The 54,629-nt window shown below is 74.1% G+C and carries 58 protein-coding genes, 2 tRNA genes and 1 riboswitch (1 of these 61 cut by a window edge); of the genes, 33 read left to right on the top strand and 27 right to left on the bottom strand.

What is annotated here, in order from left to right; genetic code table 11:
• Positions 1–28 precede the first annotated feature (28 nt).
• Complete coding sequence (locus ACI79H_RS05290) at positions 29–487, bottom strand: peroxiredoxin (protein WP_456553327.1); 459 nt, start codon at positions 485–487, stop codon at positions 29–31.
• A 22-nt stretch (positions 488–509) separates the two neighbouring features.
• On the bottom strand, positions 510–929 hold the full coding sequence (locus tag ACI79H_RS05285; RefSeq protein WP_456553326.1) for a DUF3052 domain-containing protein: 420 nt from the start codon (positions 927–929) through the stop codon (positions 510–512).
• A 202-nt stretch (positions 930–1,131) separates the two neighbouring features.
• On the opposite strand from ACI79H_RS05285, the gene aceE reads away from it, so the two are divergent.
• Positions 1,132–3,933, top strand: coding sequence for a pyruvate dehydrogenase (acetyl-transferring), homodimeric type (gene aceE, locus ACI79H_RS05280; RefSeq protein WP_456553325.1), 2,802 nt, complete (start codon positions 1,132–1,134; stop codon positions 3,931–3,933).
• On the opposite strand, the gene ACI79H_RS05275 is transcribed toward aceE, so the two are convergent.
• From ACI79H_RS05275 to ACI79H_RS05265, 3 genes are read right to left on the bottom strand one after another with little or no spacing between them, the layout of a single operon-like run.
• A complete protein-coding gene (locus tag ACI79H_RS05275) occupies positions 3,926–5,128 on the bottom strand; it encodes a M20 metallopeptidase family protein (RefSeq protein ID WP_456553324.1) in 1,203 nt (400 codons plus the stop codon). The two genes, aceE and ACI79H_RS05275, sit on opposite strands and share 8 nt — an antisense overlap.
• Positions 5,129–5,166: 38 nt before the next feature.
• A complete protein-coding gene (locus ACI79H_RS05270) occupies positions 5,167–5,724 on the bottom strand; it encodes a pirin family protein (RefSeq protein ID WP_456553323.1) in 558 nt (185 codons plus the stop codon).
• Positions 5,721–6,407, bottom strand: coding sequence for a phosphatase PAP2 family protein (locus ACI79H_RS05265; RefSeq protein ID WP_456553322.1), 687 nt, complete (start codon positions 6,405–6,407; stop codon positions 5,721–5,723). Before ACI79H_RS05265 ends, ACI79H_RS05270 begins: the two co-directional genes overlap by 4 nt.
• 45 nt (positions 6,408–6,452) lie before the next feature.
• Between ACI79H_RS05265 and ACI79H_RS05260 the strand changes: the two genes are divergently transcribed.
• The 6 genes from ACI79H_RS05260 to ACI79H_RS05235 all read left to right on the top strand — a co-directional run bounded on the left by ACI79H_RS05260 (position 6,453) and on the right by ACI79H_RS05235 (position 12,989).
• Positions 6,453–7,631, top strand: a complete 1,179-nt coding sequence (locus ACI79H_RS05260) for a PucR family transcriptional regulator (protein ID WP_456553321.1) — start codon at positions 6,453–6,455, stop codon at positions 7,629–7,631.
• A 150-nt stretch (positions 7,632–7,781) separates the two neighbouring features.
• Entirely contained in the window at positions 7,782–8,984 is a 1,203-nt protein-coding gene (locus tag ACI79H_RS05255) for an acyltransferase domain-containing protein (RefSeq protein WP_456553320.1), read from the top strand.
• The gene (locus ACI79H_RS05250; protein ID WP_456553319.1) at positions 8,981–9,949 is read left to right on the top strand and encodes a beta-ketoacyl-ACP synthase III; all 969 of its coding nucleotides are present in this window, start codon (positions 8,981–8,983) and stop codon (positions 9,947–9,949) included. Before ACI79H_RS05255 ends, ACI79H_RS05250 begins: the two co-directional genes overlap by 4 nt.
• A gap of 58 nt (positions 9,950–10,007) precedes the next feature.
• Entirely contained in the window at positions 10,008–10,253 is a 246-nt protein-coding gene (locus ACI79H_RS05245; protein WP_040336827.1) for an acyl carrier protein, read from the top strand.
• A gap of 46 nt (positions 10,254–10,299) precedes the next feature.
• A complete protein-coding gene (locus ACI79H_RS05240) occupies positions 10,300–11,535 on the top strand; it encodes a beta-ketoacyl-[acyl-carrier-protein] synthase family protein (protein WP_456553318.1) in 1,236 nt (411 codons plus the stop codon).
• A 41-nt stretch (positions 11,536–11,576) separates the two neighbouring features.
• Complete coding sequence (locus ACI79H_RS05235; protein WP_456553317.1) at positions 11,577–12,989, top strand: acyl-CoA carboxylase subunit beta; 1,413 nt, start codon at positions 11,577–11,579, stop codon at positions 12,987–12,989.
• A gap of 75 nt (positions 12,990–13,064) precedes the next feature.
• Here ACI79H_RS05235 and ACI79H_RS05230 read toward each other — a convergent pair whose 3' ends face one another.
• Together ACI79H_RS05230 and ACI79H_RS05225 are read right to left on the bottom strand one after the other, a co-directional pair.
• The gene (locus ACI79H_RS05230) at positions 13,065–13,565 is read right to left on the bottom strand and encodes a DUF3145 domain-containing protein (protein ID WP_456553316.1); all 501 of its coding nucleotides are present in this window, start codon (positions 13,563–13,565) and stop codon (positions 13,065–13,067) included.
• A gap of 402 nt (positions 13,566–13,967) precedes the next feature.
• A complete protein-coding gene (locus ACI79H_RS05225; protein WP_456553315.1) occupies positions 13,968–15,110 on the bottom strand; it encodes a diguanylate cyclase domain-containing protein in 1,143 nt (380 codons plus the stop codon).
• A gap of 125 nt (positions 15,111–15,235) precedes the next feature.
• Here ACI79H_RS05225 and ACI79H_RS05220 point away from each other — a divergent pair, with 125 nt between their 5' ends.
• Positions 15,236–16,129, top strand: coding sequence for a maleylpyruvate isomerase N-terminal domain-containing protein (locus ACI79H_RS05220; RefSeq protein WP_456553314.1), 894 nt, complete (start codon positions 15,236–15,238; stop codon positions 16,127–16,129).
• On the opposite strand, the gene ACI79H_RS05215 is transcribed toward ACI79H_RS05220, so the two are convergent.
• Together ACI79H_RS05215 and ACI79H_RS05210 are read right to left on the bottom strand one after the other, a co-directional pair.
• Positions 16,116–16,775 (bottom strand): TVP38/TMEM64 family protein, encoded by a 660-nt coding sequence (locus tag ACI79H_RS05215; RefSeq protein WP_456553313.1) that lies wholly within the window; start codon positions 16,773–16,775, stop codon positions 16,116–16,118. The two genes, ACI79H_RS05220 and ACI79H_RS05215, sit on opposite strands and share 14 nt — an antisense overlap.
• Positions 16,776–16,810: 35 nt before the next feature.
• Entirely contained in the window at positions 16,811–18,097 is a 1,287-nt protein-coding gene (locus ACI79H_RS05210) for a M23 family metallopeptidase (protein ID WP_456553312.1), read from the bottom strand.
• Positions 18,098–18,108: 11 nt separating this feature from the next.
• Positions 18,109–18,267, bottom strand: a riboswitch (cyclic di-AMP (ydaO/yuaA leader).
• Positions 18,268–18,457: 190 nt separating this feature from the next.
• Between ACI79H_RS05210 and ACI79H_RS05205 the strand changes: the two genes are divergently transcribed.
• Positions 18,458–18,531, top strand: a tRNA-Ile gene (locus tag ACI79H_RS05205).
• 86 nt (positions 18,532–18,617) lie between these two features.
• Here the strand turns inward: ACI79H_RS05205 and ACI79H_RS05200 are convergent.
• Positions 18,618–19,178, bottom strand: a complete 561-nt coding sequence (locus tag ACI79H_RS05200) for a hypothetical protein (protein ID WP_456553311.1) — start codon at positions 19,176–19,178, stop codon at positions 18,618–18,620.
• Positions 19,179–19,467: 289 nt separating this feature from the next.
• On the opposite strand from ACI79H_RS05200, the gene ACI79H_RS05195 reads away from it, so the two are divergent.
• The 3 genes from ACI79H_RS05195 (at position 19,468) to ACI79H_RS05185 (ending at position 21,730) form a co-directional block, all read left to right on the top strand.
• Entirely contained in the window at positions 19,468–19,908 is a 441-nt protein-coding gene (locus tag ACI79H_RS05195; RefSeq protein ID WP_456553310.1) for a hypothetical protein, read from the top strand.
• Between the two features lie 27 nt (positions 19,909–19,935).
• On the top strand, positions 19,936–20,367 hold the full coding sequence (locus ACI79H_RS05190; protein ID WP_456553309.1) for a hypothetical protein: 432 nt from the start codon (positions 19,936–19,938) through the stop codon (positions 20,365–20,367).
• 142 nt (positions 20,368–20,509) lie between these two features.
• Positions 20,510–21,730 (top strand): serine/threonine-protein kinase, encoded by a 1,221-nt coding sequence (locus ACI79H_RS05185; protein WP_456553308.1) that lies wholly within the window; start codon positions 20,510–20,512, stop codon positions 21,728–21,730.
• A gap of 18 nt (positions 21,731–21,748) precedes the next feature.
• Here ACI79H_RS05185 and ACI79H_RS05180 read toward each other — a convergent pair whose 3' ends face one another.
• Positions 21,749–22,351 (bottom strand): methyltransferase family protein, encoded by a 603-nt coding sequence (locus ACI79H_RS05180; protein ID WP_456553307.1) that lies wholly within the window; start codon positions 22,349–22,351, stop codon positions 21,749–21,751.
• Complete coding sequence (locus ACI79H_RS05175) at positions 22,348–22,707, bottom strand: ArsR/SmtB family transcription factor (protein WP_456553306.1); 360 nt, start codon at positions 22,705–22,707, stop codon at positions 22,348–22,350. The genes ACI79H_RS05180 and ACI79H_RS05175 overlap by 4 nt, the downstream gene beginning before the upstream one ends.
• Before the next feature lie 116 nt (positions 22,708–22,823).
• On the opposite strand from ACI79H_RS05175, the gene ACI79H_RS05170 reads away from it, so the two are divergent.
• From ACI79H_RS05170 to ACI79H_RS05155, 4 genes are read left to right on the top strand one after another with little or no spacing between them, the layout of a single operon-like run.
• On the top strand, positions 22,824–23,015 hold the full coding sequence (locus ACI79H_RS05170; RefSeq protein WP_456553305.1) for a helix-turn-helix transcriptional regulator: 192 nt from the start codon (positions 22,824–22,826) through the stop codon (positions 23,013–23,015).
• A complete protein-coding gene (locus tag ACI79H_RS05165; protein WP_456553304.1) occupies positions 23,005–23,433 on the top strand; it encodes a hypothetical protein in 429 nt (142 codons plus the stop codon). Before ACI79H_RS05170 ends, ACI79H_RS05165 begins: the two co-directional genes overlap by 11 nt.
• Positions 23,434–23,487: 54 nt before the next feature.
• Positions 23,488–23,622: a hypothetical protein gene (locus ACI79H_RS05160; RefSeq protein WP_456553303.1), complete on the top strand. Its 135-nt coding sequence runs from the start codon at positions 23,488–23,490 to the stop codon at positions 23,620–23,622.
• A 36-nt stretch (positions 23,623–23,658) separates the two neighbouring features.
• Positions 23,659–24,168 carry a mycothiol transferase gene (locus ACI79H_RS05155; protein ID WP_456553302.1) on the top strand — a complete coding sequence of 170 codons (510 nt, stop codon included), beginning with the start codon at positions 23,659–23,661 and terminating at the stop codon, positions 24,166–24,168.
• Here ACI79H_RS05155 and ACI79H_RS05150 read toward each other — a convergent pair.
• Entirely contained in the window at positions 24,138–25,274 is a 1,137-nt protein-coding gene (locus tag ACI79H_RS05150) for a glycerate kinase (protein WP_456553301.1), read from the bottom strand. The two genes, ACI79H_RS05155 and ACI79H_RS05150, sit on opposite strands and share 31 nt — an antisense overlap.
• A gap of 39 nt (positions 25,275–25,313) precedes the next feature.
• Between ACI79H_RS05150 and ACI79H_RS05145 the strand changes: the two genes are divergently transcribed.
• On the top strand, positions 25,314–26,501 hold the full coding sequence (locus tag ACI79H_RS05145; RefSeq protein WP_456553300.1) for an acyl-CoA dehydrogenase family protein: 1,188 nt from the start codon (positions 25,314–25,316) through the stop codon (positions 26,499–26,501).
• A 9-nt stretch (positions 26,502–26,510) separates the two neighbouring features.
• Here ACI79H_RS05145 and ACI79H_RS05140 read toward each other — a convergent pair whose 3' ends face one another.
• Complete coding sequence (locus tag ACI79H_RS05140) at positions 26,511–26,771, bottom strand: hypothetical protein (RefSeq protein ID WP_456553299.1); 261 nt, start codon at positions 26,769–26,771, stop codon at positions 26,511–26,513.
• 140 nt (positions 26,772–26,911) lie between these two features.
• Here ACI79H_RS05140 and ACI79H_RS05135 point away from each other — a divergent pair, with 140 nt between their 5' ends.
• Complete coding sequence (locus ACI79H_RS05135; RefSeq protein ID WP_456553298.1) at positions 26,912–27,217, top strand: hypothetical protein; 306 nt, start codon at positions 26,912–26,914, stop codon at positions 27,215–27,217.
• A 4-nt stretch (positions 27,218–27,221) separates the two neighbouring features.
• Positions 27,222–27,917 (top strand): esterase/lipase family protein, encoded by a 696-nt coding sequence (locus ACI79H_RS05130; RefSeq protein ID WP_456553297.1) that lies wholly within the window; start codon positions 27,222–27,224, stop codon positions 27,915–27,917.
• Here the strand turns inward: ACI79H_RS05130 and ACI79H_RS05125 are convergent.
• From ACI79H_RS05125 to ACI79H_RS05115, 3 genes are all read right to left on the bottom strand, one after another.
• Positions 27,914–28,507, bottom strand: a complete 594-nt coding sequence (locus tag ACI79H_RS05125; RefSeq protein WP_456553296.1) for a hypothetical protein — start codon at positions 28,505–28,507, stop codon at positions 27,914–27,916. The two genes, ACI79H_RS05130 and ACI79H_RS05125, sit on opposite strands and share 4 nt — an antisense overlap.
• 14 nt (positions 28,508–28,521) lie before the next feature.
• Positions 28,522–29,661, bottom strand: a complete 1,140-nt coding sequence (locus ACI79H_RS05120; RefSeq protein WP_456553568.1) for a zinc-dependent alcohol dehydrogenase — start codon at positions 29,659–29,661, stop codon at positions 28,522–28,524.
• Positions 29,662–29,783: 122 nt separating this feature from the next.
• The gene (locus ACI79H_RS05115; protein ID WP_456553295.1) at positions 29,784–30,329 is read right to left on the bottom strand and encodes a bifunctional adenosylcobinamide kinase/adenosylcobinamide-phosphate guanylyltransferase; all 546 of its coding nucleotides are present in this window, start codon (positions 30,327–30,329) and stop codon (positions 29,784–29,786) included.
• 89 nt (positions 30,330–30,418) lie between these two features.
• Here ACI79H_RS05115 and ACI79H_RS05110 point away from each other — a divergent pair, with 89 nt between their 5' ends.
• Positions 30,419–31,264 (top strand): SMP-30/gluconolactonase/LRE family protein, encoded by an 846-nt coding sequence (locus ACI79H_RS05110; RefSeq protein WP_456553294.1) that lies wholly within the window; start codon positions 30,419–30,421, stop codon positions 31,262–31,264.
• A 31-nt stretch (positions 31,265–31,295) separates the two neighbouring features.
• On the opposite strand, the gene ACI79H_RS05105 is transcribed toward ACI79H_RS05110, so the two are convergent.
• Positions 31,296–31,463, bottom strand: a complete 168-nt coding sequence (locus tag ACI79H_RS05105; protein WP_456553293.1) for a PspC domain-containing protein — start codon at positions 31,461–31,463, stop codon at positions 31,296–31,298.
• Between the two features lie 80 nt (positions 31,464–31,543).
• Here ACI79H_RS05105 and ACI79H_RS05100 point away from each other — a divergent pair, with 80 nt between their 5' ends.
• Entirely contained in the window at positions 31,544–32,488 is a 945-nt protein-coding gene (locus tag ACI79H_RS05100) for a pirin family protein (RefSeq protein ID WP_456553292.1), read from the top strand.
• A 9-nt stretch (positions 32,489–32,497) separates the two neighbouring features.
• On the opposite strand, the gene ACI79H_RS05095 is transcribed toward ACI79H_RS05100, so the two are convergent.
• Both ACI79H_RS05095 and ACI79H_RS05090 read right to left on the bottom strand, forming a co-directional pair.
• Positions 32,498–33,511: a TIGR03617 family F420-dependent LLM class oxidoreductase gene (locus ACI79H_RS05095; protein ID WP_456553291.1), complete on the bottom strand. Its 1,014-nt coding sequence runs from the start codon at positions 33,509–33,511 to the stop codon at positions 32,498–32,500.
• A gap of 9 nt (positions 33,512–33,520) precedes the next feature.
• Complete coding sequence (locus ACI79H_RS05090) at positions 33,521–34,453, bottom strand: SDR family oxidoreductase (RefSeq protein WP_456553290.1); 933 nt, start codon at positions 34,451–34,453, stop codon at positions 33,521–33,523.
• A gap of 161 nt (positions 34,454–34,614) precedes the next feature.
• Here ACI79H_RS05090 and ACI79H_RS05085 point away from each other — a divergent pair, with 161 nt between their 5' ends.
• The 6 genes from ACI79H_RS05085 (at position 34,615) to ACI79H_RS05060 (ending at position 40,776) form a co-directional block, all read left to right on the top strand.
• On the top strand, positions 34,615–35,019 hold the full coding sequence (locus tag ACI79H_RS05085; RefSeq protein WP_456553289.1) for a Zn-ribbon domain-containing OB-fold protein: 405 nt from the start codon (positions 34,615–34,617) through the stop codon (positions 35,017–35,019).
• Entirely contained in the window at positions 35,016–36,179 is a 1,164-nt protein-coding gene (locus tag ACI79H_RS05080; RefSeq protein WP_456553288.1) for a thiolase C-terminal domain-containing protein, read from the top strand. The genes ACI79H_RS05085 and ACI79H_RS05080 overlap by 4 nt, the downstream gene beginning before the upstream one ends.
• Entirely contained in the window at positions 36,176–36,814 is a 639-nt protein-coding gene (locus ACI79H_RS05075; RefSeq protein ID WP_456553287.1) for a TetR family transcriptional regulator, read from the top strand. The genes ACI79H_RS05080 and ACI79H_RS05075 overlap by 4 nt, the downstream gene beginning before the upstream one ends.
• A 113-nt stretch (positions 36,815–36,927) precedes the next feature.
• Complete coding sequence (locus ACI79H_RS05070; RefSeq protein ID WP_456553286.1) at positions 36,928–38,109, top strand: acyl-CoA dehydrogenase family protein; 1,182 nt, start codon at positions 36,928–36,930, stop codon at positions 38,107–38,109.
• A 28-nt stretch (positions 38,110–38,137) separates the two neighbouring features.
• Positions 38,138–39,226 (top strand): acyl-CoA dehydrogenase family protein, encoded by a 1,089-nt coding sequence (locus ACI79H_RS05065; RefSeq protein WP_456553285.1) that lies wholly within the window; start codon positions 38,138–38,140, stop codon positions 39,224–39,226.
• A gap of 5 nt (positions 39,227–39,231) precedes the next feature.
• Positions 39,232–40,776, top strand: a complete 1,545-nt coding sequence (locus ACI79H_RS05060) for an acyl-CoA synthetase (protein WP_456553284.1) — start codon at positions 39,232–39,234, stop codon at positions 40,774–40,776.
• 118 nt (positions 40,777–40,894) lie between these two features.
• Here the strand turns inward: ACI79H_RS05060 and ACI79H_RS05055 are convergent, their stop codons facing one another.
• Positions 40,895–42,454 carry a DUF222 domain-containing protein gene (locus ACI79H_RS05055; protein ID WP_456553283.1) on the bottom strand — a complete coding sequence of 520 codons (1,560 nt, stop codon included), beginning with the start codon at positions 42,452–42,454 and terminating at the stop codon, positions 40,895–40,897.
• Between the two features lie 464 nt (positions 42,455–42,918).
• Here ACI79H_RS05055 and ACI79H_RS05050 point away from each other — a divergent pair, with 464 nt between their 5' ends.
• Positions 42,919–43,743, top strand: coding sequence for a class I SAM-dependent methyltransferase (locus ACI79H_RS05050; RefSeq protein WP_456553282.1), 825 nt, complete (start codon positions 42,919–42,921; stop codon positions 43,741–43,743).
• Positions 43,744–44,060: 317 nt separating this feature from the next.
• Here the strand turns inward: ACI79H_RS05050 and ACI79H_RS05045 are convergent.
• Positions 44,061–44,133, bottom strand: a tRNA-Asn gene (locus tag ACI79H_RS05045).
• 143 nt (positions 44,134–44,276) lie between these two features.
• On the opposite strand from ACI79H_RS05045, the gene ACI79H_RS05040 reads away from it, so the two are divergent.
• Positions 44,277–44,486 carry a hypothetical protein gene (locus tag ACI79H_RS05040; protein ID WP_456553281.1) on the top strand — a complete coding sequence of 70 codons (210 nt, stop codon included), beginning with the start codon at positions 44,277–44,279 and terminating at the stop codon, positions 44,484–44,486.
• An 8-nt stretch (positions 44,487–44,494) separates the two neighbouring features.
• On the opposite strand, the gene ACI79H_RS05035 is transcribed toward ACI79H_RS05040, so the two are convergent.
• From ACI79H_RS05035 to ACI79H_RS05020, 4 genes are read right to left on the bottom strand one after another with little or no spacing between them, the layout of a single operon-like run.
• Complete coding sequence (locus ACI79H_RS05035; RefSeq protein ID WP_456553280.1) at positions 44,495–45,049, bottom strand: hypothetical protein; 555 nt, start codon at positions 45,047–45,049, stop codon at positions 44,495–44,497.
• Positions 45,046–46,926, bottom strand: coding sequence for a DNA primase (gene dnaG, locus ACI79H_RS05030; protein ID WP_456553279.1), 1,881 nt, complete (start codon positions 46,924–46,926; stop codon positions 45,046–45,048). The genes ACI79H_RS05035 and dnaG overlap by 4 nt, the downstream gene beginning before the upstream one ends.
• Positions 46,926–47,438 (bottom strand): hypothetical protein, encoded by a 513-nt coding sequence (locus ACI79H_RS05025; protein ID WP_456553278.1) that lies wholly within the window; start codon positions 47,436–47,438, stop codon positions 46,926–46,928. The genes dnaG and ACI79H_RS05025 overlap by 1 nt, the downstream gene beginning before the upstream one ends.
• 6 nt (positions 47,439–47,444) lie before the next feature.
• Entirely contained in the window at positions 47,445–48,074 is a 630-nt protein-coding gene (locus ACI79H_RS05020) for a YdcF family protein (RefSeq protein ID WP_456553277.1), read from the bottom strand.
• 82 nt (positions 48,075–48,156) lie between these two features.
• On the opposite strand from ACI79H_RS05020, the gene ACI79H_RS05015 reads away from it, so the two are divergent.
• The 4 genes from ACI79H_RS05015 to ACI79H_RS05000 all read left to right on the top strand — a co-directional run bounded on the left by ACI79H_RS05015 (position 48,157) and on the right by ACI79H_RS05000 (position 53,134).
• A complete protein-coding gene (locus ACI79H_RS05015; RefSeq protein ID WP_456553276.1) occupies positions 48,157–48,588 on the top strand; it encodes a Fur family transcriptional regulator in 432 nt (143 codons plus the stop codon).
• A 34-nt stretch (positions 48,589–48,622) separates the two neighbouring features.
• Positions 48,623–50,845, top strand: coding sequence for a catalase/peroxidase HPI (gene katG, locus ACI79H_RS05010; protein ID WP_456553275.1), 2,223 nt, complete (start codon positions 48,623–48,625; stop codon positions 50,843–50,845).
• Positions 50,846–50,978: 133 nt separating this feature from the next.
• On the top strand, positions 50,979–52,271 hold the full coding sequence (aztD, locus tag ACI79H_RS05005) for a zinc metallochaperone AztD (RefSeq protein WP_456553274.1): 1,293 nt from the start codon (positions 50,979–50,981) through the stop codon (positions 52,269–52,271).
• Positions 52,268–53,134, top strand: a complete 867-nt coding sequence (locus ACI79H_RS05000; protein ID WP_456553273.1) for a metal ABC transporter substrate-binding protein — start codon at positions 52,268–52,270, stop codon at positions 53,132–53,134. The genes aztD and ACI79H_RS05000 overlap by 4 nt, the downstream gene beginning before the upstream one ends.
• A 4-nt stretch (positions 53,135–53,138) precedes the next feature.
• Here ACI79H_RS05000 and ppdK read toward each other — a convergent pair whose 3' ends face one another.
• Positions 53,139–54,629, bottom strand: the 3' portion of a protein-coding gene (gene ppdK, locus ACI79H_RS04995; RefSeq protein ID WP_456553272.1) for a pyruvate, phosphate dikinase. It continues 1,212 nt past the right edge of the window; only the last 1,491 of its 2,703 coding nucleotides appear in the window; its start codon lies off the right edge, out of view; it ends in the stop codon at positions 53,139–53,141.

Here is a 54,629-nt window from a genome sequence, read left to right as displayed (position 1 = left end):
AATGACGGGACCCCGGGCGCCCGGTCGATCAGGCCAGCTGGGCGACGGCGTCCTTCCAGCCGGACTGCTCGCGGGCGTCGCCGGGCTGGTTCACCTCGGCGAAGGCCACCTTCCCCTCGGCGTCGATCAGGAACGTGCCGCGCAGCGCCATGCCGGCCTTGTCGTTGAAGACGCCGTAGGCCTGGGCGGTGGCGCCGTGCGGCCAGAAGTCCGAGAGCAGCGGGAAGTCGTAGCCCTCCTGCGCCTTGAACGCCTTGAGGCTGAACACCGGGTCGGTGCTCACCGCCAGCACGCGCACGCCCGCCTCGGTGTAGTTGGCCAGCTCGTCGCGCAGCTGGCACAGCTCACCGGTGCAGATGCCGGAGAAGGCGAAGGGGTAGAAGACCAGCAGCACCGGCGTGCCCCGCAGCTCGGCGAGGGAGACGACCTGCTTGTCCTGGTCGGGGAGGCTGAACTCGGGCGCGACGTCGCCGACGGAGAGGCTCATGCGCCCGATCGTGCCGTACGCGTCAGCGGCGGCTGCGGGCGGTCTTCGGGCTGACCAGCCGGATGCCCGACCAGTCCTTGGCCGCGGACACGCTGCTGGTCTGCTGGAGGCCGGCCGTGGGGGCGACCTCGGTGACGTCACCGGGCTCGACGTGGCCGGGGCGGCCCGACTTGGGCACCAGCAGCCAGACCACGCCCTCGTCGGCGAGGGAGGTGATCGCGTCGGTCAGGGCGTCGAACAGGTCCCCGTCGTCCTCACGCCACCAGAGCAGCACGACGTCGGCCACCTCGTCGGTGTCCTCGTCGACCATCTCGCCGCCCGACAGCTCGATGATCGCGTCGCGCAGGTCCTCGTCGGCGTCCTCGTCCCAGCCGAGCTCCTGCACGACCATGCCCGGCTTGATGCCCAACCGGGCCGCCATGCCGGCGCTGTCGACGCTCATCCGTGCTGCTCCTCCATGGGTGGACCTGCTGATCGCTCGCGGGGTGGGTGGCGCCGGGCCGTCGGACCCGGAGCCACGTGGGCGGAAGCGTAGGGCATGACCGCTACGACGCAAGCTCGCCCGACCGGTCGCCGGTCGCGGACCGCGCCGGTGGACGGCCCGCCGCGTGACGCGCGGGAGCCGGAGGGGAGACCATGGAGCCATGAGCGCACAGCAGCCGGGCGGCGACCCCGTCCGCGACACGAGCGCACCCCGCGCGGTCATCACCGACGGGCTGCCCAGCCAGCTCCCGGACATCGATCCGGACGAGACGCAGGAGTGGATCGACTCCCTCGACGCGGTCGTCGGGCACGCCGGCCGCGAGCGCGCCCGCTACCTGATGCTCCGGTTGCTCGAGCGCAGCCGGGAGCAGCAGGTGGGCGTCCCGGCGCTGCGCAGCACCGACTACATCAACACCATCCCGCCGGAGCGCGAGCCCTGGTTCCCCGGCGACGAGCACGCCGAGCGCCGCATCCGCGCCTACATCCGGTGGAACGCCGCGATCATGGTGCACCGCGCGCAGCGGCCGGGCGTGGGCGTCGGTGGGCACATCTCCTCCTACGCGAGCTCCGCGTCGCTGTACGAGGTCGGCTTCAACCACTTCTTCCGCGGCAAGGACCACCCCGGCGGCGGCGACCAGATCTGGTTCCAGGGTCACGCCTCCCCCGGCATCTACGCCCGCGCCTTCCTCGAGGGCCGACTGACCGAGCAGCAGCTCGACGGCTTCCGGCAGGAGGTCAGCCACCCCGGCGGCGGGCTGTCGAGCTACCCGCACCCGCGGCTCATGCCCGACTTCTGGGAGTTCCCCAGCGTCTCGATGGGCCTGGGCCCGATGAACGCGATCTACCAGGCGCGGTTCAACCGCTACCTGCACGCGCGCGGCATCAAGGACACCTCCGACCAGCACGTCTGGGCGTTCCTGGGCGACGGCGAGATGGACGAGCCGGAGTCCCTGGGCACCATCGGCCTGGCCGCCCGCGAGGAGCTGGACAACCTCACCTTCGTCGTCAACTGCAACCTGCAGCGCCTCGACGGCCCGGTCCGCGGCAACGGCAAGGTCATCCAGGAGCTGGAGAGCTTCTTCCGCGGTGCGGGCTGGAACGTGATCAAGGTGATCTGGGGCCGGGAGTGGGACCCGCTGCTGGCCGGCGACCGCGACGGCGCCCTGGTCAACCTCATGAACCAGACGCCCGACGGCGACTACCAGACCTACAAGGCCGAGGACGGCGCCTTCGTGCGCGAGCACTTCTTCGGCCGGGACGCGCGCACCCGCAAGCTCGTCGAGGGCATGAGCGACAAGGAGATCTGGGGGCTCTCGCGCGGGGGGCACGACTACCGCAAGGTCTACGCGGCGTTCAAGGCCGCGCAGGAGCACAAGGGCCAGCCGACGGTGATCCTGGCCAAGACCATCAAGGGCTGGACGCTGGGCAGCCACTTCGAGGGCCGCAACTCCACCCACCAGATGAAGAAGCTGACCGCCGAGGACCTCGCGCTCTTCCGCGACCGGCTCTACCTGGACATCCCCGACTCGGCGCTGGACAAGACCCTGCCGCCCTACTACAAGCCCGACCCGGGTTCGGACGAGATGCTCTACATGCTCGAGCGGCGGCGGGCCCTGGGCGGGGCGGTGCCGCGCCGGCGGGCGGAGTTCAAGCCGCTCAAGGCGCCCGAGGACAAAGCGCTGGACATCCTGCGCAAGGGCTCGGGCAAGCAGGAGGTGGCGACGACGATGGCGTTCGTCCGCCTGCTCAAGGAACTGCTCAAGGACGCCGAGCTCGGCCCCCGGTTCGTGCCGATCATCCCGGACGAGGCCCGGACCTTCGGCCTGGACTCGATGTTCAGCTCGCACAAGATCTACAACCCGGCCGGCCAGCGGTACACGTCCGTCGACCGCGAGCTGATGCTGGCCTACAAGGAGTCCGAGCAGGGCGTGATCCTGCACGAGGGCATCAACGAGGCGGGCTCCACCGCGTCGTTCACCGCCGTCGGCACGTCGCACTCCACGCACGGTGAGCCCATGATCCCGATCTACATCTTCTACTCGATGTTCGGGTTCCAGCGGACCGGCGACTCCATCTGGGCGGCGGCCGACCAGATGGCCCGCGGCTTCATGCTGGGGGCCACCGCGGGGCGGACGACGCTGAACGGCGAGGGGCTGCAGCACGAGGACGGCCACTCGCTGCTGCTGGCCGCCACCAACCCCGCCGTCGTCTCCTACGACCCGGCCTTCTCCTTCGAGGTCGCGCACATCACCCGCGACGCGCTGGTGCGCATGTACGGCGAGGACCCGGGTGCGCCGCTGGGCGGGACCCGCTCCCCCGACGTCATGTACTACCTGACGGTCTACAACGAGCCCTTCCACCAGCCGGCCGAGCCCGAGGGCCTCGACGTCCAGGGCGTGCTGGCCGGCATGCACCGCTACGCGGAGGGCCCGCAGACCGGCGGCCCGAAGGCGCAGGTCCTCGCCTCCGGCGTGGCCGTGCCCTGGGCGCTGCGCGCGCAGGAGCTGCTCGCGCAGGACTGGGGGGTCTCGGCCGACGTGTGGTCGGTGACCTCGTGGACCGAGCTGCGGCGCCAGGCCGACGAGGTGGCGCAGCACAACCTGCTGCACCCCGAGGACGAGCCGGGCACCCCGTACGTCACCCGGCGGCTGCAGGAGACGAGCGGGCCGGTGGTCGCGGTGTCGGACTGGATGCGCGCCGTCCCGGACCTGATCGCGCCCTACGTCCCCGGCGGGCTGGCCTCGCTCGGCACCGACGGGTTCGGGCTCTCCGACACCCGCCCGGCGCTGCGCCGGCACTTCCACGTCGACGCCGAGTCGATCGTGGTGCGCACGCTCGCCTCCCTGGCCGACCGGGGCGAGGTCGACCGCGCCCGCGTGCGGGAGGCCGTCGAGAAGTACCAGGTGCTCGACGTGCGGGCCGCGCCGACCGAGGACCGGAGCGACCCGTCGCCGGCTACCTGAGCGCGTCCAGCGCCATCTGCGCGTAGAGCGCGACCCCGGCGGGCAGCGGCTCCTCGTCGAAGACCACGAGGTTCGAGTGGTTGGGCGGCGCGTCCGCCGGGTCCACGCCCGGTGGGCGGGCGCCGATCCAGGCGAGGGCGCCGGGGACCTCCTGCAGCACGTAGGAGAAGTCCTCGGCGCCCATGAGCGGTGCGGGCAGCAGGACGGCGGCCTGATCGCCCAGCAGGGTGCGGACGGTCTCCAGCACCCGCGCGGCGGCGTCCGCGTCGTTGATCGTCACCGGGTAGCCCTGCTGGTGGTCGAACTCGACGGCGAGCTCGTGGGCGGCCGCGACGTGCGTGGCCACCCGCTGCACGGCGGCCACGACGTCGGCCCGCCGCTCGGCGGACAGCGTGCGGATGGTGCCCTCCAGGAACGCCGAGTCGGGGATGACGTTGTTGGTCGAGCCGGCCTGCAGGTGCGCGACGGTGACGACGGCGGGGTCGAAGACGTCCACCCGCCGGGTGACCATCGCCTGCAGCGCCAGCACGAACTCGGCCGCCGCCGGGATCGGGTCGGCGGCGGCGTGCGGTTCGGAGGCGTGCCCGCCCCGGCCGCGCAGCGTGACCGCCCACTGGTCGGCGGCGGCCATGACCGGCCCCGGGCGCACGTTCACGCTGCCGCTGGCCATCGTCGAGGAGATGTGCAGCGCGAACGCGCCGCTCACCGGCGCCTCGGGGACGACGTCGAGCAGCCCCTCCTCCAGCATGTACCGCGCGCCGTGGAAGCCCTCCTCCCCCGGCTGCACCATGAGCACGACCTGGCCGGCCAGCTCGTCCCGGCGCTCGGCGAGCAACCGTGCGGCGCCGACCAGCATCGCCACGTGGGTGTCGTGCCCGCAGGCGTGCATCACGCCGGGCACCTCCGAGGCGAAGGGCAGACCGGTGTCCTCCTGCACCGGCAGGGCGTCCATGTCGCCGCGCAGCAGGTAGGTCGGCCCGGGGCGGGCGCCGCGCAGGACGCCGACCACCGAGCTGGTCCGCCGGCCGGTGGTCACCTCCAGCGGCAGCTCGGCGAAGGCCTCGAGCACGGCGGCCTGCGTCCGCGGCAGGTGCAGGCCGATCTCGGGGTGCCGGTGCAGCCGACGGCGGAGCTCGATGGTGCGGTCGGCGTCTTCGTACGCCGCGGACAGCAGCTCGGAGGGGGTGGTCGGCATGGCTCCACTCTCACCCAGGCCGCGGGCCGCCGCTCCCGCTACGGCTCGTCGAGCGCCCAGGCAGGCCGGCCGGCGTCCACCCGCCACAGCACCAGGGCGGCCTCCTCGTCCGGCACGACGACGCCACCGTCGTGCCGGGCGGCGGTCGTGCGGGCGCCGGCGCGGAGCAGCAGGCCGGCGGGCAGGTCGACCGGCACCCCGGGGCGACCGCGCGCCACCCACAGCGACGCATCCGGGCGCCCCAGGTCGACCGCACCCGAGGCGTCGCGGTGCACCTCGTGGGCCGGCGGTGCCGCGGGGTCGGCCGGGCGGAGGTAGCACTGCAGCACCCGCGCGCCGTCGGCGCCGGCGGCCTCGTCGTGCACCAGCCCGGTGCCGGCGCGCAGCACCGCCACGTCGCCGGCGGCCACCACCGCGCCGTCGCCCCACCGGTGCGTCACCGCACCGGCCAGCACCACGGCGACGACGTCGACGGCCGCGTGCTCGTGCGCGCCGTAGCCCTGCCCCGGCGCCAGGCGGTCGTCCGACACCCGCAGCAGCGGGCCCAGCGAACCGTCGCCGGGGGCGAGCACCGCCTCCTGGTGCGGGCCGGTCACCGCGGGTCCCCGGGCCGGAGGGGCAGCACACCCAGGACGACGGCGGTGAGCAGGCTCCAGCCCACGCCGAGCGCCCACCCGGCCAGCACGTCGGACAGGTAGTGGACGCCGAGCCACATCCGGGTGAGCCCGACGAGCAGGACCAGCAGGACGCCGAGCGCCGTCCACAGCCGTCGGCCGCCCGGGGCCAGGTGCGGCCAGGCGAGCACCAGGCCCACGGTCACCAGCGTGGCGATGCCGGAGGAGTGCCCGCTGGGGAAGCTCAGCGAGTCGTACGCCGCCCCGCCCTCCTCGAAGGGCGGCCGCACCCGGTCGAAGAACTCCTTGAGCGCCGAGGTCACGTGCCGGACGAACACGGCTGCGACGACGACCCAGACCGCGGTGCGCCAGGCCCTGCGCCGGACCAGCCAGACGAGCACCGGCACCGCCAGCGCGTAGCGGACCAGCGACAGCCCGGGGGCGGTGAGCACCTCGAGCAGCACGTCGAGCGCGCGGCTGCGGTCGTCGCCGGCGTACAGCGCCTCGCTCAGCTCGCCGTCGACGGTGCGCTGCGGCCCGGACCCGGTGCGCACGCCCCGGCCGAGCAGCCCGAGCACCGCCACGCAGACCGCGACCGCCGCGAGGGCACCGCCCGGGACGCGGGTGCGGGCGACGGTCGTGCCACCGTCCGGGGGAACGTTCACCGCCTCACTCTCCCCGACCTGCGGTCGGCGTGACACGCTGACGGCGTGAGGAGCCGGGTGATCGACCGCCCGAGCGCGGCCACGCTCCGGCGGCTCGAGCGCTCGTCCGGAGCCCTGGCCACCCAGGCCGTGGCCCGGATGGACGACGAGCTCCCCTGGTTCCGCACGATGCCGGCCGACCAGCGCTCGTGGGTGACCCTGGTGGCCCAGGCGGGGCTGGCCTCCCTCGTCGAGTGGTGCCGCGACCCCGGCCGCCCACCGCGGCTGACCGGCGAGGTGTTCGGCGCCGCCCCCCGCGAGCTGGTCCGGGTGGTCGCGCTCAAGCAGACCGTGGACCTCATCAAGATCACCGTGGAGACGCTCGAGGACCACGTCACCTCCGTCGCGGAGCCCGGCGACGAGGAGATGCTCCGCCTGGCGGTGCTGCAGTTCAGCCGCGAGGTCGCCTTCGCGACCGCGCACGTGTACGCCAGCTTCGCCGAGAGCCGCGGCGCCTGGGACGCCCGCCTCGAGGCGCTGCTGGTCGACGCGCTCGTGCGCGGCGAGCGCTCCGAGGACCTCGCCGGCCGCGCCGCCGCGCTGGGATGGTCGGCGCTGAGCCCGGTCACCGTCGTCGTCGGTGCCACGCCCGAAGGCGTCGCCGACCCGCACGCGGCCGTCCGCCGGGCGGCCCGGTCGCTGCGCAGCGACGTCCTGGTCGGGGTGCACGCCGACCAGCTCGTCGTCGTGCTGGGCGGGCCGGAGGACCTGCCGGCGGTCGTGACCCGGGTGGCCGAGGAGTTCGGCCCCGGCCCGGTCGTGTCCGGGCCGATCGTCGACGGCCTGGACGGCGCCGGCGACTCCGCGGCCGCCGCGCTCGCCGGGCTCCGGGCCGCCCGCGCCTGGCCGGAGGCGCCGCGCCCGGTGACGGCCGACGCCCTCCTCCCGGAGCGCGCGCTGGACGGCGACCCGCTGGCACGCGCCGCGCTGCGCGACGAGGTCGCCGTCCCGCTGCACGCCGCCGGCGGCGGGGTGCTCGAGACGGTGCGCGCCGTGCTCAGCAGCGGGGGCAACCTCGAGGCCAGCGCCCGGACGATCTTCGTGCACCCCAACACCGTCCGGTACCGGCTCAAGCGGGCCGCGGACATCACCGGGCTCTCGGTCACCGACCCGCGAGGTGGCTGGACCCTCCAGGTCGCGCTCGCGCTGGCACACCTCGACCCAGAGCGCTCGCTGTGGGACTGACCGGCCCGCAACCGTGTGGTCCCCACCACCGATCCGGGCGAATCGCCCCCGGAACGACGCCGCTCCTGTAGGAACCCTCCAAAGATCACCGCTGTGCTTTCGTGCCGGTCCGCACCACGGCACCGCGTCGTTCTTTGGCACGGTGGGCAGGTGCTCGCCGTCCTCGCCCCCGGTCAGGGTGCCCAGAAGCCCGGAATGCTCACCGAGTGGCTCGAGCTCCCCGGCGCCGAGTCGTTCTTCCGCTGGGCCGGCGCCATCGCCGACGCCGACCTGTTGACGCTGGGCACCACCGGCGACGCCGAGGCGATCCAGGACACCGCGGTCACCCAGCCGCTGGTCGTGGCCATGAGCCTGTTCGTCGCCCGCGAGCTCGGCGGCCTGCCGGGCCCCGTCGCGCACAGCCCGGTGAACGGGCGGGACGTCGTCATCGCCGGGCACAGCGTCGGCGAGCTCACCGCGGCCGCCCTGGCCGGCGTGCTCAGCGTCGAGGCGGCGATCGCGCTCACCGCCGTCCGCGGACGGGCCATGGCCGCCGCCTGCGCGCAGACCCCCACCGGGATGTCCGCGGTGCTGGGCGGCGACCCCGACGAGGTGCTGGCCGCCATCGAGCGGCACGGCCTGGCCCCCGCGAACCTCAACGGCGCCGGCCAGATCGTCGCAGCCGGCCCGCTCGAGGGGCTGGCCGCGCTCAAGGCCGACGCACCGGCCAAGGCGCGGGTCATGCCGCTGTCGGTCGCCGGCGCCTTCCACACCCCGTTCATGGCCTCGGCCCGCGAGGAGCTCGAGGGCCTGGTCGACGGGATCCGCCCCGCCGACCCCAGCCGGCTGCTGCTCTCCAACGCCGACGGCGCCGCGGTGAGCACCGGGGCGGAGACGCTGCGCCGGCTGGTCAGCCAGGTCACCAGCCCGGTGCGCTTCGACGCCTGCCTGGCGACGCTGCGCGACCTCGGCGTCACCGCGGTCATCGAGCTGCCGCCGGCCGGTGCGCTGGCCGGTCTGGCCAAGCGCGAGTGGAAGGGCGCCGGCATCGAGATCCACACCCTCGCCGGGCCCGGCGACCTCGACCGGGCCCGGGAGCTCATCGCCGCCGAGCGCGGCCGCGCCGAGGCCGAGCACCTGCCCGACTGGCGGGTCGTCGTCGCCCCGGCCCGCGGCACGGTCAGCCCGGCCGACGTCGCCGAGGGCAGCCACCTGCCCGCCGGCACCCCGCTGGGCTGCATCCGCGGCCGGCGCGAGGAGGTCAACGTTTCCGCGGCCTACGACGGGGTGCTCGCCGAGTGGCTGGTGCAGGACGGCGACCTCGTGGACGCCGGCGACCCGATCGCCCGTCTCTACCCGGAGGTCTCGGCATGAGCCCGATCCAGCTGCCCACGGGCGCACCCGGCGCCCGCATCCTGGGTCTCGGCGGCTACCGCCCGCGCCGCCGGGTCACCAACGCCGAGCTCGCCGAGGTCATGGAGACCAGCGACGAGTGGATCCAGGGCCGGGTCGGCATCGCCGAGCGCCGCTGGGCCGACGACGACGAGACGCTCGTCGAGATGGCCACGGCCGCCGGCGGCAAGGCCATCGCGGCCAGCGGCCTGGCGCCCGACCAGATCGACCTGGTGGTCCTGGCCAGCGCCAGCCTGCGCGAGCCCATCCCGGGCATCGGCCCGCAGGTGGCGCACCGCCTGGGCATCCCCCGCCCGGGTGCGCTGGACCTCAACGCCGGGTGCGCGGGCTTCTGCTACTCGCTGGGCCTGGTGTCGGACGCGATCCGCGCCGGCTCGGCCCGGAACGCGATCGTGATCGGCGTCGAGCGCCTCACCGACGTCACCGACCGCACCGACCGCTCGACGGCGGTGATCTTCGCCGACGGCGCGGGCGCTGCCGTGGTCGGCGCGTCCGACGAGCCCGGTATCGGCCCCATCGCCTGGGGCAGCGACGGCGACCAGCACTCGGCGATCGAGATCGCCGCCGGCAGCCGGTACATGACGATGGCGGGGCAGGCGGTGTACCGCTGGGCGACCACGAAGCTCACCGATGCGCTGGTCGAGGCCATGGAGCGGGCGGGCGTGACCGCCGCCGACATCGACGTCTTCGCGCCGCACCAGGCGAACCTCCGCATCGTGGAGTCGATGACCAAGCGGCTGGGCTTCGGGGAGAGGACCGTGGTCGCCCGCGACATCGTGCGCTCGGGCAACACCTCGGCCGCCTCGATCCCGCTGGCCCTCGGCGCCCTGCTGGAGTCCGGGGAGGCGAAGTCCGGGGACCTCGCCCTCGTGCTCGGCTACGGCGCCGGCCTGACCTACGCCGGCCAGGTGCTCCGCCTCCCGTGACCGCCACCACCCCAGAACTCCGGGACACCCCGTCCCGGCCGACGAAAGGACCCGCCGCGTGAGCAGCACCCAGGAGATCCAGTCCGGTCTGGCCGAGATCCTGGAGGAGGTCGCCGGCGTGACCCCCGCCGACGCCACCCCCGAGAAGTCGTTCACCGAGGACCTCGACGTCGACTCGCTGTCGATGGTCGAGATCGCCACCGCCGTCGAGGACAAGTTCGGCGTCGCCATCCCCGACGACGAGCTCGGCAACATCAAGACCGTCGGCGACGCGATCAGCTACATCGAGAAGAACCAGGGCTGATCCAGCCGACCCCCGGTCGCCCGACCGCAGCAGCAGGAGGAGAGCCATGAGCACGTCCGACGTCGTCGTCACCGGCCTCGGGGCCACCACGCCCCTGGGTGGCGACGTGCCCAGCACCTGGGACGCGCTGCTCGCCGGGCGGTCGGGGGTCAGCCGGATCACCGACGACTGGATCGCCGAGTACCCGGCCCAGCTCGTCGCCCGGCTGGCCACCGACCCCTCCGAGCAGCTCGACCGGGTGCGCGCCCGCCGGCTCGACCGCAGCCAGCAGGTCGCCGTCGTCGCCGCCGAGCAGGCGTGGGCCGAGTCCGGCGCCGCGGACTCCGGGGTGGCACCCGAGCGGATCGCCGTCGTCTTCGGGACCGGCATCGGCGGCGCGCTGACGCTGCTGGGCCAGGACGACGTGCTGGAGGACAAGGGCCCCAAGCGGGTCTCCCCCTTCACCATCCCGATGCTCATGCCCAACGGCCCGGCCGCCGCGGTCGGGCTGGCGATCGGCGCGAAGGGCGGCGTGCACGCGCCGGTCAGCGCCTGCGCGTCGGGCGCCGAGGCGATCCGCTGGGGCCTGGACCTCCTGCGCTTCGACCGCGCCGACGTCGTCCTCGTCGGCGGCACCGAGGCCTGCGTGCACCCGCTGCCCATGGCCGGCTTCGCCGCGATGCGGGCGATGTCCACCCGCAACGACGAGCCCGAGCGCGCCTCCCGCCCGTTCGACAAGGCCCGGGACGGCTTCGTGCTCGGCGAGGGCGCGGCGGCGCTGGTGCTCGAGCGCGCCGACTCCGCGACGGCCCGCGGCGCCCGGGTGCACGCCCGTCTGGCCGGCGCCGCCGGCACCGCCGACGGCTACGACCTGGTCGCCCCGCACCCCGAGGGCGAGGGCGCCTCCCGCGCCATCTCCGCCGCGCTGCGCGACGCCGGGCTCACCCCGGCCGACGTCGGGCACGTCAACGCGCACGCCACCTCCACCCCGGTCGGCGACACCGCCGAGGCGGCCGCGATCCGCTCGGCGATCGGCGACCACCCGCTGGTCAGCGCCACCAAGAGCCAGACCGGCCACCTGCTCGGTGCGGCGGGCGCGCTCGAGTCGGTGTTCACCGTCCTCGCCCTGCGCGACCAGGTGGTGCCGGCGACGGCCAACCTGGAGGACCCCGACGACGACGCCAACGTCCAGTCGCTCGACATCGTGCGCACCGAACCCCGGCGCGCCACCCTCACCGCCGCGGTCAACGACTCGTTCGGCTTCGGCGGCCACAACATCGCGCTGGTGTTCACGACCGCCTGATCGCGGCCGCCGACACCCAGCACCCCTTCCGTGGAGGTCCCGTGACGACCGCTCCCGCCGCTCCGCTCCTGACCGCGCCCGACCCCCGCGACCCCGAGGACCGGATGTCCCGGTTCTTCGACGACGGGTCGATGGAGCTGCTGATCTCCCGGGACACCTCCGGCGTGCTCAGCGCGCGCGGCCGGGTGCAGGGCAGCCCGGTGATCGCCTTCTGCACCGACGCGACCGTCATGGGCGGGGCGATGGGCGTCGACGGGTGCCGGCACATCGTCGACGCCATCGACACCGCGCTGCGCGAGCGGCTGCCGGTCGTCGGTATCTGGCACTCCGGCGGGGCGCGGCTCGCGGAAGGCGTCACCGCCCTGCACGCGGTGGGCGAGGTCTTCGCCGCGATGGTGCGCGCGTCGGGCCGGGTCCCGCAGATCTCGGTGGTGCTCGGGGCTGCCGCCGGAGGCGCGGCCTACGGCCCGGCGCTCACCGACATCGTGATCATGGGGCCGGCCGGGCGGGTCTTCGTCACCGGCCCCGACGTCGTCCGCTCGGTCACCGGTGAGGACGTCGACCAGGAGACCCTGGGCGGGCCGGACACGCACGGGCGGCGCTCCGGCGTCGTCCACGTCGTGACCGACTCCGAGCCCGCGGCGCTGGACACCGCGCGGCTGGCCGTCGACCTCCTGACCGCCCAGGGCTCCCTGGCGCCGGCCGCGGACGAGCCGGACGTCGACCTGGAGGCGCTGCTCCCCGAGCAGCCGCAGCGCGCCTACGACGTGAAGCCGCTGATCACCGCGGTGCTGGACGAGCCGGGGCTGGAGCTGCACCCGCGGTTCGCGCCCAACGTCGTCACCACGCTGGGCCGGCTGGCCGGGCGCACCGTCGGGGTGATCGCCAACAACCCGATCCGGCTGGGCGGCTGCCTGGACTCGGCCTCGGCGGAGAAGGCGGCCCGCTTCGTGCGCATGTGCGACGCCTTCGGCGTGCCGCTGGTCGTGCTGGTCGACGTGCCCGGCTACCTGCCCGGCGTCGGCCAGGAGTGGGACGGCGTGGTGCGGCGCGGCGCCAAGCTGCTGCACGCCTTCGCCGAGGCCGTCGTGCCGCGGGTGACGCTGGTGACCCGCAAGTCCTACGGCGGCGCCTACATCGCGATGAACTCCCGGTCGCTCGGCGCCACCGCTGTGTTCGCCTGGCCCGGGGCGGAGGTCGCCGTCATGGGCGCCAAGGCCGCCGTCGGCATCCTGCACCGCAAGAAGCTGGCGGCCGCCCAGCCGGGCGAGCGCGAGGCGCTGCACGCGCAGCTGGCCGAGGAGCACGAGCGCATCGCCGGCGGGGTGAACCGCGCCCTGCAGATCGGCGTGGTCGACGAGGTCGTGGACCCTGCACAGACCCGCCGCCGCCTCGTGGCCGCGCTCGCGGCAGCCCCGCACGGCCGCGGAGCCCACGGCAACATCCCGCTCTGAACGAGAGCCCCGGACAGCAGATCGTCCGGGTGCCGCTTCCCCGACGGCACCCGGACGATCGGTCCCAGGCTACGACTAGACGACCTGGTGCAGCCAGGTGACCGGGCTGCCGTCGCCGGCGTGGCGGTAGACCTCGAGGTCGGCGTCCCAGGCCGCCCCCAGGAGCTCGTCGACCCCGTGCCGGAAGGCCTCGATGGACGACGCCGTGGCCGCGAGGTGCCGCAGCTGCTGCTCGCTGATCATGATGTCGCCGTTGGCACTGGTCGGCGCGCGGAAGACCCCGTGGCCGGGCACGTAGGACATGCGCTCGCCGTCGTTGCCGTGGCTGGCTTCCTCGGTGACCTCGAACCGCAGCATCGGCCACTGGCGCAGGGCAGCGACCAGCCGGGCACCCGTTCCCGGCGCACCGGTCCAGGCCACCTCGGCACGGTAGGACCCGTGCGCCGCGGGCTGCTCGTCCCACGACAGGGAGACCGGCGCGCCGACGACGCGCTCGAGCGCCCATTCGACATGCTGGCAGAGCGCCTTCGGGCACGCGTGCACGAAGACGACACCCTGGGTTGACCGTCGCTGCACGGGGCACCTCCATCGACTCGATCGGTCTCGTCTTCCCCTACGGACCCATCGATTCGGTGACTGGCTGTGTTCGGCAGTGGCGGAACAGGGCTTGCACGACCAGTCTGCACGATGGTGACCCGATCGCGCCAGCCCGAGCGGGACGGTTGTGCTCCATGTGACAGATGGGACCGGATCGGCCGCTTTACCGCTGGTCAGCGGCCATAGCACGCCCCCCGGCGGGGCGTCTACCGGGTCCGGGGCGATCCACAGCGCTTTCCCAGGACCCACCGCGGGGCGAGCGGCGCGGGATCGTGTCCAGCCGCCGATGCGGTCCGACCAGTGACGGACAGTAGCCGCCAGCGGTGACGGACAGTGGTGTGCCCGGTACGGCCCGGCGTGTTGCGGGTGCGCCCGAGAGGCTCAGGCCGGCAGGAGGGCGATCCGGTCGCCGCCGGCCGCCTTGGCGCGGTACATCGCGGCGTCGGCCCGGTGCAGCACCTCGGCGACGTCCTCACCCGGGACGAGCTCGGCGACGCCGACGCTGGCCGTCACCCCGCCCGGGGAGCCGACCAGCGCGACCGCCTGGCGCAGCCGCTCGGCGAGCATCTCGCCGGAGAACGTCTCGGAGACCTCGGCGAGCACGGCGAACTCGTCGCCGCCCAGCCGGGCGACGGTGTCGGTCTCGCGGAGCGCGCCGCCCAGGATGGAGGCGACGGCCTTGAGGACGGCGTCGCCCGCGGCGTGCCCGTCGCGGTCGTTGACCCCCTTGAAGCCGTCGAGGTCCACCAGGCAGACGACCGACCGGTGCCCCTCGCCCGCTGCGACCACGGCTCGGGCGAGCCGCTCGAGCAGCGTCCGCCGGTTCGGGATGCCGGTGAGGGGATCGGTCGAGGCGAGCGTCTTCTGCGTGCTGATGAGCAGGGACTGGCGCTCGTAGGAGGCCCACGAGTTGGCCGAGGCCATCGTGCAGATCAGCGTGAAGGCGACCATGACCGAGACGAAGAACATCCCGTTGGTGCTCAGCCCCGACGGCCCGAACAGGGCGACGTAGCCGCCCGTCATGACGGTGCCGATGGCGACGACGCCGTAGGGCGGGTAGGCCGCGGCCATGTAGGTCAGCGTGAGGAACAGCAGCGCGTCGAGAGGGCTGGAGGCCCCACCGTCCAGCCACGTGCCGAGCAGGATGACGCCCGTCGTGGCGAGGGTCCAGACGTAGAACATCGTCGGGCCGCGGTGGTCGCGCATCATGTCCCGCAGCGGCAGGAGCAGCAGGGCAGGGCAGCTCAGGACGACCAGGGCGGCCACGCCGAGCAGCAGGGGGTGGTGGCGGCCCGGGGTGTGCGTGGACAGCGCGTAGACGAGCACCGACAGGGCGCAGACCTCGCTGAGCAGCACCCCGTAGCGGACGTGGCGGACCCAGTAGGAGACGCGGTCGTCGTCCTCGGCCAGCGTCCGGAAGAGGCCGTCCCCGAGCACGCCCAGGAGCCGGCGGAGCGCGCCCGGTCCGCGGGCGCCCGCCGGTGCGCCGCGGGTGCGGCGACCTCCGGGGAGAGCGCTGGTCACACCCCTGTGATCGACCACGCCGGACCGCCGCTTGACCGGCCTCACCCCCGGGGGTGAGGCCGGGGTGGACACGGCGTGAGCGGTGTCCCATGCCTGCCGCGCCGCCGCCTGGGTAGGCGAGGACCATGGGACTGCACCAGGGCATGGCCGACGCCGGCCGGGACGAGGTGGGCGCGCGGGTGCTGGCCGCCTGGGATGCCTTCCTCGACCAGGCCGAGCGGGTGGACCTCGACCGACCCTCCCGCCTGCCGGGGTGGCGCGCGCACGAGATCTGCGTGCACCTGGGCTGCTGGGACGACCACGCGGCGATGGCCGACCTCGTCGCCTCCGCCCGCACCGGGGCCACGGGGGCACAGCCGGATCCGGACGCGGTCAACGCCCGGGTCACCGCGGCGCACGCCGGCGCGACCCGCGAGGAGGTGCTCGCCGCGCTGCACCGCAACCGGGAGGCGACCGCCCGGTACCTGGCCGAGGAGCCGGTCGAGCTGGACACCGCACCGACCGTGTCGGTCGTCGGCCGGCTGCCGCTGCTCAGCGTCGTCCTCGGGCAGGCGTACGAGCTGGCCGTGCACGGGCTGGACCTCGTGTCCTGCGGCGCCGAGCCGCCGCCGCCCGCGGTGCTGCAGTCGGGGCTGGCGGCGCTGGTGGACGTGACCGGTGCGCTGGCCACCTCGTGCGGGATCACCGGCCGGGTGACCCTGGCGACGCCCGACGGCGGCTGGTCGTTCGACGCCGACCCCGACGGCTGGCAGGTGCACGCCGTTCCTGCGGGCACGCACGAGGGGCCCGCCGTCCAGGGCTCGGCCGAGCTGCTGCTCGAGGCGGCGTCCGGCCGGATCAACCCGGTGCCCGCCGCGGCCCGGCGGCAGATCACGGTGCACGACGTCGGCGGCCTGCTCCAGCTCGCGCCGATCGTGCAGAAGGTGCCGGGGATCCCCGGCGGGCCGATCCTCCAGCTGGCCGCCCGCACGGTGGGCGGCGCCGGGGGGCTGCTGGGGCGGCTGCTCAGGAGGGGCTGACGCCCGACCGACGACGTCGGTACCAGAGGACGCCGACGACCACCGCGGCCAGCGGCAGGGCGAGCGCCGCCGTGGCGCCCGAGACCAGCGCCGGCGCGGTCGCCCCCACGCCGACCTGGACGACGGTGCTCGGGAGGATCCCCAGCGCGGTGGCCGCCACGTACGGCAGCAGCCGCATCGCCGTGAGCCCGGCGCCGTAGCTGAGCACGACGAACGGGACCACCGGGAGCAGCCGGCCGACCAGCAGCGGGACGAAGCCGCGGTCGACGAGGAGCCGGTCCAGCCGGGCCAGCCGGGTGCCCGCGAGCCGGGTCACGGCGGTTCGGCCCAGCCCGCGGGCCAGCCCGAAGCTGAGGACGGCGGCCAGGAGCGCGCCGGTCAGCGCCACCAGGAGCCCTGGGAGGAAGCCGACGACCACGCCGAGCAGCACCGAGACGGCGGTGCGCGGCACCGGAGCCATGAGCACCAGCCCGACGCCACCGACGAGCGCAGCCCAGCCCCCCGGGCCCGCGCCGCGCAGCCGGCCCCGGACGAGGTCGACGTCCGGGAGCTCGACGGTCAGGGCGAGGACCACCGCGGCGGCCAGCAGCAGGACCAGCAGCGCCGCACGGAGCCAGGTGGTGTCCGCTCCCCCCGGCGCCCGCACCGCTCCATGATCCGGTACGGGCGCCGATGCGCCGGTCAGCAGCCGCCGAGGGAGATGCCGCGCTGGCTGAGCCACGGCACCGGGTTGGTGCGGTTGGCGTAGAGGCCGCCCTCGTGCACCTCGAAGTGCAGGTGCGGGCCGGTGGACTGCCCGCGGTTGCCGACCTCGGCGATCTGCTCGCCGGAGGCGACGACCTGCCCAGGGCTCACGAAGAACTGGTTCACGTGGCCGTAGAGGGTGATCGTGCCGTCGCGGTGCTGCACCGCGACGGCGAGGCCGAAGCCGCTGGCGGGGCCGGCCTGGAGCACGACGCCGCCCTCGGGAGCGTGCACCGGCGTGCCGATCGGCGCGGCGATGTCGACGCCGGCGTGCAGCGTCCCCCACCGCGAGCCGTAGCAGGAGGTGACCCGGCCCGTGGTCGGGGCGGTGGCCCCGCCGGCCGAGGCGAGGGCGCTGCCCCCGGCACGGCTGGCCGGGCCGGAGGGCACGGCGGTGGTGGTGACGGCGCTCGCGGCAGCGGCGGCCGCCTCGCGGGCCGCCTGCTGGGCCTCCCAGGCCACGGCAGCGTCGCGAGCGCCCTGCATCTCGAGCAGTCGGATCTCCGCTGCCCGCAGCTTCTCGGCCAGCCCGAGCTTCTCCAGCGCGACGGTGTCGAACTCGGCCTGCGCGCCGGCCAGCTGGGCCTCCGCGGCGGCGTGCGCCTCGGCGGCCGCGGCGGAGGCGCGGTCCCGCTCGGCCACGGTGGCCTGGGCATCCCGCTCGGCACGGGCCTGCTGCACCCGCACGATCTCCATGGCGCCCAGCGTCTCCGCCCGCTGTGCCCCGAGGACGTCGAGCGTGGCGGCCTGCTGGAGCAGCTCCGCGGGGCCCTCCGCCTCCAGGAGCAGGTGGATGTCGCCGAAGGACGACTCCTGGCCACCGCCCATGTAGGCCTGCCGCCCGATCTGGGCGACGTCGTCCTCGGCCTCGCCGACCGCCCGCTCCGCCTCCGCGAGGGCGGCGGCGGCGCGCTCGGCCTCCCGGTTGGCGGCGTCGAGCGCGGCCTGCGCGGCCAGCGCGTTCCCGCTCGCCGCCTCGGCCTCGAGGGTCATCCGCTGCAGGTTGTCCTCGGCCTCCTGGACGCGCGCGCCGAGGGCGGCGATCTCCGCGGCGACGGCGTCGTGCGCGGACTGCGCCTCGTCGACCCGCGCGTCGTCCGCGGGGGCTGCCAGCGCGGCCGGCGCGGCGATCAGGGCGGCGGCGAGGACGGCGCCGGTGGCGAGGGAGGTGCGCAGCCGGCGCCTCCGGGGAGTGGTGCTGATGCGGTGGTGCAGGGTCGCCAACGCGACGGTTCTCCGTTCCTCACGTCCGCCTACCGGGTTAGCTGACGGGTTCGGGCCGTTAGGTGCCCTACCTGCCCCACGTCCCCGTGCGCGGGCAGGACTCACCCCAGAACTGCGGTGGGTCCCCGGTCCCCCGGCCATCAGGCCGGCGGGTTCGGCGGGGTCCGGCCGAGGCCCTCGGGTGTCGACGGCGGAGCTCGGCTGGACCGCAGGGAACGCTACAAGCGGATCGCGGCCATGTCACAGCCCGATAACGGTGCCGGCGGTCGCCCGGGGTGAGGACTCGCCGTCGCGACCAGCACGCCTTCGCCGCCGAGGGCGCCGGTGTGATCCGCGCCTCTCTGGCAGGCTGTGAGCTCGGGGGCGGTAGCTCAGCCGGTCAGAGCATGGGACTCATAATCCCTGGGTCGTGGGTTCGAGCCCCACCCGCCCCACTCACCGCTCGCGTCGAAGGTCAGCCACACCTGCGGCTCGTAGAGCTGCACGAAGAGGTCGGCCGGCACCTCGAGGACCTCCGAGCTCATCGGCCCGTCGGGTCCGGCGCACCAGCGACGGACCACGCCGGCGCCCTCGAGGACGAACAGCTGGCCCGCCGATCCCCGCGCCGTGGGCTCGGGGGCCGTGGCCAGGTCGGGTACCTGCGGTACGGCCCCTTCTCCACCCAGCCGGAGGAGGCGGACCACACCGGGGCGGGCCCCGCCTCGGCGACCGTCCCTCCCGCGGCGTCGACCACCAGGGCCTCGACCGCCGTCTCCTCGCACTCCTCGGCGGCGCCGGCCCGGCGGGTGACGACGACGCCGTCGCCGTGGGCCGCGATCTGGTGCCCCTGGCCCGTCGGCCGCGTGACCTCGGTGAGCTCCTCAGTGGGGTCGAACCGGTGGACCGCGGCAGCGCCGTCCTCCTCGGTGAGGATCCACGCCGCGCCGCCGGTGCCGGCGACCACCTGGAGCACCCGGTCGACCTCCGCGGTCGCCGCGAAGTCCGCCGGTGGGGCGGGGACCTCCGTCGCGTCCACGTCGGCGCCGGCCCCGCCGCTGCACGCGGTCAGGAGGGCGAGCACGGCAGCGGGCAGCGCCGGCACGAGCCGGCGTGGTCGTCTGCGGGACGTCGGCCCTCCGCACGTGTGAGTCGGCCGAGTTCCACCGCAAGCCACGGCCTGGACCGACCCGTGATGCAGAACCGCAACGTTGGCCGGCGGGCCGCTGACCGCGGGCTCAACCGGCGATTCCTACCGGCTCCGCACCGCCTGCGACAAGGGCTTCCGACCTCGTCCGGGCAGCACGTCGAGCGGCGCGGGAACACCTTGTCGCCGCCCGAATGCGGCCAGTACCGTCCGCCGCCGACTGGATGTGGACCCCGGAAGGGAAGCAATGACAGGACGACGACGGTCGACCCTGGCGGTGCTCTGCGGCGCCGCGGTGTCGGTGGTGGCCATGGCAGGACCGGCGGTCGCAGCGCCGCCGGACCCGCCGGGTCGCCTCTGCGCGGACGGGAACTGGTTCGCCATCGAGTACTCGGCCTCGTACGAGGGGGCGACGGGCTCGCAGGACGGGACCTACGTGCGCAGGGTCCCGACCACCGGTGGCTGCGCCAGCAGCTGGGCGCAGGGCAAGGGCCAGCTGTCGACCGCAGCCATCGCCGCCCAGTGCCGCACCGGCATCGAGGCTCGCTTCGGGCCGTACCCGATCACCCTGCAGTTCGCGCAGACCCACGTGCTCCAGAACCGAGCCGACTGCATCTCCGTGATGAGCGGCATCGCGCACGGCGAGATCGACCCGGGACGAGCGCCGCTCTTCCCCGGCGGAACCTGACGACCCCAGAGAACGAGGAGAACATCGATGAAGAAGTCCGTCCGTGTCGGCATGGTGGCTGCGGCCACCTTCGCCGCGGTGGCCACCAGCGCCACGACCGCGTCGGCGGCGCCGTCCGGCCAGGCGAACGCCGCGAAGGTCGCCAACCCGGCCCAGGCCTGCGCCAGCATCCCGGCCTCCCTGGCCGAGCTCGGCATCGAGGCCGAGGGCTTCCGGTTCAGCGACTGCGTCCGCACCGTGGCTTCTCGCGTCCCGAGCGTGCCGGGGTTCGGCAGCCCCTACGACCAGTGCGAGCTCATGGAGGAGTCCGGGGAGATCGCGTACCCCTACACCTTCTACGCCGGCATCCCGGAGCCGTTCCCCTTCCCCTCGCTGCGCGCGAACAACCGCGAGCAGTGCGCCCGGGCGCTGTGGACCTTCCACACGATCGGCACGTACCTCGGGCCGCCGCCGGCGTAGCGATCGCCCTGCACCGGGACGTCGCGACGAGCCCGCTGGTCACCGACCGGCGGGCTCGTCCGCGTTCTCCCTGTCGACAGGGCCCGGACCGGATGATCGTCGGAAGGCGTCCGGACCGGTGCGCCTGGGTAGGCACGGGGCCATGAGCGCCGACACCGGACCGCAGACACGTGTCATCGCAGGCCGGTACTCGCTCGGACACGTGCTCGGCCAGGGCGGCATGGGCACCGTCTGGCTGGCGACCGACCTCGTCCTCGAGCGGCAGGTCGCGGTCAAGGAGGTCACCTTCCCGCTGCACGTCACCGAGGGGGAGCGCGCCGTCCTGCGCGAGCGCACCATGCGCGAGGCGCGCGCCGCCGGCCAGCTGGAGCACCCGCACGTCACCACGGTCTACGACGTGGTCGAGGAGAGCGGGAAGCCCTGGCTGGTCATGAAGCTCGTCAGCGCCCGCAGCCTGCAGGAGATCGTCGAGGAGCGGGGACCGCTGCCCCCGGCCGAGGTCGCCCGCATCGGACTGGACGTCCTGGACGCCCTCGGTGCCGCCCACACGCTCGGCATCGTGCACCGCGACGTCAAGCCGGCCAACGTCCTGGTGGGGTCCGACGGCTCCGGGTGCCTCACCGACTTCGGCATCGCCACCACCACCGGCGACTCCAGCCTGACGACGAACGGGGCCCTGATCGGCTCGCCGTCCTACATGGCCCCGGAACGCGCGCACGGCGACGAGCCGCGCCCGCCCGTCGACCTGTGGTCGCTGGGCGCCACCCTCTACACCGCGGTGGAGGGGCGTCCGCCGTTCGACGGCGGCGAGTCGATGGCCACGCTGATGAGCGTCGTCTCGCAACCGCCTGCTCCGATGCTCCGCGCCGGCCCCCTCGAGCCGGTGCTGCGGGGCCTGCTGACGAAGGACCCCGCCCAGCGGAGCACCTCGGCGGTCGCGCGGTCCCAGCTGGAGGACGTCGCCTCCGGTCGCGCCCGCGCCGGCGGCCCCGCCGCCTCGCCGGTCGCGCCGCCGCCGCCCGGGCCGGTCCCCGGCAACGCGGCGGAGCGCATCGACGCCGCCGACCTGCTCGCGCTGGCGTCGGCGTCGCGCTCGCTGCTGGGGTCCGTCGCCCGTGACGCCCGCGACCAGGCGCGGCACCTCGCCGACAGCCGGCGCGAGCGCAAGGCCGACGGCAGGCGCGAGAAGGGGGCCCGGTCCCGTCCGGTCGCGGAGCAGCGCCCCGCCCCTCCCCCGGCCCGACCGCGGCGGAGATTCCGCTTCAAGCGCCGCTGGGTGGTCGTCCCGGCGGTGACGACGGTGGTGCTCCTGCTGCTCCTGCTCGTCGGCGCAGCGCTCGCCATCGGCTCCTTCCTGGACTGACGGCGACCGGCCCCCGGCTCAGGGAGCGGGGAGGCGGCCCACGGCCGGGACGAACCGTCCGGCGGCCGCGGCGTAGGCGAGGTAGGACCGGCCGTGGACCTCCCGGAGGTAGGGCTCCTCGACGGCGCGGACCTGCAGCTGCACCGCGACGACGAGGGCGACGAGCGCCAGGACGCTCACCCACGACGGCACCATCAGCACCATCCCGGCCTGCGCCGTCACCATCGCCGTGAAGATCGGGTTGCGGACGAGCGCGAACACGCCCGTCGTCACGAGCTCCGTCCGGTCCTCGGGGTCGACGCCGATCCGCCACGAGGCCCCCATGCCGGTCTGCGCCGCCAGGGTCGCGGCGAAGCCGGCGAGGGCGACCCCGAGGCCCACCACCTGCACGGCCGTCGGCGGTGCTACGGGCACGACTCCGGTGACGGCGAGCAGCGGCCCGCCCAGCCCGAGCGCGATCGCGACGACGAAGAGCACGCCGCCCCACCAGCCGGCGTCGGCCGGGGTGCCGGAGATGCCGTGGAACCCGGCCGAGCCGGTGCGCCGCACCTGCACCCACGACCGCACGCCGAACAGGACGACGAGCGCCACGACGTAGAGGACGAGCGCAGCCACGGTCACCGCGACGCCGCCTCGCCGTAGGCGGGGCAGAGGGCCACCGCGTCGCCCGTGGCAGCGAGCAGCCGCTCGGCACCGGCGAGCAGACCCACCAGCTCGCGGGGGTGGGCGAGCGACCACATCGACGCCCGCCCCTGCGGCCGGGAGGAGACCAGTCCGCAGTCGCGCAGGCAGGCCAGGTGCGCCGAGACGGTCGACTGCGCGAGGCCGAGGTGCGCGGTCAGGTCGACGACCTTGTGCTCACCCGCCGCCAGGTGCTGCAGGATCGCCAGTCGCGTCGGATCGCCCAGGCTGCGGAACAGGCAGGCGGCCGCCGACAACGCCCGCCCCTCGTCCACCAGCACACCCGGCATCGTCATGCGGCGATGATAGCGACCTACACCGCTGCACAACAAGACGTCAAGGACGCTTGACACCGCAGGGCCGCGTCACGCACGCTTGTCATGTCAAGGTCCCTTGACCTCATGGGGAGCCGATGGAGAACGACGTCCGCGAGCTGCGCCTGGCGGCCGGCCTGTCCCAGCGGGAGCTCGCCGAGGCCCTCGACGTCTCCCGGCAGACCGTGAACTCCATCGAGACCGGTCGCTACGACCCGTCCCTCCCCTTGGCCATCGCCATCGCCCGGCACTTCGCCCGCACCGTCGAGGAGATCTTCCATGTCGGCTGACCAGCCCTCCGCCAAGCAGATCGCCACGTTCCTGCTCCTCTTCGGCGGCACGCTCGCGGTCGTGCTGACCGTCGGCCTGCTGCTCCGCGAGCACGGCCCGGGCAACATGGGCGACGGCCTGCTGCAGGGCGCGGCCTTCGGCCTCGTCGTCGCCGCCGTCATGGGCTGGCGGGTGCTCCGGCGCCCGGACCGGGCGACGACGTTCGAGCGCGCCTGGACGCAGACCGGCGACGAGCGCGACGACGCCGTCCTCACCCGTGCGCTGGCCGTGCTCGGCCTGGCCTCCTTCCCGCTCACCGCCACCGCCGCGATCGCCATCGCCTTCGGCGCCTCGGTGGAGATGTGCCTGGCCCTCCTGCTGTTCGCGCAGGTCGGCGTCGGCGCGGTCTCCTTCGGGGTGGTCGCTCGGCGCAGCTGACCCGGCGCGCCCGTTCGCCGTGCTGACCGTGCCGTCCTGGGCCAGGGTGGGGGCATGACGACGCCTGAGCCCCAGCCCCGCGACATCGCCCTCGAGATGGAGACCCCCGAGCAGGCCGCCGACCTCGAGGCGCAGAGCGAGCCCGAGGAGTCCACCGACGAGGCCGTCGGGGGCGCCCACCCCTCCTGACGGTCAGGTCCGCGCGGCCCGGGTATGCCCGGGCGCATGCGCAGCGCTGACCTCCTCCGGTACGCCTTCGACCAGGTCGACGAGACCCTCCGCTCCGCCCTCCACGGCCTCGAGCCCGACGACCTGGCCCACAGGCCGGGCCCCGGCGCGAACACCGTCGCCTGGCTGGCCTGGCACCTGCTCCGCGTCCAGGACGACCACGTGGCCGAGGTGGCGGGCCGGCCGCAGGTCTGGACGGACGAGGGCTGGGCCGACCGCTTCGCTCTGCCGTTCGACACCGCCGCCACCGGCTACGGCTTCGACGCCGAGCAGGTGGCGGCGGTGCGCGTGCCGGCCACCGACCTGCTCCTGGGGTACGCCGCAGCCGTCCACGCCCGGACGGCGGAGTTCCTGGCCGACCTCACCGACGACGACCTGGACCGGGTCGTGGACGAGCGCTACGACCCGCCGGTCACCCTCGGCGTCCGGCTGGTCAGCGTGCTCTCCGACGACCTCCAGCACGTCGGGCAGGCGGCCTACGCCCGCGGGCTCCTCGGCGGCCCCTGAGCCACCCACCCGGGGACCACCGCCGCCGCGAGCTCGGCCAGGACCCGCGCGGGCTCGGCCAGGCAGCGGTCCGGATCGGGCTCCACCTCGGTCAGCGCGTGCGCCGCCGTGAACCCGGCCGCGGCGAGCTGCTCCGCCCCCAGCGCCACCCGCCCGGCCAGGGCCAGGCAGCGCACGCCGGCCGCGCGGGCACGCCGCGCCACCTCGGCCGGCGCCTTGCCGTGCAGCGTCTGGGTGTCCAGCGACCCCTCGCCGGTGACCACCAGGGCCGCCCCGGTCATCGCCGCGCGGAGCCCGACCAGGTCGCAGACGAACCCGGCTCCGGAGACCAGCCGGGCCCCGACGGCGAGCGCCCCGGCAGCGGTGCCGCCGGCTCCCCCGGCTCCCGGGACCGCCGCCACGTCGGCGCCGAGGTCGCGGGCCAGGACGGCGCCGTAGCGACGCAGCGCCGCGTCCAGCTCCGCCACCTGGGCGGTCGACGCGCCCTTCTGCGGAGCGAAGACGTGCGCCGCGCCGGCGGGTCCGGCCAGCGGGTTGTCCACGTCGGAGGCGACGACGAGGTCCACGTCGGCCAGCCGCGGGTCCAGGCCGGCGGTGTCGATCCGGTCGAGGGCGGCCAGGCTCCCGCCGCCGGGCGGCAGTTCCGCGCCGGACGCGTCGAGCAGCCGCACCCCCAGCGCCTGCAGCATCCCGGCACCGCCGTCGGTGGTCGCGCTGCCGCCGATGCCCAGCACGATCCGCCGAGCTCCAGCGTCGAGCGCGTGCCGCAGCAGCTCGCCCACGCCGTGGGTGGTCGCCGTCATCGGAGCCGGCCGGTCCAGCACGCCCAGGCCCGCCGCCGTCGCCAGCTCCACGACCGCCGTCCCGCCTTCCAGGGCGAGCACGGCGTCCACGGGCCGGCCGTCGGGGCCGCTCACCCGCACCGTCGACGGCCGGTACCCCGCCCGGAGCGCGGCCGCGACGGTGCCCTCTCCCCCGTCGGCGACCGGGCGGAGCACCGGCTCGGCACCCGGCAGCGCGCGGACGACGCCCTCGGCGATCGCGCCGGCGGCGGCGTCGGCCGACAGGCTGCCCTTGAAGGAGTCGGGCGCGATCAGGATGCGCACGACGAGCAGCATGCCCGTCGGAGTCGTAGCGTCCGGCAGGTGACCGCGCCGAGCCCCGACTTCTACGTCCTCGACGAGCTCCTGGCCCCGGAGGACCTCGCGATCCGCGACCGGGTCCGCGCCTTCTGCGAGCAGGAGGTGACGCCGGGCATCAACGAGTACTGGGACCGCGCCGAGTTCCCCTTCGAGCTCGTGCCGAAGCTGGCCGGCCTCGGCATCGTCGGCGGCACCATCGAGGGCTACGGCTGCCCGGGCATGAGCAACGTGGCCGCCGGCCTGGTCGCCGCCGAGCTCGCCCGCGCCGACGGCAGCGTCGGCACCTTCAACGGGGTGCACAGCTTCCTGGCGATGCAGTCGATCGCGGTGCTCGGCTCGGAGGAGCAGCGGGAGCGCTGGCTGCCGGCGATGGCGCGGCTGGAGACGATCGGCGCCTTCGGGCTCACCGAGCCCGCGCACGGCTCCGACGCCGTCGGCCTGGAGACCTCGGCCCGGCGGGACGGCGACTCCTACGTGCTGGACGGGCAGAAGAAGTGGATCGGCAACGGCTCGATCGCCGACCACGTGATCATCTGGGCCCGCGGGGAGGACGGCGCCGTCGGCGGCTACGTCGTCGACAAGGGGACGCCCGGGTACGAGGCGACGGTCATGACCGGCAAGACGGCGCTCCGGGCGGTGTGGCAGGCCGAGATCACGCTGACCGGGGTCCGCGTGCCGGCGGAGAACAAGCTCGCCGAGTGCCACTCCTTCAAGGACGTGTCCCGGATGCTGGACCGCACCCGGTACACCGTGGCCTGGCGCGCGCTGGGAGTGGCGATGGCCTCCTACGAGCTGGCGCTGGCGCACGCGCTGCGGCGTGAGCAGTTCGGCCAGCCCATCGCCGGCTTCCAGCTGGTGCAGGACAAGCTGGCCCGGATGCTGGCCGAGATCACCACCATGCAGCTGATGTGCTGGCGGCTCTCGACGCTGGCCGACGACGGCCGGATGACCGCGGCGATGGCCTCGCTGGCCAAGATGAACTGCGCGGCCAAGGCGCGGGCGATCGTCGCCGACGCGCGGGACATCCTCGGCGGCGACGGCATCCTGCTCGAGCACCACGTCGCCCGGCACCACGCCGACATGGAGGCGATCTTCACCTTCGAGGGCACCGACTCGGTGCAGGCGCTGATCGTGGGGCGCGAGATCACCGGGCTCTCGGCGATCAGCGGCCGCAAACCCGCCCGCGACTGACCCGGCGGCTCAACGCGCGGAGGTGAGCGTCTTCCCGACGGCGGTCGCCTCCTGGCACTCCGGGCAGGCGGTCCGCCCGGCTCCGACGCGCTGCCACTTCTGCGAACCCCAGACCTGCACGATCGCGCCGCACACGGCCAGCTCGATCTCCCCGTCGAGCTCGGCGGGGAGGCGGTGCGCCTCGACTGCGTGCCAGGGGTGTGCCTGCTCGGCGGGCTCGCCGCTGGACCAGCGGTCCGGGCGGGCGAACCCTACGGCGTACGTGTCCACAAACCTCTTGTGCCCCATCCCACAGCGGATCAATCGTGCACGATCGGGCGAAACCGGCCGGTCCGCATCCCGGCGCATCGGGGTGGGGATCAGGGTTCCGCCGGAGGCGGGCGGTGGCGCGGCCGCGCTACCGTCGGGAGATGGATCCGGTGAGCCTGCTGGTGGGCGGCGTCCTGCTGGCGTCCGGTTTCCTGGCCGGGCGGCTGGGCCGGCGCCGCCCTGCCCCTCCTCCGCCGGTCACCCCCGTCTGCGGGTGCGGGCACGCGCTCAGCCAGCACGACCGGGACACCTCGACCTGCTACGCCGAGCTCCGGCGCGACACCTACGACAAGCGCGGCCGCTGGTCCGGGCACAGCTGGGTGCCCTGCACCTGCCGCCAGTACGTCGGCCCGCGGCCGATCGACGAGGTCTTCGCCCCGCGCCTGCTGCCGCCGACGGCCGACTGAGGCCGTGACCGAGCCTCCCGCCCCGCCGCGCCGGCGCCGGACCGGTTTCCTCGCGGCCACCGAACCGGTCCGCGCGGTCGCCAGCGCCGGTGCGTTCGCCGCGGCCCTGCCCCTCCTCCAGCTGGCTCCGCGTGGTGAGCCGCACCCGGTCCTGGTGCTCCCCGGCCTCATGGCCTCGGACGCCTCCACGCGGGTGCTCCGCATCTGGCTGCGGCGGCTGGGCTACCCCGTCGTCGGGTGGGAGCTGGGTCGCAACCGCGGGCCGACGCAGGAGGTCCTCGACGCCCTGCCCCGCCTGCTCGACCGGCTCGCCGCCAGGCACGGCACGGCGGTGAGCATCGTCGGGCAGAGCCTCGGCGGCATCTTCGCGCGCACCCTGGCCCGCCGGGTGCCGCGCCAGGTCCGGCAGGTCGTCTCGCTCGGCTCCCCGTTCGGCAGCCGCGACGGCCGACCGCTGCAGGTGCCGAGCACCGCGGTCTACTCGCGCTGGGACGGCGTCGTCGACTGGCGCGCGTGCCGCCAGCAGCCGGGCCCGCGCAGCGAGAACGTCGCCGTGCACGCCAGCCACCTCGGGATGGGGCACGACCCGGCCGTGCTGTGGGTGGTCGCCGACCGGCTCGCCCAGCCGCGGCACGACTGGAAGCCTTTCCGGCCGCCGACCCGGATGGGCCTCGGCCTGCTCTTCCCCCGCGACGACTAGCGGCGCGGCCGCACCAGCCGGCGGACGCCGAGCACCACCGCGCCGGCCGTGGCGATCCACGGCCCGGCGACGACGACCGGGTCGAGCAGGTGGTGCCGGGCGTCCGAGCGGCCCCGCCGCGAGCGGAGCCCGCCGTGGGTGAGCTCGCTGCCCACCCCGGTGGCCGGGACGTCAGGACGGGTCGAGGCGAACGAGCGCAGCCGGTGCTCGGCCGCGTCGATACGGTCGCCGGCGACCAGCAGCAGCCAGTGCGCCAGCCGGCCCTCGCTGAAGCGGGCGTAGGCGTACTTCCGGACAACGCCGGAGAGCCCCTTCGGCGGCTGGGCGGTGCCGAAGACCGGGGTGACGAACGCGTGCTCGATGGAGCGCTCGCGCGGCCACAACTCCTGCTGCCGCTCGGGGAAGTCCCAGTGCGCGCCGGTGTCGGCCGGGTACTGCAGCCTCGGGTACGAGGGCCGGTCGGCCGGGTTGAGGTCGACGCCCCACCCGGGGATCCGGGCCCGCAGTTCCTCGCTGCTGGGCGGCGGCGTGCGCTTGTCGCGGACATAGGCGCTGGGGATGTCGCCGTTCCGGCTGGTCGCGTCGGTCATCTCGGCTCCTCCGCTCAGGCCGCGCTGGGCAGGATCAGCGGCTTGATGCAGCCGTCGAGCTTGCTGGAGAACACGTGGTAGGCCTCCGGGATCCCCTCGAGCGGGAAGCGGTGGGTGACCATCTGCCGGGGGGTCAGGAAGCCGTTGCGCACGTGCTCGAACATCCGCGGCCACTGCCGCTTCACCGGCGTCTGGTTCATCCGCAGGGTGAGGCCCTTGTTCAGCGCGTCGCCGAACTTGACCGCGTTGGGGATGGGTCCGTAGGCGCCGACCACGGAGATCGTGCCGCCCTTGCGGGCGCCGTCGATGGCCCAGTTGAGCGCGGTCGCCGCCCCGCCCTGGAGCTTGAGCTTGGGGCCGGTGAGCTGCTGGGTGAGGTTCCCGTCGGCCTCTGCGCCCACCGCCTCGATGACGACGTCGGCGCCCAGGTAGTCGGTCTGCTTCTTGAGCTCCACCACGACGTCGTCGTGCTCGTCGTAGTCCAGCGTCTCGGCGTAGGCCATGGTCCGGGCCTTCTCCAGCCGCTCCTGCAGGTGGTCGACGACGATGACCCGGCCCGCCCCCATCAGCCAGGCGGACTGGGCCGCGACCAGCCCGACGGGGCCCGCGCCCAGCACCACGACGGTGTCGCCCTCCGCGATCTCCCCGAGCTGGGCGCCGAAGTAGCCGGTCGCCGCGGCGTCGGTGAGCAGGACGGCGTCCTCGTCGTGCATCCAGTCGGGGATCTTCACCGGCCCGACGTCGGCGAAGGGCACCCGGACGAACTCCGCCTGCCCGCCGTCGTAGCCGCCGGTGGTGTGCGAGTAGCCGTAGATCCCGCCGACGGCCGTCGCGTTCGGGTTCACGTTGTGGCAGTTGGAGTACAGGCCGCGGGCGCAGAACCAGCAGCTGCCGCAGAAGATGTTGAACGGCACCATGACCCGGTCGCCGACCTGCAGGCTCTGCACCGAGGAGCCGACCTGCTCGACGACCCCGATGAACTCGTGGCCGAAGGTGTGGCCGATCCGGGTGTCCGGCATGAGCCCGTGGTACAGGTGCAGGTCGGAGCCGCAGATCGCCGCCAGGGTCACCCGGACGATGGCGTCGTTCGGGTGCTCGACGACCGGCATCGGCTTCTCTTCGACCCGGACCTTGTACGGCCCGCGGTAGACCATCGCTCGCACGGGGGACCCCTCGCGTCATCGCCCGGGCAACGGGCGTCCGGTGGCCCCCGGGTGTTCCGGGAGGCGCTACCGGTCCCGCACCTGCCCGACGACCGGCCCTGCGAAACCGATGGTCACCGCAACCGTCGCGGCAGCCCGGCGGTGACCAGCCACACGCGCGGGGTGCCGGCCGCCACCCGGGCGTTGAGGATGCCCATCTCGTCGCGGAAGCGCCTGCCCGAGGCGGTGGCCGGGACGATGCCGCTGCCCACCTCGTTGCTGACCGCGACCACGCGCCGCCGGGTGGTGGTCCACGCCGCCAACAGCTCGTCGACGGCTGCGGCCAGCCGGTCGTCCGCCCAGGGCTCGTCGGTCCACACGCCGCACTCGTCCATGACCCCGGCCAGCCAGGTGGTGAGGCAGTCGACCAGCACCGGCGGTCCGGCGACGCCCAGGACGGCCGGGAGGTCGAGGGTCTCGGTGGTGCGCCAGGACGCCGGCCGGCGGGACCGGTGCCGCGCCACGCGGTCGGCCCACTCGGCGTCGTCGGGACCGGGCGCGGCGCCGCAGGCCACGTACTCGACGTCGCGCTCGCCGGCGAGCAGCCCCTCGGCGTAGGACGACTTGCCGGAGCGAGCGCCACCGAGGACCAGGACACGACGGGGACGGCGCAGCTGCACGGGACGAGTCTGCCGCAACGGCAGCGTCGGTTTGGCCGGGCCGCCGGCCGGGGCACTCGGTGCGCGATCCACTGGGAGAGGACGGTCCGATGCACGCTGAGCAGATCACCGACCCCGTGGCCTACCACGGGGAGGGGCCGGTCTGGTCGCCCTCCTGGGGCGGGTTGCGCTGGGTGGACATGCTGGCCGGCGACGTGCTGTCCCTCGCCGAGGACGGCACGATCGGCCGCCGCCACGTCGGCGCGGTGGTGGCCGCGGTGCGGCCGCGTCGCGGCGGTGGCGCGGTGCTCGCGGTCGAGCGCGGCTTCGCCCTCGAGGATGCGGACGGCTCGCTCTCCCGCCTGCGCCCGGTCTGGGACGACGAGCAGGTGCGGATGAACGAGGGCGGCTGCGATCCCGACGGCCGCTTCTACTGCGGCTCCATGGCCTACGACCAGCGCCCGGGCGCAGGCACGCTCCACCGGCTGGACCCCGACGGCGGCGTCACCGCCGTCGTCGAGGGCGTCACGGTGTCCAACGGGCTCGAGTGGAGCCCCGACGGCTCGCTGGCCTACTACGACGACACCCCGACCTCGAGGATCGACGTCTTCGACTACGACCGCGTCCGCGGGTTGCACGGGCGGCGGCCCTTCGCCGAGATACCGGACGGCGGCCTGCCCGACGGGCTCACCGTCGACCGGGACGGCGGGATCTGGGTGGCCCTCGCCGACCGGGGCGAGGTGTGGCGCTTCACCCCCGAGGGCGTGCACGACGAGGTGGTGGAGGTGCCCGTCGGCATGGTCACCGCCTGCACCTTCGGCGGACCGGCCCTGGACCAGCTGTTCATCACCACGTCGCGGGAGAACCTCCCCCCGGGCGCCGACCCGCTGGCCGGCTCCCTGTTCCGGGCGGCTGTCGGCGTGCGTGGCCTGCCGGTGCGGGAGTTCGCGGGCTGACCCGGCGACGTCGCACCGGCCACCGCGGGGATCACGGCGCCTTCGGGATCATGATCCACAGCGCGATGTACACGAGCTCGCCGACGCCGAAGAGGCCGAAGAGCACGAACGCCACCCGCACCAGCCCGCGGGAGACGCCGAACCGGTCGGCCAGCGCGGCGCACACCCCCGCGAGGACCTTGCCCGAACGCGGTCTCACCAGTGTCGATGCCATGCCCTGCACCTACCCCGTGCCGCGGCGGGGGCACACCCGGGCGGAGGTGTGCCAGGCTCCCCGGGGTGAGCGAGGTGCAGGTCATCACCAGTCGAGAGGTTCCGCTGGGCGGGCCGCGCGCGATGAGCGTGCGGCGGACGCTCCCGCAGCGCGCCCGGTCGCTGATCGGCGCCTGGTGCTTCGCCGACCACTACGGCCCCGACGACGTCGTCCGCACCGGCGGCATGGACGTGCCGCCGCACCCGCACACCGGCCTGCAGACGGTGAGCTGGCTGTTCAGCGGCGAGATCGAGCACCGCGACACGACCGGGGCGCACGCGCTCGTGCGGCCCGGCGAGCTCAACCTGATGACCGGCGGCTCGGGCGTCGCGCACTCCGAGGTGTCCACGCCGGGCACCGGGACCCTGCACGGCGTGCAGCTGTGGACCGCCCTGCCGGAGGCGGCGCGGCACTCGCCCCGCTCGTTCGTCCACCACGTGCCCGAGGTGGTGCGCCTGGACGGCGCCGTCGTCCGCGTGCTGCTCGGCACGCTCGCCGGGTCCACCTCGCCGGTGGCCACGCACACCCCGCTGCTCGGCGCGGAGGTGGTCCTCGAGCCGTTCGCGGAGGTCGCCTTCGACGTCTCCCCCGGCTTCGAGCACGGGGTGCTCGTCGACGAGGGGCCCGTCGGCTTCGGCGACGTCGAGCTGGGCCGCGCCGAGCTCGGCTACCTGCCCCCGGGCCGCGGACGGCTGACGCTGACCAACCCCGGCGACCGGCCGGCCCGGGTGGTGCTGCTGGGCGGCGAGCCGTTCGGCGAGCCGGTGGTCATGTGGTGGAACTTCATCGGCCGCACCCACGAGGAGATCGCCGCGTACCGCGCGGAGTGGGAGGCGGGCTCGGAGCGCTTCGGGCAGGTGCGGGGCTACACGGGTCAGGTCCAGCGGCTGCCCGCGCCGCCACTGCCGACCGTCCGGCTCAAGGCCCGCTCGGCCCCGCCCAGCTCGGGCGATCCCAGCGCCTGGGGCTGAGCGCGGCGGTCAGGTGAGCCGGCGGCGGAACTCCGCGACGGCGTCGCGGTCGGTGCCGGCCGGCGGGGTGAGGTGCACCTGGTCGATGTCGGAGCCGTACCGCCGGCGCAGTTCGTCGGCGACGTCGGGCAGGGTGCCGACGACCGCGAAGGCCGCCAGCAGCTCGTCGTCGACGAGGTCACCCATCCGCGCCCAGCGCTCCGGGTCGGCGGTGACCGACAGCTGGTGGAGCTGCTCGTGCAGGTCGCCGCGGTCCCGCATGCGCAGCACCTCGGCGTACGCCGGCGTCGAGCCGTAGAAAGCGATCTGCCGCCGGAGCGCGAGCACGTCCTCGTCCGAGGCACCCGCCTCCCCCGTCACCAGGACGAAGCCCGGGCAGTGCACGACGACGTCCGAGCGCTCCCGCCCCGCGCGCTCGAGCCCCTCGTGCAGCGCCGGCAGGGTGACCGCACGGAAGAACTCCGGGGTGCTGAAGGCGTGCGGGATCAGCCCGTCCGCCAGCTCCCCCGCCAGCCGCGTCATGACCGGCCCCACCGCCGCGAGGTGGACCTCCGGAGCGGTGTCCGCCGCCGCCGGGCGGAACGTGTCGGTCATCAGCGTGTGGTTGTAGTGCTCGCTCCGGAACGCCAGCTGCTCACCGTGGTTCCAGTCGCGCCAGATCGCGTGCAGCGCCTGGAGGTAGTCGCGCATCTGCGCCGCCGGCCTGCTGCTCCAGGGCATGTCGAACCGCCGGGTGATGTGCGGCTTGATCTGGGTGCCCAGCCCGAGGACCGCGCGCCCACCCGAGAGCAGGTGCAGGTAGTGCGCCGCGTTCGCGGTGCCCATGGGGCTGCGCGCGAAGGCGACGGCGATGTGGGTCTCCAGCCGCATCTCCCCCGCGGATGCCGCCGCGACGGCGAGCGGGAGGAACGGGTCGTTCGCGACCTCGGACGTGGAGAGCGCGTCCATCCCGAGGTCCCGCGCCCACGCCGCCTCCGAGGCGACGTCGCCGGGCCTGCCCCGCAGCCCGTAGCCGATGCGCACCGCTGCCCCCTACGTCGTCGGGATCTGGCCCATGAAGATCGACGGGTGGAGCCCCTCGGCCAGCGGCCGGAACTCCTTCTCGATCTGCGCCGCCAGGTCCGCCGGGTCCCAGGGCCCGTCGGAGCTGATCCTGGCCCGGACCTCCGGGTTGTTCCACAGCGTCACGCCGTAGCCCGCGGCGCCGAGGGTGCGGCCGGAGATCCAGTCCGACGCCTCACTGGCCAGGTAGCTGACGATCGGCGCGATGTTGTCCGGCGACCGCGAGTCGTCGGTGGCGGCCGGCCGGTCCGCGCCGCCGAGCTTCTTCTCCTCCGGGATCGTGGCGGTGAGCCGGGTGGCCGCACCGGGAGCGATCGCGTTCGCGGTCACGCCGTACCGGCCCAGGGCGTTGGCGACCGAGGCGGTCAGGCCGATGACGCCCATCTTCGCGGCGGCGTAGTTCGGCTGCCCGGGCGATCCCTGCAGCGCCGAGTCGGAGGTGAAGTTGATGATCCGGTAGTGCCCGTCGGGGTTGCGCTGCTGGCGCCAGTACGCGGCGGCCGGCTTGATGGTGCTGAAGTGCCCGCGCAGGTGGACCCGGATGACGGCGTCCCAGTCCTCGTCGTCCAGGTTGAAGATCATCCTGTCGCGCAGGATGCCCGCGACGTTGACGACGACGTCGAGCTTCCCGTAGGTGTCCAGCGCCAGGTCGACCAGGCGCTTGCCGGTCGCGGTGTCGGCGATGTCGCCGCCGTCGCTGACCGCCTCGCCGCCCGCCTTCGTGATCTCGTCGGCGATCTCGCGGGCCGGGCCCTCGTCGCCGCCGGTGCCGTCCGGGTTCGCCCCGAGGTCGTTGAGGACGAGCTTGGCCCCCTGCTGCGCGAAGAGGCGGCTGACCGATGCGCCGATGCCGCGGCCGGCGCCGGTGACGACGACGACGCGGCCGTCCAGTTCGTTGCTCATGCCATGCCTCTCGGAAAGGGAGCCGCTCTACGAGAACACGTTCTACTACCCGGCCCGGCGGAGCCGCAAGGGTCCGCGCGGGTCACTTGACAAGCCGTCGCGGACCGGCCGACAGTTCGCGAGAACGCGTTCTCTTTGTGCTGCGGACGGAAGGACGGCCGATGCCCGGTCCCGAACCACTCCCCACGCCGGACACGGCGCCGTACTGGGAGGGAGCGGCGGCCGGCGAGCTGCGCATCCAGCAGTGCACCAGCTGCACGCGCCACTACTTCTACCCCCGCCCGTTCTGCCCGAACTGCGGGTCGGCGGAGGTGGAGTGGCGGGTCACCAGCGGCCGGGCCACCCTCGTCTCCTACGTCATCAACCACCGGCCGATCCCGCCGGCGGACCAGCCGCTGGTCATCGCCCTCGTCCAGCTCGAGGAGGGCCCGCGGATGATGACCAACGTCGTCGGCGTCGAGCCGCTGCCGGAGAACCTGCCCCTCGACCTGCCGCTGCGCGTGACCTTCGAGCAGCGCGGCGAGCACTCGATCCCCGTCTTCACCCCCGCCGGGGCAGCGCGATGACCACCACGTCCATGCACGGCGGCCAGATCGCGATCGTCGGGGCCTCCGAGACCGCCGAGGTCGGCAGCCGGCCCGACGTATCGGTCATCAACCTGCACGCCGAGGCGGCACGCCTCGCCCTCGCCGACGCCGGCCTCACCATCCGGGACGTCGACGGGGTCGCGACGGCGGGCCCGCTGGTGCACGAGATCTCCCACCACCTCGGCATCACCCCGCGGTGGCTCGACGGCACGATGGTCGGCGGGTGCAGCTTCCTGCTGCACGTCCGCCACGCCGCCGCCGCGATCGCCGCGGGTGCCGCCGACGTCGTCCTCGTGACGCACGGCGAGTCCGGCCGGTCCCGCGTCGGCGTGGGCGGCCGGGCGCCGAGCCCCGCGTCCGCGCAGGGCCAGTTCGAGGCCGTCTACGGCGCGCTCACCCCGTACTCCACGTTCACCGTGCCGGCGCTGCGCTTCCTGCACGAGCGCGGCTTCGAGCGCGAGGCGCTGGCCCAGGTCGTCGTCGCCCAGCGGGAGTGGGCGGTCGGCAACCCGCGCGCCCTCCGCAACACCCCGACCACGGTCGAGGCGGTGCTCGAGCAGCCCCCGGTGGCGTGGCCGTTCTCCAAGGACATGTGCTGCGTCGTCACCGACGGCGGCGGCGCCCTGGTGATGACCAGCGCCGAGCGCGCAGCCGACCTGCCGGCGGGCGACCGGGCGGTCTACCTCCTCGGCTCCGGCGAGTCCGCCGAGGCGCCGATGGTCTCCCAGATGGCCGATCCCGGCTCCTTCCACGCCTTCCGCCGCTCCTCGGCCGAGGCCCTCGCGACCGCCGGGATCACGCACGGCGACGTCGACCACCTCATGGGCTACGACGCCTTCGCCCACCTGCCGCTCTACATGCTCGAGGACCTCGGGTTCGTCGGGCGGGGCGAGTCCCGCGACTTCATCGCCGACGGGCACACCGGCAAGGGGGGCTCGCTGCCCATGAACACCAACGGCGGCGGGCTGTCCTACACGCACTCCGGGATGTACGGGATGTTCGCCATCCAGGAGGCCGTGCGGCAGCTGCGCGGGGAGGCCTTCGCCCAGGTGCCGGACGTCGGCATCAGCTTCGTGCAGGGCGTGGGCATGTTCTTCGCCGCGTCCGGCAGCCTCGTCCTGGGCAACCGGCGGCCGTGACGCAGCCCGCGGCGCCGGACACCGACGTCGTCCCGGCCGAGGAACGGTTGTCCGGGCGGAACTCCGAGGCGCAGGCGGCCCGCGTCGAGCGCATGGTCCGCGCCGCCATCGAGCTCGCCGGTCAGGGCGGGTACGAGGCCGTCCAGATGCGGGAGGTGGCCCGGATCGCGGGGGTCGCCCTGGCGACGCTCTACCGCTACTACCCGTCCAAGAACGAGCTCCTCCTCGCGGCCGTCCGCTACGAGATGGGCAAGCTCGACGACGACGTCCGCACCCGGCCGCCCCGGGCCACGACACCGGAGCGGCGGGCCGGCGAGGTCTTCGCCCGCGCCCTCCAGGCCATGCGCAACGACCCCGGGTTCGCGCACGCCGCCCTGTCGGTCCGGCAGTCGCCCGCCCCCTTCGGCGCGCACGAGGCGGCACAGCCCCCGCAGGGCACCGACTACACCCTCGTCGACATCGCCGCGCACGCCGCGTGGGGCCGCGGGCACCAGCTCACCGACCACCAGCGCCTCGCGCTGCAGATGGTGGAGTCGCTCTGGATCAGCGGCACGATCGACTGGCTCAACGGCCGGCTGACCGCCGACGCCGCCGCCCAGCGCATCCGCCTCGCCGCCGAGAAGCTGCTCACCTGACGTCCGCCGTCGGCTCCTTGACAGCGGTCGGAGCCCGGTATGACGATGGCCACACCGCGCAGGTAGAACGCGTTCTATCGACCGCCTCAGTCCCCCAGGAAGGCCTCACCAGCATGTCGACCGAAGAGTTCCGGGCCAAGGCCCTGGCCTGGCTGCAGCAGAACGCCAAGCCCTTCGACGAGAACGCCCCGGGCGGAGGCGCGACGCTCGAGGAGTCCAAGGCCTTCCAGAAGGGGCTGTGGGAGGCGGGCCTGGCCGGCATCACCTGGCCGAAGGAGTACGGCGGTCAGGGCCTCGGCACCGCCGAGCAGCTGGCGTTCAACGAGGTCGCCGCCGACTTCCGGATGCCGGTCGGCCCGTTCGTCATCGGCCTCGGCATGCCCGCGCCGACGCTGCTCGAGTTCGGCACCGAGGAGCAGAAGAAGCGCTACATCCCGCCGATGCTCCGGGGCGACGAGATCTGGAGCCAGCTGTTCTCCGAGCCCAGCGGTGGCTCCGACGTCGCGAGCCTGCAGACCTCCGCGGTGAAGGTCGAGGACGGCTGGCTCATCAACGGCCAGAAGGTGTGGACCTCCGGCGCCCAGTTCAGCGACTACGGCGCCGTGCTGGTCCGCACGGACCCGACGCGGCCCAAGCACCAGGGCATCACGATGTTCATCGTCGACCTGCACCACCCGGGTGTCACGGTGCGCCCGCTGGTCGTGGCCACCGGTGACGCACCGTTCAACGAGGTCTTCTTCGACGACGTCCACGTCCCCGAGGACGCGGTGATCGGCGAGGTCAACAACGGCTGGTCGGTCGCCGTGGCGATGCTGCGCTACGAGCGGGTCACCATCGGCACCGGCGTCCGCGCCCGCGCCAACCCGCTGGGCTACGACGCCCTCGTCGACCTGGTCCGCGCCCGCGGTCTCGAGGGCGACGCGTCGATCCGCCGGGTGCTCGCGCAGATCTACGCCAAGGAGAGCGCGATGCGCTCCTACAGCGCGGTGCTGCACCAGGAGGCCAAGGCCGGCGTGCCCATCGGTGCCCGCGGCTCGGCGGCCAAGCTGGCCGGCGCCACCTTCCCGCTGTGGGTCTCCGACCTCGTGCAGGAGATCTTCGGCGAGGAGCTCGCGCTGCAGACCCCGGACACCCTGCCGCTGACCCGCTCGATCCTGGCCGCCCCGGGCGGCGCGACCGCCGGTGGGTCCAACGAGATCCAGCGCAACATCATCGCCGAGCGCGTCCTGGGCCTGCCCAAGGACGCCGGCGTCGACAAGAACGTCCCGTTCAACCAGCTGAAGCTGTCCAAGTGACCGCCGCGTCCGCCCAAGGAGCGACCTCGTGACCCTCATCGACACCGACGACCAGCGTGATCTGGCGAGCAGCGTCAAGCGGTTCGTCTCGGGTCAGGCGCCGATGTCCGCCGTCCGCGAGACCATCGGGTCCGACGCCTCCTTCGACCCCGCGGTGTGGCGCCGGCTGAGCCAGGAGCTCGGCATCGCCGGGCTGGCGATCCCCGAGGAGCACGGCGGGGCCGGCGCCTCCTGGTCCGACCTGGTCGTCGCCGTGCGGGCGCTCGGCGCCGGCCTGGTGCCCACGCCGCTGCTCGCCACCAGCGTCCTCGCGGCCGGCACGCTGCTCGCGCTCGACGACGAGGACGCCAAGAGCACCTGGCTGCCGCGCTTCGCCGAGGGCACCGCCGTCGGCACGCTGGCCGTCAGCGAGCCCGGCGGCCGCGACTGGGCCGTCTCCGGCTCGGCCTGCGTCGTGGACGACGGCACGCTCACCGGCACGAAGACCGCCGTGCTCAACGCCGCGGAGGCCGACGTGCTGCTGGTCGCCACCGCCGACGGGATCTTCCTCGTCGAGAAGGACGCGCCCGGTCTCACGATCACGCCCGTCGAGTCGCTGGACCTGACCCGCGGCATCGCCACGGTGCAGCTGGACGGGACGCCCGGCCGGCTGCTGGCCGGGGACGCGGCCGCGGCGCTCGAGCAGGTGGTCGACCTGGCGAACCTGGTGCTGGCCGCCGAGCAGGCCGCGGCGACCAAGGCCTGCCTGGACATGACGACCGAGTACGCCAAGATCCGCTACAGCTTCGGCCAGCCGATCGGCATCTACCAGGGCGTCAAGCACCCGCTCGCGGACATCTACACGAACTGGGCGCTCACCGACGCCGCCGTCCGCAAGGCCTCGGAGTCGCTGGCCGAGGGCAGCCCGACCGCGTCGCTCGACGCGGCCGTCGCCCGGCACCTGGCCTCCAGCGGCTACATCGAGGCGGCGAAGCAGACGATGCTGCTGCACGGCGGCATCGGCTTCACCTGGGAGCACGACGCCCACCTGTACTACCGCAACGCCATCACCGGGAACGTGCTGCTCGGCGGCCCGGCGTTCCAGCAGGACCGCATCGCCGCGAAGCTGGGGGTCTGACGCCCGTGTATCCCGGGACCTGGGCCCAGAAGACGCCGGAGAAGCTCGCCGTCGTGATGACCGGCTCCGGCCGGTCGCTCACCTACCAGCAGCTCGACGACAACAGCCGGCGGACGGCGCACTTCCTGCGCGACACCGTCGGTCTGTCCACCGGCGACTCCGTCGTGGTGGTCAGCGACAACGTGCCGGAGACCCTCGAGCTGTACTGGGCCGGCGTGCGCATCGGGCTGTACGTGACGTTCGCGAACAGCCACCTGACCGCGGCCGAGGCCGACTACATCATCGAGAACTCCGGTTCCCGGGTGCTGTTCGTGTCGGCCAACCTCGCCGACCTCGCGGGCAAGCTGCAGACGCCGGGCGTGGAGCACCGGCTGTCCTTCGGTGGCGAGCTCCCTGGTTACGAGAGCTACGAGGCGGTGCGGGACGCCGCGTCGGACGCGCCGCTGGCCGACCAGCCGCGCGGCGACACGATGCTCTACTCGTCGGGGACCACCGGGCGACCCAAGGGCATCAAGCGCCCGCTGACCGGTGAGTCGGTCGAGCAGCAGAGCTCGATGTCGGCGGTGCTGCAGCTGCTGTACGGCATGACCGAGCACACCGTCTACCTCTCCCCCGCCCCGGCGTACCACGCGGCGCCGATGGCCTTCATGGCCGCGGTGCAGTCCCTCGGCGGGACCGTCGTGATGATGGAGAAGTTCGACCCCGAGGGCGTGCTGGAGGCGATCCAGCGGTTCGGGGTGACCGAGACGCAGATGGTGCCGACGCACTTCGTGCGGATGCTCAAGCTGCCGGAGGACGTGCGCCGCAGCTACGACCTCTCGTCGCTGAAGATGGTCATCCACGCCGCCGCCCCGTGCCCGCCGGACGTGAAGCGGGCCATGATCGACTGGCTCGGGCCGATCATCATGGAGTACTACTCCTCGACCGAGGCCGCGGGCTCCACGTTCATCGACTCCGCCACGTGGCTGGAGCACCCGGGCTCGGTGGGCCGCCCCACCACTCCCGGTTCGCTGCACATCTGCGGGCCCGACGGCGCGGAGCTCGGGCCGGGCGAGGTGGGGACCGTCTACTTCGCGTCGGCGACCGGCACGCGGCCCTTCAGCTACCACGGTGACGAGGCCAAGTCGGTGAGCGCCCAGCACCCGGACAACCCGGGCTGGACGACCGTGGGCGACCTCGGGTACGTCGACGAGGACGGCTTCCTGTACCTCACCGACCGCTCGTCGTTCATGATCATCTCGGGCGGGGTGAACATCTACCCGCAGGAGATCGAGAACGTCTTCACGCTGCACCCGGCGGTGGCCGACATCGGCGTCATCGGTGTCCCGGACGCCGAGATGGGCGAGCGGGTGGTGGCGTTCGTGGAGCCGGCTCCCGGCGTGGAGCCGAGCGAGGCCCTGGGGGCCGAGCTCGCCGCCTTCGCCCGCCAGCACCTGTCGGGCTTCAAGGTCCCGCGGGAGTTCCACTTCCGCGAGACCCTGCCGCGCACGCCCACCGGCAAGATGGTGAAGGGCAAGCTGCGGGACGAGTACGCCAGCACCGTGGGGTGACCACCTCCGGCGGCGGGCGCGAGCCCGCCGCCGGAGGTCCGGTCGTCGCTCGTGGTCGATCTGCAGCAGCTCGACCGGCGCCCCGTCCGTGTGCCGGGCAGCCGTCGACCTGTTCGGGTCAGAACGGCGGCGGATCGTCCGCCACTGCCGGTGGTGGTCCGGGTGGCTCGGTGAGCACGCGGTGGCCCGGTGGTCGGCTGATCCGGGTGACGCCGCTGGGGGTGAGGACGGTGAGCGTGCCGTCGTCGTCGAGGGTGTGGGTCCAGCCGGGGGCGTGGGTCTTGAGCCGGTGGTGGCGGCGGCACAGGCAGCAGAGGTTGGCGCAGTCGGTGGCGCTGCCGTCTCCGTGTGGCACGACGTGGTCGAGGTCGGCGCGTGCGGCGGGTACGTGGCAGCCGGGGTGGCGGCAGGCGCGGTCGCGGGCGGTGAGGTAGCGGCGTTGCGCGGCCGTCGGGGTGTAGCGGCCCACCGGCGGTGGCGCGCCGAGCAGCGGGCAGCCGCAGCGCTGGTGGGGGTGGTCGGGGCAGCCGCGGCGGGCGAGGCGCTCGAGCTCCTGCCGGCCGGTGACGGCGAGCAGCCGGCCCCGGTGGTCGGTGAGGGCGATGTCGAGGGTGCCGCCGGCCGGTGCTCGGAGTCCGCCCGGGCCCACGGCGTCGAGCTGGGCCAGCAGCTCGCGCAGGTGGGCGGCGGTGATCGGCTGCCCGTCGACGTCTGCCACCGGTGCTTCGGCTCCCGGCCGGCGGTAGGCGGCGGGCAGCGGGGCGCCGCCGTCGAGGAACCTGCCGACGGTGAGCGCGTCGAGCGGGGCGATGACGGTCAGGTGCGCGGTGACCGGTGGCTGCTGCTGCCAGGGCCGCAGCAGCAGGTCCAGGCCCGCGCTGACCCGCAGCACGCCGATCGGGCGGCGGTCACCGGCGGCCTGGGCGGTGCGGGCGTGCGCGTCCAGGGTGCGGCGGCAGGCGACCGCCTCGGGGTGCGGCATCCGCAGGGCCAGCTCGCTCATGCCGTTGCCGATCCGCCGGATCGTCACGTCGGCGGCCTGGCGGGCCTGTTTCCGGCGCCGGTCGGCGGCGGCCTGGTCGCGGGCGGCCAGCTCGCGGTGCACCCGCTCCCGCAGGCCCCGGATCGACTGGCCGCCCGCGACCGGTAGCACCGCGGCCTCGACCGCGGCGACGACGGCCGGGTCGCTGTCATCGGCGGGGCGGCCCAGCTCCGCGGCGATCGCCCGGGCACGCGGCCAGTCCAGCGCCCCGGCGGCCAGCGCCGCCCACGTGCACGGCAGCCGGGTGGACAGCACGTGCGCGTGGTCCAGCAGCGTCACCGCCGCCGCCCGGCTGACCCCCAGGATCAGCGCCAGCTCGTCCAGGGCGAACTCGCTGGTCCCGGCCGGCCCGTGCTCGGCCTCACCGGCCCGCCCCGGCCGGACATCGTCGCCGACCGGGGGGGCCGCGGCGATGTCGAGCGCCAGCTCCAGCTTCAGCGACGCCAGCTTCGCCTCGGCCGCCGTCACCTGCTGCAGGAAACCCGCCGACTCCGCCGACGACCGGCGACGCGGCAGCCACTCGGCCAGCCGCTCCACCCGCGGCCCGGGATCCGGATCGGCCGGCGCCCACGGCGAGGGCGCGGCATCGACCGGCACCACGGTCACACCGACCGCGAACGCGCCCCTCGATGCCATGACCCCACGCTAGGCGCGGGGTACGACACTTCCGGGCCGCTGACCAGCGTCGAGGGCGGCCGATCCTCCGGGCTCGACCCCCGGACGCAGAAGACCCCGACCGGATGGCCGAGGTCCTCGATGAGGCGCTTCCCCGACTGCCCCTCCCCTCCCGGCGGAGGGCCGAGCAGGCGCCTCACTCGCCGAGCGCCTCGATGCCTCCCCGCGCCTCGCGACAGACGTCGCCTTGGCGGGCATGGAAAGGTCTGTACGTGAGGCACCAGCGGGCGACACCATCGACCCGTAGAGGAGTACAAGGCCCAAGAGGTCCAGGCCCCCAGTGAGCCAAGTGGTTGAGCTGGGGCGGGGAAAGCAGGCGCCGTCCGCCGACCATTTCTTCTCTACGGTGAACCACTCCGGCTCAGGAGCGAGGAGGAGATGGCCATGCTTCTCGAGTCCTTCATCCGAGGTGCCGGGAGTCCTCGATGACTACCGCGGTCGCCGAGCACTGGGCCAGCGGGGATGTCTACGGTCGAATCATCACCGCGCTCCACGCGGCCGGGAAGTCACTCGACGCGCTGACCATCGAGGACCTCGCCCCGGTCGACCACTTCCACGCTCGCGGGTTACCGGCCACGATCGAGCTCGGCGACTCCCTTCCAGCGAGGGCCGGGGACCACTTGCTCGACGTGGGTTGCGGGCTCGGGGGGCCGGCGCGCTACTTCGCCCGGCGCTTCGGTTGCCGGGTCAGCGGCATCGACGTGACCGGGCCGTTCATCGACGCCGGCCGGCGGCTGACGGAGTTGCTCGGGATGGGGGCAGTGGTCGACCTGCGACAGGGGGACGGTCAGGCCCTGCCATACGGCGACGAAACGTTTGACGGCGGCTACGCCCAGCACGTCACGATGAACGTGCCGGACCGGCCCTCCCTCTTCGGTGAGGCCTGGCGGGTGATCCGACCTGGTGGATTCTTCGCGATCACGGAACACGGCCGAGGGAACGCGGGTCCGACATACCACCCGGTGCCCTGGTCGGAGGACGGCCGAGGGGAGTTCCTCGTGACGCCCGAGGAGACCGTAGAACTCCTCGGCGCAGCGGGTTTCGTCGACATCGACGTCACCGACACCGGCCAGGACGACCTGCAGAGATACCGGGCGACCCTGGCACTGGCGGAACGTGGCGAACTGCCGGCCCTCGGCCTGCATGTGCTCATGGGGCCTGGGGCTGTTGAGAAGTGGCGCAACTCGGCCCGCAACATCGAGGAGGGCCGCACGCATCCGGTGAGGGTGATCTGCCGTAAGCCAGGATGAGGTCTGCGTCTGGGGTTGCTCGCCGGCTCAACCATCGAGTACCTGCGCGGCGACCGAACCGATCAACCGAGCGGGTCCGGTCCGACGGGCGGCGCTGACGCGCACCGAAGGGCTGAGGACCAGAGATGGTCCTACCCCGAGGATCTCAGCGCGGGTCGGCGGCTTGCTGCCGGACGAGGAGCACGAAAGGCCGACCTGGCCCGCCAGATGTTGCGCGTTCGAACTCGATGTCCGCGTCAGGCAGGAGGCACATTCGGATCACGATCCGTCGCAACGGCGACGTGCGGAGGGGCCTCAAGCGGCTGACCCGGGTTTTGCTCCCCCGACTGGACTTGAACCAGTAACCCTGCGATTAACAGTCGCATGCTCTGCCAATTGAGCTACGGGGGACGAGCGGGCGCGAGCACCCGCTGGCCCGACGAGACTACCGCAACGCCCGCAGCCTCCCTCAGCCCCCTCGGCCGTGTCCGGTGGCGATGATCCTCACAGGTACCGTCATCGACTGTTCCGCTGTCGTTGCCCTGGAGGTCCCCGTGGCGAAGCTGTCGTTCCTCGCCGGTTTCGGTGCCGGTTACGTGCTCGGCGCACGGGCCGGCCGCGAGCGCTACGAGCAGATCCGGCGCGGCTGGGACCGCGCCAAGGACGACCCGCGCCTGCAGAGCCTCGCCGGCATGGCGCAGGCCCGCGCCGACGACGCCGTCTCCTCGATCCGCGCCAAGATGGGCAGCGACGCCCCCCGCTGAGCCCCGGCTCAGTCCGGCTGCTCCGCGGCCACCAGGTCGGCCAGCTTCTGCCGCGCCGTCTCGCGGGCGACCGGGTCGGCGCGGTCGGCGTCGTCGTCGAACACCACGGTCCACTCCCGCCCGGCCTGACCGGGGATCCGCCGGGCCACCAGCAGCACACCTCCGCGGCCGGGCAGCGGCGACCGCTGGCTCGCCACGACCGTCTGGTCGACCCGCCGGCGGACCACGCTCGGCAGGTCACCGGCGTCGGCCAGCGCGTGCCGCTGCACCGGTAGCCGCGCCTGCACGCCCGGCTCCACCTCGGCCAGCGGCGTGACCAGGAACGTGCCGCCGGTCTCGCCGGCCGCCGTCCACTTCGCCGAGGCGATCTCGTGCCACGGCAGCGGGCCGTCGACGACGCCGTCGGCACCCAGCCGGCGCAAGCCGCGGTCGGTGGCCACCAGCCAGCCCTCGTCCCGGGTGAGCGCGCCCCACGCCAGCGGCTGCTCGCCGTCGGCCAGCCCCGCACGCACCGCCTCGGGTGCGCGGGCGAAGCGCCGCCGCAGCCCGTCGAGCAGGCTCATCCCAGCCCCCCGATGGCGCGCTTGCGCAGCGAGATCGCCAGCTGCTCGAGGTCCATCAGCTGCTTGAACGCCTTCATGTACTCGTCGCCGCTCTCGACCGGGTTCATCCGCTGGAGCCGGCCCTTCAGCACGGCGATCTGGCGGACCGTCGCCATCTCCTGCAGTCGCGCCATGACCGCGCCGACGTAGCCGGCGTCGGCCTCGCCCCGGGAGCGCAGCGGCTCGACCGCCAGCGCGGTCAGCTGGGGGCGGGCGCTCTCCCGGTCGCAGTGCTCGGCGACCAGGTCCAGCCAGGCCGGGCCGGTGACCGTCGCCCCGGCCGCTCCACCGGTGGCGGCGACCGCCGCGGCCACGGCGGCGAGGTCGGGGTCGGTGTAGGCCTCGGCCGGCACCGCGTCGAAGGCCGGGCCGGCGAGCTCGGGCACCTGCAGCGCCGCCTTGACCGCCTCCCGCTCGACGGCCAGCGCGGCGTCGTCCGGGGTGCGCTGCGGCGCGCGCGGCCGGCCGCGGGCGGGCGCCTGCCCCTCCCCCGTGTGCCGGCGCACCCGCGCGAGCACGTCGGCCTCGTCGGTGTCGCCGATCAGCGCGGCCAGCCGCCGGGCGTAGGCCGGGCGCAGCGCGTGGTCCTTGATCTGCGCGAGCAGCGGCGCGGTCTTCTCGAGCGCCGCGACCCGCCCCTCGACCGTGTCCAGGTCGTAGTCGGCCAGCGTCGTCTTGAGCACGAACTCGATCAGCGGCGAGCGGCGCGCGATGAGGTCGCGCACCGCGGCGTCCCCCTGCTCCTGGCGCAGCTCGCACGGGTCGCGGCCGTCGGGCTCGACGGCCACGAAGGTCTGCGCCACGAAGCGCTGGTCCTCCTTGAACGTCTTCATCGCGGCCGCCTGGCCGGCGGCGTCCCCGTCGAAGGTGTAGACGACCTCTCCGCGGAACTCGTCCTGGTCCATCAGCAGCCGGCGCAGCACGCTGATGTGCTCACCGCCGAAGGCCGTGCCGCACGAGGCGACGGCGGTGGTGACGCCGGCCAGGTGGCAGGCCATGACGTCGGTGTACCCCTCGACGACGACGGCCTGGTGCCGCTTGGCGATGTCCCGCTTGGCCCGCTCGATCCCGTAGAGGACGGTGCTCTTCTTGTAGAGCGGGGTCTCGGGGGTGTTCAGGTACTTCGGGCCGGGGTCGTCGTCCATCAGCTTCCGTGCGCCGAAGCCGATGACGTCGCCGGTGATGTCGCGGATGGGCCACACCAGCCTGCGGTGGAAGCGGTCGATCAGCGTGCCGCGGGAGGACTCCTTGGCCAGCCCGCCGGTGACCAGCTCGTTCTGCGTGAAGCCGGCCCCCCGCAGGTGGCGGGTGAGCGCGTCCCAGCCGCCCGGGGCGAACCCGCAGCCGAAGTCGAGCGCCACCTGCCGGTCGAAGCCGCGCTCGGCGAGGAACTGGCGGGCCGGTGCCGCGTCGGGCGTGCCCAGCTGCTCGGCGAAGAACGCCGCCGCCGCGGTGTTGGCGGCGACCAGCCGCGCGCGCTGACCCACCGAGGCGCGGTCGGGCCCGGCCGTGGGCCGCCCGCCGTCGTCCTCGTACTTGAGCTCGATGTTCGCCCGGCCGGCCAGCAGCTCGACGGCCTCGGAGAAGGAGAGGTGGTCGATCTGCTGGATGAAGGAGATGACGTCGCCGCCCACCCCGCAGCCGAAGCAGTGGAAGAGCCCGCGGCTGGGGGTCACCTGGAACGACGGGGACTTCTCGTCGTGGAAGGGGCACAGCCCCTTCAGGCTGCCGCCGCCGGCGTTCTTGAGCTGCAGGTGCTCGCCGACGATCTCGTCGATGCGGGACCGCTCGCGCACCAGCGCGATGTCGGCCGCCCGGATGCGTCCCCGGCCGGCCATCAGGAGCTGCCCCCGACCACGGCGGCACCGGTCGCCGCGGTGAGCGCGGCGTCGTTGCGCCGGGTGATCACCAGCTCCAGCCACAGCAGGAAGACCCGGTGCTCCAGCGGCACCTGCGGTGACGCCTCGAGCGTCGGCTGCGGGGACCACCCGCCGGTCGAGTCGCTGCGGGCGACCTCCTGCCCACCGGAGAGGTAGCGGTGGGTGCCCTTCCAGTGGGACAGGGTCTCGACCTCCACGGTGGTGCCGTCGAGCTCCGCGGCCCAGGTGCCCTTCCAGAACGACGTCTGCCGGGCCCGCAGCCGCGCGGTGTCATCGGGGTCGACCGCCCAGCGCGCCGTCACCTCGCTCTTGCGCTTGCTGAACAGCCACTCGCGCTCGCCGATGGACGCGGTGGCCTGCTCCTTCCAGTTCGACGCCTGGAGGGTGGCCACGACCGCGCCGTCGGCCAGCACCGGCAGGACGCCCCTGCCGACGCCGTGCGCGCCGGCCTTGCCCAGTTGCAGCACCATGCCTCCTCAGCCGATCCCCGGAGCGCCGGCCACGGACTCCCCGGTCACGCGGTAGAGCAGGTAGGCCGCCGTCTCCCGCAGGATGTACCGGAACTGCGTGACCCGGGTCTGCACCGCGGGCCCCTGCCGGGTCGGCGAGCTCTCCGCGCTGATGCCCGCGTCCGCGGCCATGCGCTCGGCCCGCATCGCGTGCCACGGGTCGGTGACCAGGACGGCGCTGGACCAGCCGCGCTCCGCGAACGCGCCGGCCACGACCCGCATGCTCTCCAGCGTGTCCACGCCCTCGGGCACGGCGAGCAGCGCGTCGGCGGGGATGCCGGCGGCCGCCAGGTAGTCGCGGCCCGCCTCGGCCTCGGTGAACGCGTCCCCCGCGGCCTTGCCGCCGACGGTGACGATCACGGGGGCGACGCCGGCCTCGTGCAGGGCGAGCGCGTGCTCGAGCCGCGCCTCGAAGATCGAGGACGGGACGCCGTTGTACTGCGCCGATCCCAGCACGACGATCGCGTCGGACGCCGGCCGGGAGTCCTGCCGCGCCGTCCACCAGATGGCCAGGGCGGTGGCCGCGACCAGCAGCAGCGACGCGAGGACGGCGGCACCGATCACCCGCGCCACCAGGCTCCGCAGTCGCACCCCCACGCGTCATGGGTACCACGCCGGTCCGACGGCCAGGGGCCACCCTGGTCTTGATCCGTTCAAGTCCGTGCGGGAAGCTCGGGAGGTGCCGACGACAGCGGACTTCGAGTCGATGCTGCGCAGCGCCGGGTTGCGGGTCACCCGCCCGCGGTTGGCCGTGCTGACCGCCGTGCACGGCAGCCCGCACGCCGACACCGACTCGCTCATCGCGGCGGTGCGCTCGGCCTCGGGCCCGGTGTCCCACCAGGCCGTCTACGACGTCCTCCGGACGCTCACCGAGGTCGGGCTGGTCCGCCGGTTCCAGCCCGAGGGCTCGGTCGCGCGCTACGAGAGCCGCACCGGCGACAACCACCACCACCTGGTCTGCCGCTCGTGCGGAGCCATCGTCGACGTCGACTGCGCGGTGGGCAGCTCGCCCTGCCTGACCGCCAGCGATGATGCCGGGTACGAGATCGACGAGGCGGAGGTCATCTACTGGGGCCGCTGCCCGGACTGCACCGCGGCTGCGTCCGCCTGAGCCCCGAACCACCGCCGCAGAGAAGAGGGAGACCGTGAAGGACGAGACCAACAAGGTCCAGACCGAGAGCACCAGCGAGAGCGAGAACCCGGCGATCCCGTCGCCGGAGGCGCACACCGGGGGGCGCCCGCGGACGAACCGCGACTGGTGGCCCAACCAGGTCGACCTGCAGGTGCTGAACAAGCCCTCCAAGGACTCGGACCCGCTCGGGGAGGACTTCGACTACCGGGCGGCCTTCGCCGAGCTGGACGTCGAGGCGGTCAAGCGCGACGTCGTCGAGGTCATGCGCACGTCCCAGGACTGGTGGCCGGCCGACTGGGGCCACTACGGCCCGCTGTTCATCCGCATGTCCTGGCACGCGGCCGGCACCTACCGCATCGCCGACGGCCGCGGCGGCGGCGGGGAGGGCGGCCAGCGGTTCGCCCCCCTCAACAGCTGGCCGGACAACGCCAACCTGGACAAGGCCCGGCGCCTGCTGCTGCCGATCAAGCAGAAGTACGGCCGGAAGCTCTCCTGGGCCGACCTGCTGGTGCTCGCCGGCAACGTCGCGCACGACGACATGGGCCTGCCGACCTTCGGCTTCGCCTTCGGCCGCCAGGACAGCTGGCAGCCGCAGGAGGTCTTCTGGGGCCCCGAGGACACCTGGCTCGGCGACGAGCGCTACGCCGGTGACGACCCGCTGGACCTGGACGAGGGCCCGCTGGCCAACGTCACCATGGGCCTGATCTACGTCAACCCGGAGGGCCCGAAGGGCAAGCCGGACCCGCTGGGCTCCGGGCACGACATCAAGCAGACCTTCCGCCGCATGGGCATGACCGACGAGGAGACGGTCGCCCTGATCGCCGGCGGTCACACCTTCGGCAAGACCCACGGCGCCGGCAACCCCGAGCTGGTGGGCCCGGAGCCCGAGGGCTGCCCCGTGCACGGCAACGGCCTGGGCTGGATCAGCCAGCACGGCACGGGCAAGGGCGCGGACACCATCACCAGCGGCCTCGAGGGCGCCTGGACCCCGACGCCGACGTCGTGGGACAACTCCTACTGGGACATGCTGTTCGGCTTCGACTGGGAGCTCGTCGAGAGCCCGGCCGGCGCGAAGCAGTGGCAGCCGAGCAACCCCGAGGCGCAGGATCTCGTCCCCGACGCGCACATCGAGGGCAAGAAGAACCCGCCGATGATGTCCACGGCGGACATGGCCCTCAAGGTCGACCCCGAGCTCCGCGCGTACGCCGAGCGCTTCCGGGACGACCCGGAGTACTTCGCCGACCAGTACGCCCGCGCGTGGTTCAAGCTGCTGCACCGCGACATGGGCCCGAAGGTCCGCTACCTGGGCCCCGACGTCCCGGCCGAGGACCTCATCTGGCAGGACCCGGTCCCGGCAGTCGACCACGAGCTCGTGGGCGAGGCGCAGATCGCCGACCTCAAGCAGCGCCTGCTGTCCTCCGGGCTGACCGTCCCCCAGCTGGTGCACACGGCCTGGTCGGCCGCCGCGTCCTACCGCGGCACCGACAAGCGCGGTGGCGCCAACGGCGCCCGGATCCGGCTCGAGCCGCAGATCGGCTGGGCCGCCAACGAGGGCGTCCGTGACGTGCTGCCGGTGCTGGAGCGGGTCAAGGGCGAGTTCGAGCAGCAGACCGGCGCGAAGGTCTCGCTGGCCGACCTGATCGTGCTCGGCGGCAGCGCCGCGGTGGAGAAGGCGGCAGCGGACGCCGGTGTGCAGGTGACCGTGCCGTTCCACCCGGGTCGCACGGACGCCTCGCAGGAGCAGACCGACGTCGAGAACTTCCGGTGGCTCGAGACGCGGGCCGACGGCTTCCGCAACTGGATCGCCCCGGGCAGCAAGCTCCAGCCCGAGACGCTCCTGGTCGACAAGGCGTACATGCTCGAGCTCACCGCCAAGGAGATGACCCTCCTCGTCGGCGGTCTGCGCGTGCTCGGCGCGAACACCGGCGGCGTGCAGCACGGCGTCTTCACCGACCGCCCCGGCGTCCTGTCGCAGGACTTCTTCACCAACCTGCTCGACCTGGGCATCTCGTGGCGGACCGCGGCCGAGGGCGAGGGCGTCTACGAGGGCCTGGACGCGGACGGGAACGTCGTCCGCACCGCCACCGCCGTGGACCTGGTGTTCAACTCGAACTCCATCCTCCGCGGCATCGTCGAGGTCTACTCGGCCGACGACGCGCGGGAGAAGTTCGTCCGCGACTTCGTCGCGGCCTGGGTCAAGGTCATGGAGCTCGACCGCTTCGACCTGCACGGCTGAGCCACCCCTTCGACGCCCCGGCCCGCCTCGTGCGGGCCGGGGCGTCCGCATGTCCGGATCCACCCCTAGTTGCGAATGATTCTCATCGTCAGGCTATGGTGCCGGGGAACGTCCCCGACCACCTGGAGCCCCCGTGCGATCCCGCCCCACCCCCTCCCTCCGCACCGCCGTCCTCGCCGCGGCGCTGCCCCTCGTGCTCGCCGCAGGGTGCGCGTCCGAGGACGACGGCGACGCCGCTGCCGCGCCCACGAGCGAGGCCACCCCCGCCGCCGACGAGCCCACCGAGGTCGGCGCCAGCGCGCCGCGCCTGGCCTTCACCTACGACGGCGGCATCCAGGTCCTGGACGCCACCACGCTCGAGGTCCTCGCCGACGAGCCCCTCGAGGGCTTCAACCGGCTGAACCCGGCCGGCGACGGACGGCACTTCCTCGTCTCGACCCAGGGCGGCTTCCAGCTGCTCGACGGCGGCGCCTGGGCCGAGCCGCACGGCGACCACAGCCACTACTACACCGCCGACCCGCAGCTCACCGACACGGTCTTCCCGGCCGAGAAGCCCGGCCACGTGGTCGCCCACGCCGGCCGCACCGTCCTGTTCGACGACGGCACCGGCGACGTCACCGCCTTCGACAGCGCGCACATCGCCGACGACGACCTCGAGCTGCTCGAGTTCTCCACCCCCGACGCGCACCACGGCGTGGCCGTCGAACTGGCGGACGGCACCGTGCTGGTCTCCGACGGCACCGAGGAGTCGCGCAGCGGGGTGCGCATCCTGGACGCCGACGGCGAGGAGATCACCGCGCGCGACGACTGCCCCTCCGTGCACGGCGAGACCGTCGCCGCCGGGGAGGCGGTCGTCATCGGCTGCCAGGACGGCGCCGTCCTGTACGCGGACGGTGAGCTGACCAAGATCCAGAGCCCGGACGCCTACGGCCGCATCGGCAACCAGTTCGGCACCGAGGACTCAGCCGTGGTGCTCGGCGACTACGAGCGCAGCGCCGAGGACCGGTCGAGCACCGTCGCCCTGATCGACACCGCGACCGCTTCGATGCGGCTGCTCGACCTGCCGGCGCCCTACTGGTACCAGTCCTTCGACCGCGGCCCGGACGGCGAGGGCCTGGTCCTGACCTACGACGGCAACCTGCAGGTCATCGACGTCGTCACCGGCACCGTGACCCGCTCGATCCCGGTCACCGGCCCGTGGCAGGAGTCCGACGACTGGCAGGACCCGCACCCGCAGGTCGTGGTGGTCGACGGCATGGCCTACGTGACCGAGCCCGCCACCCGGGAGATCCACGCCGTCGACATCGCGGCCGGCACCGTCTGGAAGAGCGCCGCCCTCGACGTGGTGCCCAACGAGCTCTCCGGCGTCTCCGGGGACGTCGAGGAGCACGCCGAGCACGAGCACGAGGGCGAGCACGACGAGTGAACCGCGGAGGGACCCTCGGCGTCCTCGCGCTGACGGGCTGCCTCGTCTGCGGGCTCACCGCCTGCGGCGCGGAGGACAGGGCCGCTGACGGGCGGGTGGAGGTGGTCGCCACCTCCTACCCGCTCGCCTACGTCGCGGACGAGGTGGGCGGGGACCTGGTGCAGGTCACCAACCTCACCCCGGGCGGCGGGGACAGCCACGGGCTGGAGCTGTCGCCGCGGGACGTGGTGACGATCGAGGCGGCCGACGTCGTCGTCCACCTGTCCGGCGGCCTCCAGCCGGCGGTGGACGAGACGCTCGACCAGCAGGACCCCGAGCGCCTCGTCGACGCCGCACCGCTGGCCGACCGGGCGGAGGACCCGCACTTCTGGCTGGACCCGGTGCGGCTCGCCGAGCTCGCCGACCAGGTGTCCGACGGGCTCGCGGCGGCCGACCCGGACCACGCCGACGAGTACGCCGCGGGGGCCGAGCGGCTGACCGCCGCGCTGCAGGAGCTCGACGACCGGTACCGCGAGGTGCTGGCCCCGTGCGAGGGGGCGACGCTGCTCGCCTCGCACGAGGCCTTCGGTTACCTCGCCGACCGGTACGGCCTGCGCCAGATCGGCGTCGCCGGCGTCGACCCGCACGTCGAGGTCTCCCCCGCCCGGCTGCGCCGGGTGGCCGACGAGGTGCGGGACACCGGCGCCCGGACGGTCTTCTTCGAGGCCGCCGCGGGGCCGGGGGTGGCGGGGACGCTGGCCGCCGAGCTCGGGCTCGGCACCGGCGTGCTGCACCCGGTCGAGCGGGTGGCCGACGGCGAGACCTATCCGGAGCTGATGGCGGCGAACCTGGACGCCCTCCGCAGCGGCCTGGTCTGCGCCTAAGTCGCTAGGCGCCGGCGCGCTCGCCGCCCAGTGCGGCCCGGCCGGCCTCCAGCCGGGCGACCGGCACCCGGAACGGGGAGCAGGACACGTAGTCCAGGCCCACCTCGTGGAAGAACTGCACCGAGTCGGGGTCGCCGCCGTGCTCGCCGCAGATGCCGAGCTTGAGGTCGGGGCGGGCCGCACGGCCCGCCTCGACCGCGACCTCCACGAGGCGGCCGACGCCCGGGCGGTCGAGCGACTCGAACGGAGAGACGCCGAAGATGCCCTTGTCCAGGTAGGCGTGGAAGAACGCGGCCTCGACGTCGTCCCGGGAGAAGCCCCACGTCATCTGGGTCAGGTCGTTGGTCCCGAACGAGAAGAACTCCGCCGAGCCGGCGATCTCCCCCGCCGTCAGCGCGGCGCGCGGCACCTCGATCATGGTGCCGATCAGCGGCTGCACGTCGATGCCGCAGGTCTCGCACACCTCGGCGAGCACCCGCTGCGCCTCCTCGCGGATCGCCTCCAGCTCCTGCACCGCGCCGACCAGCGGGATCATGATCTCCGGCCGCGGGTCACCGCCGGCCTGCTTCCGCTCGCAAGCCGCCTCGGCGATCGCCCGCACCTGCATGGCGAACAGCCCGGGGACGACCAGGCCCAGGCGCACGCCGCGCAGGCCGAGCATGGGGTTGGACTCGTGCATGCCGCGGACGGCGGCCAGCAGCCGCAGGTTGCCCTCGTCGGGCTCGCCGCGTTCCTCGGCCAGCGCGACGCGCACCGAGAGCTCGGTCAGGTCGGGCAGGAACTCGTGCAGCGGCGGGTCCAGCAGCCGGATGGTCACCGGCAGCCCGTCCATGGCCTCGAAGATCTCCAGGAAGTCCTGCTTCTGCAGCGGCTCCAGCGCGTCCAGCGCGCTCTGCCGCTCCTCGTCGCCGTCGGCCAGGATCAGCTTCTCCACCAGCTGGCGGCGGTCGCCGAGGAACATGTGCTCGGTCCGGCACAGCCCGATGCCCCGGGCGCCGAAGCGGCGGGCACGCGCGGCGTCCTCCGGGGTGTCGGCGTTGGTGCGGACGTCCAGCCGCCGCACCCGGTCGGCGTGGCCGAGGATGCGGTGCACGCTGCGCACGAGCTCGTCGGCCTTTTCGGACGCCGGGTCGATCTCGCCCTCGAAGTAGCGCACCACCGACGACGGCTCGACCGGCACCTCGCCCAGCCACACCTGCCCGGTGGACCCGTCGATCGAGATGACGTCGCCCTCGTGCACGACGGTGCCGTCGGGCGCGGTGAACTTGCGCGCCCGGGTGTCGACCTGCAGCTCCTCGGCACCGCAGACGCACGTCTTGCCCATGCCGCGGGCGACGACGGCGGCGTGCGAGGTCTTGCCGCCGCGGCTGGTGAGCACGCCCTGGGCGGCGATCATCCCGGACAGGTCGTCGGGGTTGGTCTCCCGCCGCACCAGGACGACCTGCTCGCCCCGCCCGGCCCACTGCGCGGCGATCTCCGAGGAGAACACCGCCTT

This window comes from Blastococcus sp. SYSU D01042 (assembly GCF_054050515.1).
The sequence above is the reverse complement of the archived record's forward strand: the minus strand, read 5'-3'. Positions and strand labels throughout refer to the sequence as shown.

What these genes read in the sequence shown, in the direction of transcription:
- ACI79H_RS05050 (WP_456553282.1), top strand. Translation starts at nt 42,919, where the DNA reads ATGACTACCGCGGTCGCCGAGCACTGGGCCAGCGGGGATGTCTACGGT.
- ACI79H_RS05035 (WP_456553280.1), bottom strand. Translation starts at nt 45,049, where the DNA reads ATGAGCCTGCTCGACGGGCTGCGGCGGCGCTTCGCCCGCGCACCCGAG.
- ACI79H_RS05175 (WP_456553306.1), bottom strand. Translation starts at nt 22,707, where the DNA reads ATGACGATGCCGGGTGTGCTGGTGGACGAGGGGCGGGCGTTGTCGGCG.
- ACI79H_RS05190 (WP_456553309.1), top strand. Translation starts at nt 19,936, where the DNA reads ATGAAGAAGTCCGTCCGTGTCGGCATGGTGGCTGCGGCCACCTTCGCC.
- ACI79H_RS05170 (WP_456553305.1), top strand. Translation starts at nt 22,824, where the DNA reads ATGGAGAACGACGTCCGCGAGCTGCGCCTGGCGGCCGGCCTGTCCCAG.
- ACI79H_RS05110 (WP_456553294.1), top strand. Translation starts at nt 30,419, where the DNA reads ATGCACGCTGAGCAGATCACCGACCCCGTGGCCTACCACGGGGAGGGG.
- ACI79H_RS05220 (WP_456553314.1), top strand. Translation starts at nt 15,236, where the DNA reads ATGGGACTGCACCAGGGCATGGCCGACGCCGGCCGGGACGAGGTGGGC.
- dnaG (WP_456553279.1), bottom strand. Translation starts at nt 46,926, where the DNA reads ATGGCCGGCCGGGGACGCATCCGGGCGGCCGACATCGCGCTGGTGCGC.
- ACI79H_RS05165 (WP_456553304.1), top strand. Translation starts at nt 23,005, where the DNA reads ATGTCGGCTGACCAGCCCTCCGCCAAGCAGATCGCCACGTTCCTGCTC.
- ACI79H_RS05240 (WP_456553318.1), top strand. Translation starts at nt 10,300, where the DNA reads ATGAGCACGTCCGACGTCGTCGTCACCGGCCTCGGGGCCACCACGCCC.
- ACI79H_RS05160 (WP_456553303.1), top strand. Translation starts at nt 23,488, where the DNA reads ATGACGACGCCTGAGCCCCAGCCCCGCGACATCGCCCTCGAGATGGAG.
- ACI79H_RS05290 (WP_456553327.1), bottom strand. Translation starts at nt 487, where the DNA reads ATGAGCCTCTCCGTCGGCGACGTCGCGCCCGAGTTCAGCCTCCCCGAC.
- ACI79H_RS05120 (WP_456553568.1), bottom strand. Translation starts at nt 29,661, where the DNA reads ATGGTCTACCGCGGGCCGTACAAGGTCCGGGTCGAAGAGAAGCCGATG.
- ACI79H_RS05070 (WP_456553286.1), top strand. Translation starts at nt 36,928, where the DNA reads ATGTCGACCGAAGAGTTCCGGGCCAAGGCCCTGGCCTGGCTGCAGCAG.
- ACI79H_RS05275 (WP_456553324.1), bottom strand. Translation starts at nt 5,128, where the DNA reads ATGCCGACCACCCCCTCCGAGCTGCTGTCCGCGGCGTACGAAGACGCC.
- ACI79H_RS05090 (WP_456553290.1), bottom strand. Translation starts at nt 34,453, where the DNA reads ATGAGCAACGAACTGGACGGCCGCGTCGTCGTCGTCACCGGCGCCGGC.
- ACI79H_RS05185 (WP_456553308.1), top strand. Translation starts at nt 20,510, where the DNA reads ATGAGCGCCGACACCGGACCGCAGACACGTGTCATCGCAGGCCGGTAC.
- ACI79H_RS05135 (WP_456553298.1), top strand. Translation starts at nt 26,912, where the DNA reads ATGGATCCGGTGAGCCTGCTGGTGGGCGGCGTCCTGCTGGCGTCCGGT.
- ACI79H_RS05285 (WP_456553326.1), bottom strand. Translation starts at nt 929, where the DNA reads ATGAGCGTCGACAGCGCCGGCATGGCGGCCCGGTTGGGCATCAAGCCG.
- ACI79H_RS05250 (WP_456553319.1), top strand. Translation starts at nt 8,981, where the DNA reads ATGAGCCCGATCCAGCTGCCCACGGGCGCACCCGGCGCCCGCATCCTG.
- ACI79H_RS05025 (WP_456553278.1), bottom strand. Translation starts at nt 47,438, where the DNA reads ATGGTGCTGCAACTGGGCAAGGCCGGCGCGCACGGCGTCGGCAGGGGC.
- ACI79H_RS05055 (WP_456553283.1), bottom strand. Translation starts at nt 42,454, where the DNA reads ATGGCATCGAGGGGCGCGTTCGCGGTCGGTGTGACCGTGGTGCCGGTC.
- ACI79H_RS05155 (WP_456553302.1), top strand. Translation starts at nt 23,659, where the DNA reads ATGCGCAGCGCTGACCTCCTCCGGTACGCCTTCGACCAGGTCGACGAG.
- ACI79H_RS05195 (WP_456553310.1), top strand. Translation starts at nt 19,468, where the DNA reads ATGACAGGACGACGACGGTCGACCCTGGCGGTGCTCTGCGGCGCCGCG.
- ACI79H_RS05080 (WP_456553288.1), top strand. Translation starts at nt 35,016, where the DNA reads ATGACCACCACGTCCATGCACGGCGGCCAGATCGCGATCGTCGGGGCC.
- aceE (WP_456553325.1), top strand. Translation starts at nt 1,132, where the DNA reads ATGAGCGCACAGCAGCCGGGCGGCGACCCCGTCCGCGACACGAGCGCA.
- ACI79H_RS05125 (WP_456553296.1), bottom strand. Translation starts at nt 28,507, where the DNA reads ATGACCGACGCGACCAGCCGGAACGGCGACATCCCCAGCGCCTATGTC.
- ACI79H_RS05085 (WP_456553289.1), top strand. Translation starts at nt 34,615, where the DNA reads ATGCCCGGTCCCGAACCACTCCCCACGCCGGACACGGCGCCGTACTGG.